The 56,001-nt window shown below is 44.0% G+C and carries 64 protein-coding genes, 1 pseudogene and 1 other annotated feature (2 of these 66 only partly in view); of the genes and pseudogenes, 17 read left to right on the top strand and 48 right to left on the bottom strand.

Annotated elements, in window-relative coordinates:
* The 3 genes in view from MKX71_RS06315 to MKX71_RS06305 are tightly spaced (at most 28 nt apart) and all read right to left on the bottom strand, a layout consistent with a single transcriptional unit that may run on beyond the window.
* A protein-coding gene (locus MKX71_RS06315) for an NAD kinase (RefSeq protein WP_003232918.1) crosses the window boundary here: on the bottom strand, positions 1-171 show its 5' end (the start). Its footprint begins 630 nt before the window's first position; only the first 171 of its 801 coding nucleotides appear in the window; its start codon is at positions 169-171; its stop codon lies beyond the left edge, outside the window.
* Positions 172-189: 18 nt separating this feature from the next.
* The gene (gene yjbM / locus MKX71_RS06310) at positions 190-825 is read right to left on the bottom strand and encodes a GTP diphosphokinase (RefSeq protein WP_003245294.1); all 636 of its coding nucleotides are present in this window, start codon (positions 823-825) and stop codon (positions 190-192) included.
* 28 nt (positions 826-853) lie between these two features.
* A complete protein-coding gene (locus MKX71_RS06305; RefSeq protein ID WP_003232922.1) occupies positions 854-1,222 on the bottom strand; it encodes a hypothetical protein in 369 nt (122 codons plus the stop codon).
* Between the two features lie 124 nt (positions 1,223-1,346).
* On the opposite strand from MKX71_RS06305, the gene MKX71_RS06300 reads away from it, so the two are divergent.
* The 5 genes from MKX71_RS06300 to MKX71_RS06280 all read left to right on the top strand — a co-directional run bounded on the left by MKX71_RS06300 (position 1,347) and on the right by MKX71_RS06280 (position 4,698).
* A complete protein-coding gene (locus MKX71_RS06300) occupies positions 1,347-1,919 on the top strand; it encodes a CYTH domain-containing protein (protein WP_167408055.1) in 573 nt (190 codons plus the stop codon).
* Positions 1,920-1,933: 14 nt separating this feature from the next.
* A complete protein-coding gene (gene cwlQ / locus MKX71_RS06295; protein WP_339231864.1) occupies positions 1,934-2,668 on the top strand; it encodes a bifunctional muramidase/murein lytic transglycosylase in 735 nt (244 codons plus the stop codon).
* Between the two features lie 253 nt (positions 2,669-2,921).
* On the top strand, positions 2,922-3,320 hold the full coding sequence (locus MKX71_RS06290) for a group 2 truncated hemoglobin YjbI (protein WP_003232928.1): 399 nt from the start codon (positions 2,922-2,924) through the stop codon (positions 3,318-3,320).
* Positions 3,317-4,216, top strand: a complete 900-nt coding sequence (gene spxH / locus MKX71_RS06285) for a protease adaptor protein SpxH (RefSeq protein ID WP_277737059.1) — start codon at positions 3,317-3,319, stop codon at positions 4,214-4,216. The genes MKX71_RS06290 and spxH overlap by 4 nt, the downstream gene beginning before the upstream one ends.
* A gap of 314 nt (positions 4,217-4,530) precedes the next feature.
* Entirely contained in the window at positions 4,531-4,698 is a 168-nt protein-coding gene (locus MKX71_RS06280) for a hypothetical protein (protein ID WP_003244944.1), read from the top strand.
* Positions 4,699-4,735: 37 nt separating this feature from the next.
* Here the strand turns inward: MKX71_RS06280 and pepF are convergent, their stop codons facing one another.
* Positions 4,736-6,565, bottom strand: coding sequence for an oligoendopeptidase F (gene pepF / locus MKX71_RS06275; RefSeq protein WP_003245178.1), 1,830 nt, complete (start codon positions 6,563-6,565; stop codon positions 4,736-4,738).
* Between the two features lie 229 nt (positions 6,566-6,794).
* Positions 6,795-7,946, bottom strand: coding sequence for a competence protein CoiA (gene coiA, locus MKX71_RS06270; RefSeq protein WP_339231862.1), 1,152 nt, complete (start codon positions 7,944-7,946; stop codon positions 6,795-6,797).
* Between the two features lie 43 nt (positions 7,947-7,989).
* Between coiA and MKX71_RS06265 the strand changes: the two are divergent.
* Positions 7,990-8,111 (top strand): annotated as a pseudogene (locus MKX71_RS06265) (hypothetical protein).
* Here the strand turns inward: MKX71_RS06265 and mecA are convergent.
* Entirely contained in the window at positions 8,106-8,762 is a 657-nt protein-coding gene (gene mecA, locus MKX71_RS06260) for an adaptor protein MecA (protein ID WP_003232942.1), read from the bottom strand. The pseudogene MKX71_RS06265 and the gene mecA sit on opposite strands and share 6 nt — an antisense overlap.
* The gene (locus tag MKX71_RS06255) at positions 8,729-8,869 is read right to left on the bottom strand and encodes a hypothetical protein (protein WP_119122854.1); all 141 of its coding nucleotides are present in this window, start codon (positions 8,867-8,869) and stop codon (positions 8,729-8,731) included. Before MKX71_RS06255 ends, mecA begins: the two co-directional genes overlap by 34 nt.
* A gap of 169 nt (positions 8,870-9,038) precedes the next feature.
* On the opposite strand from MKX71_RS06255, the gene MKX71_RS06250 reads away from it, so the two are divergent.
* Positions 9,039-9,695, top strand: coding sequence for a TerC family protein (locus tag MKX71_RS06250; protein WP_003232944.1), 657 nt, complete (start codon positions 9,039-9,041; stop codon positions 9,693-9,695).
* Between the two features lie 45 nt (positions 9,696-9,740).
* On the opposite strand, the gene spx is transcribed toward MKX71_RS06250, so the two are convergent.
* From spx to oppA, 8 genes are all read right to left on the bottom strand, one after another.
* A complete protein-coding gene (gene spx, locus MKX71_RS06245; protein ID WP_014476435.1) occupies positions 9,741-10,136 on the bottom strand; it encodes a transcriptional regulator Spx in 396 nt (131 codons plus the stop codon).
* A 180-nt stretch (positions 10,137-10,316) separates the two neighbouring features.
* Positions 10,317-10,895 (bottom strand): GNAT family N-acetyltransferase, encoded by a 579-nt coding sequence (locus MKX71_RS06240; protein WP_003224597.1) that lies wholly within the window; start codon positions 10,893-10,895, stop codon positions 10,317-10,319.
* A gap of 163 nt (positions 10,896-11,058) precedes the next feature.
* On the bottom strand, positions 11,059-12,303 hold the full coding sequence (locus MKX71_RS06235) for an MFS transporter (protein WP_339232034.1): 1,245 nt from the start codon (positions 12,301-12,303) through the stop codon (positions 11,059-11,061).
* A 106-nt stretch (positions 12,304-12,409) separates the two neighbouring features.
* Positions 12,410-13,327, bottom strand: a complete 918-nt coding sequence (gene oppF / locus MKX71_RS06230; protein ID WP_003245567.1) for an oligopeptide ABC transporter ATP-binding protein OppF — start codon at positions 13,325-13,327, stop codon at positions 12,410-12,412.
* A gap of 1 nt (position 13,328) precedes the next feature.
* The gene (gene oppD, locus MKX71_RS06225) at positions 13,329-14,405 is read right to left on the bottom strand and encodes an oligopeptide ABC transporter ATP-binding protein OppD (protein WP_339231861.1); all 1,077 of its coding nucleotides are present in this window, start codon (positions 14,403-14,405) and stop codon (positions 13,329-13,331) included.
* Positions 14,406-14,409: 4 nt separating this feature from the next.
* Positions 14,410-15,327 carry an oligopeptide ABC transporter permease OppC gene (oppC, locus tag MKX71_RS06220; RefSeq protein WP_339231860.1) on the bottom strand — a complete coding sequence of 306 codons (918 nt, stop codon included), beginning with the start codon at positions 15,325-15,327 and terminating at the stop codon, positions 14,410-14,412.
* Positions 15,328-15,330: 3 nt separating this feature from the next.
* A complete protein-coding gene (oppB, locus tag MKX71_RS06215; protein WP_339231859.1) occupies positions 15,331-16,266 on the bottom strand; it encodes an oligopeptide ABC transporter permease OppB in 936 nt (311 codons plus the stop codon).
* Between the two features lie 107 nt (positions 16,267-16,373).
* The gene (oppA, locus tag MKX71_RS06210) at positions 16,374-18,011 is read right to left on the bottom strand and encodes an oligopeptide ABC transporter substrate-binding protein OppA (protein ID WP_015252360.1); all 1,638 of its coding nucleotides are present in this window, start codon (positions 18,009-18,011) and stop codon (positions 16,374-16,376) included.
* A gap of 470 nt (positions 18,012-18,481) precedes the next feature.
* Positions 18,482-18,696: a binding site (T-box leader), on the top strand.
* 58 nt (positions 18,697-18,754) lie between these two features.
* Here oppA and trpS point away from each other — a divergent pair.
* Positions 18,755-19,747 carry a tryptophan--tRNA ligase gene (trpS, locus tag MKX71_RS06205; RefSeq protein WP_003245134.1) on the top strand — a complete coding sequence of 331 codons (993 nt, stop codon included), beginning with the start codon at positions 18,755-18,757 and terminating at the stop codon, positions 19,745-19,747.
* A gap of 34 nt (positions 19,748-19,781) precedes the next feature.
* Here trpS and MKX71_RS06200 read toward each other — a convergent pair whose 3' ends face one another.
* From MKX71_RS06200 to fabH, 9 genes are all read right to left on the bottom strand, one after another.
* Complete coding sequence (locus MKX71_RS06200; RefSeq protein WP_167408052.1) at positions 19,782-20,534, bottom strand: YjbA family protein; 753 nt, start codon at positions 20,532-20,534, stop codon at positions 19,782-19,784.
* A 205-nt stretch (positions 20,535-20,739) separates the two neighbouring features.
* A complete protein-coding gene (gene appC, locus MKX71_RS06195) occupies positions 20,740-21,651 on the bottom strand; it encodes an oligopeptide ABC transporter permease AppC (RefSeq protein WP_003232961.1) in 912 nt (303 codons plus the stop codon).
* Positions 21,652-21,667: 16 nt separating this feature from the next.
* Positions 21,668-22,618, bottom strand: a complete 951-nt coding sequence (locus tag MKX71_RS06190; protein ID WP_014476430.1) for an ABC transporter permease — start codon at positions 22,616-22,618, stop codon at positions 21,668-21,670.
* An 81-nt stretch (positions 22,619-22,699) separates the two neighbouring features.
* The gene (locus MKX71_RS06185) at positions 22,700-24,331 is read right to left on the bottom strand and encodes a peptide-binding protein (RefSeq protein WP_029317612.1); all 1,632 of its coding nucleotides are present in this window, start codon (positions 24,329-24,331) and stop codon (positions 22,700-22,702) included.
* Between the two features lie 87 nt (positions 24,332-24,418).
* Positions 24,419-25,408 carry an oligopeptide ABC transporter ATP-binding protein AppF gene (appF, locus tag MKX71_RS06180; RefSeq protein ID WP_014476428.1) on the bottom strand — a complete coding sequence of 330 codons (990 nt, stop codon included), beginning with the start codon at positions 25,406-25,408 and terminating at the stop codon, positions 24,419-24,421.
* A complete protein-coding gene (appD, locus tag MKX71_RS06175) occupies positions 25,405-26,391 on the bottom strand; it encodes an oligopeptide ABC transporter ATP-binding protein AppD (RefSeq protein WP_003232965.1) in 987 nt (328 codons plus the stop codon). The genes appF and appD overlap by 4 nt, the downstream gene beginning before the upstream one ends.
* Positions 26,392-26,582: 191 nt before the next feature.
* Positions 26,583-27,368 carry a DUF2268 domain-containing protein gene (locus tag MKX71_RS06170; RefSeq protein ID WP_003232967.1) on the bottom strand — a complete coding sequence of 262 codons (786 nt, stop codon included), beginning with the start codon at positions 27,366-27,368 and terminating at the stop codon, positions 26,583-26,585.
* 75 nt (positions 27,369-27,443) lie between these two features.
* The gene (gene fabF, locus MKX71_RS06165; protein WP_041850981.1) at positions 27,444-28,685 is read right to left on the bottom strand and encodes a beta-ketoacyl-ACP synthase II; all 1,242 of its coding nucleotides are present in this window, start codon (positions 28,683-28,685) and stop codon (positions 27,444-27,446) included.
* 22 nt (positions 28,686-28,707) lie between these two features.
* On the bottom strand, positions 28,708-29,646 hold the full coding sequence (fabH, locus tag MKX71_RS06160) for a beta-ketoacyl-ACP synthase III (protein ID WP_003232971.1): 939 nt from the start codon (positions 29,644-29,646) through the stop codon (positions 28,708-28,710).
* Positions 29,647-29,810: 164 nt separating this feature from the next.
* On the opposite strand from fabH, the gene yjzB reads away from it, so the two are divergent.
* Positions 29,811-30,050, top strand: coding sequence for a spore coat protein YjzB (yjzB, locus tag MKX71_RS06155; RefSeq protein ID WP_003232972.1), 240 nt, complete (start codon positions 29,811-29,813; stop codon positions 30,048-30,050).
* A 29-nt stretch (positions 30,051-30,079) separates the two neighbouring features.
* Here the strand turns inward: yjzB and comZ are convergent, their stop codons facing one another.
* The 4 genes from comZ to MKX71_RS06135 form a co-directional block, all read right to left on the bottom strand.
* Positions 30,080-30,271: a ComG operon transcriptional repressor ComZ gene (comZ, locus tag MKX71_RS06150; protein ID WP_003224559.1), complete on the bottom strand. Its 192-nt coding sequence runs from the start codon at positions 30,269-30,271 to the stop codon at positions 30,080-30,082.
* Between the two features lie 14 nt (positions 30,272-30,285).
* On the bottom strand, positions 30,286-31,239 hold the full coding sequence (gene med, locus MKX71_RS06145) for a transcriptional regulator Med (protein WP_014476425.1): 954 nt from the start codon (positions 31,237-31,239) through the stop codon (positions 30,286-30,288).
* Between the two features lie 90 nt (positions 31,240-31,329).
* Positions 31,330-31,887 (bottom strand): hypothetical protein, encoded by a 558-nt coding sequence (locus tag MKX71_RS06140; RefSeq protein WP_014479435.1) that lies wholly within the window; start codon positions 31,885-31,887, stop codon positions 31,330-31,332.
* Positions 31,888-31,968: 81 nt separating this feature from the next.
* On the bottom strand, positions 31,969-32,703 hold the full coding sequence (locus MKX71_RS06135) for a hypothetical protein (RefSeq protein WP_003245223.1): 735 nt from the start codon (positions 32,701-32,703) through the stop codon (positions 31,969-31,971).
* A 249-nt stretch (positions 32,704-32,952) separates the two neighbouring features.
* Here MKX71_RS06135 and MKX71_RS06130 point away from each other — a divergent pair, with 249 nt between their 5' ends.
* The gene (locus tag MKX71_RS06130; RefSeq protein WP_003245236.1) at positions 32,953-33,138 is read left to right on the top strand and encodes a DUF2929 domain-containing protein; all 186 of its coding nucleotides are present in this window, start codon (positions 32,953-32,955) and stop codon (positions 33,136-33,138) included.
* A gap of 46 nt (positions 33,139-33,184) precedes the next feature.
* Here the strand turns inward: MKX71_RS06130 and MKX71_RS06125 are convergent, their stop codons facing one another.
* The 13 genes from MKX71_RS06125 to MKX71_RS06065 all read right to left on the bottom strand — a co-directional run bounded on the left by MKX71_RS06125 (position 33,185) and on the right by MKX71_RS06065 (position 46,447).
* Positions 33,185-33,364 (bottom strand): YjzC family protein, encoded by a 180-nt coding sequence (locus MKX71_RS06125; RefSeq protein WP_106610841.1) that lies wholly within the window; start codon positions 33,362-33,364, stop codon positions 33,185-33,187.
* A gap of 85 nt (positions 33,365-33,449) precedes the next feature.
* Positions 33,450-34,409, bottom strand: a complete 960-nt coding sequence (gene argF, locus MKX71_RS06120) for an ornithine carbamoyltransferase (protein ID WP_167408051.1) — start codon at positions 34,407-34,409, stop codon at positions 33,450-33,452.
* Positions 34,397-37,489, bottom strand: coding sequence for a carbamoyl phosphate synthase large subunit (locus tag MKX71_RS06115; RefSeq protein WP_339231858.1), 3,093 nt, complete (start codon positions 37,487-37,489; stop codon positions 34,397-34,399). Before MKX71_RS06115 ends, argF begins: the two co-directional genes overlap by 13 nt.
* Positions 37,482-38,543 carry a carbamoyl phosphate synthase small subunit gene (locus MKX71_RS06110; protein ID WP_029726276.1) on the bottom strand — a complete coding sequence of 354 codons (1,062 nt, stop codon included), beginning with the start codon at positions 38,541-38,543 and terminating at the stop codon, positions 37,482-37,484. The genes MKX71_RS06115 and MKX71_RS06110 overlap by 8 nt, the downstream gene beginning before the upstream one ends.
* 71 nt (positions 38,544-38,614) lie before the next feature.
* The gene (locus MKX71_RS06105) at positions 38,615-39,772 is read right to left on the bottom strand and encodes an acetylornithine transaminase (RefSeq protein WP_116315456.1); all 1,158 of its coding nucleotides are present in this window, start codon (positions 39,770-39,772) and stop codon (positions 38,615-38,617) included.
* On the bottom strand, positions 39,769-40,545 hold the full coding sequence (gene argB / locus MKX71_RS06100; protein ID WP_116315455.1) for an acetylglutamate kinase: 777 nt from the start codon (positions 40,543-40,545) through the stop codon (positions 39,769-39,771). Before argB ends, MKX71_RS06105 begins: the two co-directional genes overlap by 4 nt.
* 14 nt (positions 40,546-40,559) lie before the next feature.
* Positions 40,560-41,780, bottom strand: a complete 1,221-nt coding sequence (argJ, locus tag MKX71_RS06095; RefSeq protein WP_032725389.1) for a bifunctional ornithine acetyltransferase/N-acetylglutamate synthase — start codon at positions 41,778-41,780, stop codon at positions 40,560-40,562.
* Positions 41,781-41,799: 19 nt separating this feature from the next.
* Positions 41,800-42,837 (bottom strand): N-acetyl-gamma-glutamyl-phosphate reductase, encoded by a 1,038-nt coding sequence (gene argC / locus MKX71_RS06090; RefSeq protein WP_029317601.1) that lies wholly within the window; start codon positions 42,835-42,837, stop codon positions 41,800-41,802.
* Between the two features lie 205 nt (positions 42,838-43,042).
* On the bottom strand, positions 43,043-43,582 hold the full coding sequence (locus MKX71_RS06085; protein ID WP_003232993.1) for an MFS transporter: 540 nt from the start codon (positions 43,580-43,582) through the stop codon (positions 43,043-43,045).
* Complete coding sequence (locus tag MKX71_RS06080; protein ID WP_029946354.1) at positions 43,582-45,012, bottom strand: FAD-binding oxidoreductase; 1,431 nt, start codon at positions 45,010-45,012, stop codon at positions 43,582-43,584. Before MKX71_RS06080 ends, MKX71_RS06085 begins: the two co-directional genes overlap by 1 nt.
* Positions 45,013-45,072: 60 nt before the next feature.
* Positions 45,073-45,243, bottom strand: coding sequence for a YqaE/Pmp3 family membrane protein (locus MKX71_RS06075; RefSeq protein ID WP_003232996.1), 171 nt, complete (start codon positions 45,241-45,243; stop codon positions 45,073-45,075).
* Positions 45,244-45,307: 64 nt separating this feature from the next.
* The gene (locus MKX71_RS06070; protein ID WP_003232998.1) at positions 45,308-45,616 is read right to left on the bottom strand and encodes a metal-sulfur cluster assembly factor; all 309 of its coding nucleotides are present in this window, start codon (positions 45,614-45,616) and stop codon (positions 45,308-45,310) included.
* A gap of 63 nt (positions 45,617-45,679) precedes the next feature.
* A complete protein-coding gene (locus tag MKX71_RS06065; protein WP_076457870.1) occupies positions 45,680-46,447 on the bottom strand; it encodes a prolyl oligopeptidase family serine peptidase in 768 nt (255 codons plus the stop codon).
* A 120-nt stretch (positions 46,448-46,567) separates the two neighbouring features.
* Between MKX71_RS06065 and yitU the strand changes: the two genes are divergently transcribed.
* From yitU to MKX71_RS06050, 3 genes are all read left to right on the top strand, one after another.
* A complete protein-coding gene (gene yitU, locus MKX71_RS06060) occupies positions 46,568-47,380 on the top strand; it encodes a 5-amino-6-(5-phospho-D-ribitylamino)uracil phosphatase YitU (RefSeq protein WP_014476412.1) in 813 nt (270 codons plus the stop codon).
* Positions 47,381-47,484: 104 nt separating this feature from the next.
* Entirely contained in the window at positions 47,485-47,637 is a 153-nt protein-coding gene (locus MKX71_RS06055; protein WP_017695668.1) for a hypothetical protein, read from the top strand.
* Entirely contained in the window at positions 47,638-47,835 is a 198-nt protein-coding gene (locus tag MKX71_RS06050) for a DUF3813 domain-containing protein (RefSeq protein ID WP_003245613.1), read from the top strand.
* A 30-nt stretch (positions 47,836-47,865) separates the two neighbouring features.
* Here MKX71_RS06050 and MKX71_RS06045 read toward each other — a convergent pair whose 3' ends face one another.
* Together MKX71_RS06045 and MKX71_RS06040 are read right to left on the bottom strand one after the other, a co-directional pair.
* Positions 47,866-48,321: a BsuPI-related putative proteinase inhibitor gene (locus MKX71_RS06045; RefSeq protein ID WP_014479419.1), complete on the bottom strand. Its 456-nt coding sequence runs from the start codon at positions 48,319-48,321 to the stop codon at positions 47,866-47,868.
* Positions 48,322-48,339: 18 nt separating this feature from the next.
* Positions 48,340-49,182, bottom strand: coding sequence for a YitT family protein (locus MKX71_RS06040; RefSeq protein ID WP_003245017.1), 843 nt, complete (start codon positions 49,180-49,182; stop codon positions 48,340-48,342).
* Positions 49,183-49,319: 137 nt separating this feature from the next.
* On the opposite strand from MKX71_RS06040, the gene MKX71_RS06035 reads away from it, so the two are divergent.
* Positions 49,320-50,171 carry a DegV family protein gene (locus MKX71_RS06035; protein WP_144482581.1) on the top strand — a complete coding sequence of 284 codons (852 nt, stop codon included), beginning with the start codon at positions 49,320-49,322 and terminating at the stop codon, positions 50,169-50,171.
* Positions 50,172-50,217: 46 nt separating this feature from the next.
* Here the strand turns inward: MKX71_RS06035 and nprB are convergent, their stop codons facing one another.
* The 4 genes from nprB to MKX71_RS06015 all read right to left on the bottom strand — a co-directional run bounded on the left by nprB (position 50,218) and on the right by MKX71_RS06015 (position 53,214).
* Positions 50,218-51,834, bottom strand: a complete 1,617-nt coding sequence (nprB, locus tag MKX71_RS06030; RefSeq protein ID WP_144482582.1) for a neutral protease NprB — start codon at positions 51,832-51,834, stop codon at positions 50,218-50,220.
* Positions 51,835-51,969: 135 nt separating this feature from the next.
* On the bottom strand, positions 51,970-52,263 hold the full coding sequence (locus MKX71_RS06025; protein WP_339231857.1) for a DUF3784 domain-containing protein: 294 nt from the start codon (positions 52,261-52,263) through the stop codon (positions 51,970-51,972).
* 19 nt (positions 52,264-52,282) lie between these two features.
* Positions 52,283-52,870 carry a hypothetical protein gene (locus MKX71_RS06020; protein ID WP_017695665.1) on the bottom strand — a complete coding sequence of 196 codons (588 nt, stop codon included), beginning with the start codon at positions 52,868-52,870 and terminating at the stop codon, positions 52,283-52,285.
* Positions 52,867-53,214, bottom strand: a complete 348-nt coding sequence (locus MKX71_RS06015) for a PadR family transcriptional regulator (RefSeq protein WP_003245674.1) — start codon at positions 53,212-53,214, stop codon at positions 52,867-52,869. Before MKX71_RS06015 ends, MKX71_RS06020 begins: the two co-directional genes overlap by 4 nt.
* Positions 53,215-53,391: 177 nt before the next feature.
* On the opposite strand from MKX71_RS06015, the gene MKX71_RS06010 reads away from it, so the two are divergent.
* Genes MKX71_RS06010 through MKX71_RS06000 form a run of 3 tightly spaced genes read left to right on the top strand, consistent with a single transcriptional unit; the run spans position 53,392 to position 55,423 of the window.
* Positions 53,392-53,928, top strand: a complete 537-nt coding sequence (locus MKX71_RS06010) for an SdpA family antimicrobial peptide system protein (protein ID WP_101172495.1) — start codon at positions 53,392-53,394, stop codon at positions 53,926-53,928.
* Positions 53,913-54,842, top strand: a complete 930-nt coding sequence (locus MKX71_RS06005) for a sporulation-delaying protein SdpB family protein (RefSeq protein WP_032730460.1) — start codon at positions 53,913-53,915, stop codon at positions 54,840-54,842. The genes MKX71_RS06010 and MKX71_RS06005 overlap by 16 nt, the downstream gene beginning before the upstream one ends.
* Positions 54,839-55,423, top strand: coding sequence for a sporulation delaying protein family toxin (locus tag MKX71_RS06000; protein WP_003244950.1), 585 nt, complete (start codon positions 54,839-54,841; stop codon positions 55,421-55,423). Before MKX71_RS06005 ends, MKX71_RS06000 begins: the two co-directional genes overlap by 4 nt.
* 52 nt (positions 55,424-55,475) lie before the next feature.
* On the opposite strand, the gene MKX71_RS05995 is transcribed toward MKX71_RS06000, so the two are convergent.
* A protein-coding gene (locus MKX71_RS05995; RefSeq protein ID WP_339231856.1) for a S1 RNA-binding domain-containing protein crosses the window boundary here: on the bottom strand, positions 55,476-56,001 show its 3' portion. The gene runs 371 nt beyond the window's last position; the window shows 526 of its 897 coding nt (coding positions 372-897); its start codon lies beyond the right edge, outside the window; the stop codon is at positions 55,476-55,478.

The raw sequence follows: 56,001 nt of genomic DNA, 5'->3' as shown, positions 1-56,001 counted from the left end.
GTCGCTGTATCTGTGAAAAGCATACAAAAGCGTTCCGTCGCCTCCGACTGAAATAACGATTTCCGGTTCATTTTCATCCAGTTCCATATCAAAATCCAATAAATACGCCTGTATTTTGCTTTTCAGCGTATCAGAAACTTGATCTCCTTTTGATGATACGGCAAATTTCATGCTCTTCTTCCCCTTTACCTATTGTTGCTCGCTTCCTTTTTTCTTTCTTGAAAAGGCAGCTTGAGCTTCCTGTACTTCACCCCTGATCTCCGACATCTCTTCATCAAGCCGGGAAGCCGCTTCAGAAGCGCGCTGAAGCCTTAGTTTTACTTTTTCAGGAATGTTTCCGCTGTATTTATAATTCAATGAATGTTCAATGGTCGCCCAAAAATTCATCGCCAGTGTACGGATCTGTATTTCTACGAGAACATGCTTTTCTCCGGATACCGTCTGCAAAGGGTACAGCACAACAAGATGGTATGATCGGTATCCGCTCTCTTTATGTTCCGCAATATAATCCCTCTGATCCACAACGGTGAAATCTTTTCTGGCAAAAAGCATCTCTTTTACGATTTGGATGTCATCGACAAATTGGCACATGATTCTAAGGCCAGCAATGTCCTGCATGGTTTCAATTTCATGCAGCGGTATGCTTTTCCGTCTCGCTTTTTCAAGTATGCTCGCCACAGGCTTGACGCGTCCGGTCACAAATTCGATCGGTGAATGGTCGTCCTCGTATTCATATAGTGTGCGGATCCCCTTGAGCTTCACTTTCAACTCTTCGACAGCCTGGCGGTACGGCACTAAAAAACGCTCCCATTGTTTGTCATCCATCATACATCCCCCAATTCCGAACCAGTTTCTATAAAAACACGCGTTTCACTTTTTCTTCCATTTCTTCTCCATAGTTTGCATTATCTTTTATATTTTCTAAAAGATATTCCAGCTCCTCATGCAGGCCTGCCAGTTCAATTGTTTGGTCTCCTGCCTCTAAAACAACCGGTATTTTTTGTGCATGGGCCTGCTTCAGTTCCGGCCATACATGTTCCTTTATAATGACATATTCAAAAGAATCAGCTAATTCAAGTATGTATACAAAAGCAAAGTGGTCAGAATCAACAAGCATTTGACCTGACGGCTTGCGTTCCGCTTCGTTTCCTTCTGTCTGACAGGCAAGGCGAAGCTGATCATCCGATAATGTTGCATTCAAAATTTCGATTCTGTTTTGCATAATGCTCTCCTTTTTTAAACAAAGTACAGATTCATTTTATCATATCGAGCTCGATATTGATAAACCTAACATCTAAAGAGATAATAGTAAAAATAAGATTTACAGGGCGGAAAGGAAGAGCATCATGAGCCAAGAGATTGAAATCGAATTTAAAAACATGCTGACCAAACAAGAATTCAAAAACATAGCATCGGCACTCCAGCTGACAGAAAAAGATTTTACAGATCAAAAGAATCATTATTTTGATACAGACAGCTTCGCGCTGAAACAAAAACATGCTGCGCTTCGTATCCGCAGAAAAAACGGAAAGTATGTCCTTACATTAAAGGAGCCGGCAGATGTGGGGCTTCTGGAAACGCACCAACAGCTTTCAGAGGTATCAGATCTCGCTGGATTTTCAGTTCCCGAGGGCCCTGTGAAGGACCAGCTGCACAAGCTTCAGATCGATACGGATGCCATACAATACTTTGGATCTTTAGCAACAAGCCGTGCGGAAAAAGAAACAGAAAAAGGCTTAATAGTTTTAGACCACAGCCGATATTTAAATAAAGAGGACTATGAAATTGAATTTGAGGCGGCGGATTGGCATGAGGGCAGAAAAGCCTTCGAAAAGCTGCTTCAGCAATTCAGCATTCCTCAGCGCGAAACCAAAAATAAAATTCTGCGTTTTTATGAAGAAAAACGAAAGTCTATATAAGGTGGAATGACATCGTGAATGTAACGAATTGGGCAGCTTTACTTCAGCTTCAGGCACTACAGTCCATATCTAATGCACGCAGCAGCTCGGACAATCAGAATACGGAAAGCCCGCTTTCAAGTTTCAGTTCTTTGCTCAGCCAATATACAAACGGTCTGGCATCTCAGCAATCAGCACCTTCTTCATCGCCAAGCCCGCTCAGCATGCTGAACAGCGCGAATACAACAGCGCCGCCACTGCTTTCAGCGTATGGGCTTAACTCATATACGAGCAGCAATTCAGGTTCAGTCACAAAAGCGGCAGAAAGCACTGAAACAGCTGCTGCAGATTCAGCTTCAAACAAACATGAAGCAAATCAGATCAGATCGGGAGACTTCTCTATTGACAGTGCGATTAAAAAAGCCGCTGATAAATATGGCGTTGATGAAAAACTGATCCGCGCCGTCATCAAACAGGAATCAGGCTTTAATGCAAAAGCGGTCAGCGGAGCAGGTGCGATGGGCCTCATGCAGCTGATGCCGTCAACAGCAAGCTCACTTGGCGTTTCCAATCCGCTTGATCCGCAGCAAAATGTGGAGGGCGGAACGAAATATTTAAAACAAATGCTGGATAAATACGACGGCAATGTGTCTATGGCATTAGCGGCTTACAACGCCGGACCGGGGAATGTTGACCGATACGGAGGCATTCCTCCTTTCCAAGAAACGCAAAACTATGTAAAAAAAATAACTTCAGTTTATTACGCGTAACCAGAGGTGCTCTTTCCCTCTGGTTTTTTTGCGAAGTGAAATCTTACGCATTCCTGATTTTTATGTGATATGATATGAAATACAAACCCCGGCTGTCAGCCGAAATGATCATCAAACGCATAAAAGGCAGTTTGTTTGTAGAAATGATGCCTTGTTGCTAAAATAAATCTAGATGAAACAATGAAATACAGAAAATTACTTTTTGCAATAGGATTTATGATTCCTATTAGCCATATTTAAAGGAGTAGTCAACATGGGACAATCGTTTAACGCACCTTATGAAGCGATTGGAGAGGAACTTCTATCGCAACTTGTTGATACTTTTTATGAGCGTGTCGCGTCTCATCCTTTGCTGAAGCCGATTTTTCCAAGCGATTTGACAGAAACCGCCAGGAAACAGAAGCAATTCTTAACTCAGTATTTAGGCGGGCCTCCGCTTTATACTGAGGAGCACGGCCATCCTATGCTCAGAGCAAGGCATCTTCCCTTTCCAATTACAAACGAGAGAGCTGATGCGTGGCTCAGCTGTATGAAGGACGCAATGGACCATGTAGGGCTGGAGGGCGAAATTCGTGAGTTTTTGTTTGGCCGGCTGGAGTTGACAGCAAGGCATATGGTGAATCAAACGGAAGCGGAGGATCGATCATCTTGACAAACTATCAGCATGAGCTATACTTCGCCCATTGCCACGGTCATCCAAAAAAACCGCTTGAAATTTATATGTTTGTAGACCCTTTATGTCCTGAATGCTGGTCCTTAGAGCCCGTCATCAAAAAGCTGAAAATCAGATACGGACGTTTTTTCACCTTACGCATTATCGCTTCCGCAAGCCTTACCGCTTTAAATAAAAAGCGAAAAAAGCATCTTCTCGCAGAAGCATGGGAAAAGATCGCGAGCCGCTCTGGCATGTCATGTGACGGCAATGTCTGGTTCGAACAGGATCAGCCGCTTTCATCGCCTTATATGGCTGCTCTCGCTTTTAAAGCAGCCGAATTGCAAGGACGAAAAGCCGGCATGCAATTTCTCAGAAATATGCAGGAGAGCCTATTTGTTTCAAAGAAAAATATTACGGATGAAAACGTGCTTTTGGAGATTGCTGAAAATACAAGTCTCGATCTTGAAGAATTCAAAAAAGATCTGCATTCTCAAAGCGCGGTCAAGGCGCTTCAATGTGACATGAAAATTGCTGCTGAGATGGATGTTTCTGTTAATCCGACACTGACGTTTTTTAATACGCAGCATGAGGAAGAAGGGCTTAAAGTTCCTGGCAGCTACTCATATGATGTATATGAAGAAATTTTATTTGAGATGCTTGGCGACGAGCCGAAGCCTTCGGAAACACCGCCTTTAGAATGTTTTATTGAATATTTCCGCTTCGTTGCCTCTAAGGAAATTGCTCTTGTATATGACCTGAGCTTGGAAGAGGTAGAAAAAGAAATGAAAAAACTGGCGTTTGCTAAAAAGGTTGCCAAAGTGGAAGCCAAACACGGAATGTTTTGGAAGTCTCTCAGCACTTATTCTGATGAATATCAATCATGTGAAAAATAGCCGCAGGCGTGCATATGCTTGAGGCTGTTTTTTTATGCCCCGAACCAAACATAAGTTCTGTTTTTAGCACTAAAGAAACCGCGCCGGGATAAGCGCGGTTTCATATGTCTTAACGACAACAAAGGGGATGGGAGAAATTTTTCACGGTCAAACAAAGGGGTAATGTTTGTTTGTGATCAATTTCACATCCTTATGATAACAAAAGATGTCGACTTTTGACAACCTCTATGCTTAATGTTCATATTTTTGTCACAAAACATAACGAAGTGCATTCACTCATATCCTTATAAGGAAAAAGGACGAGGAGGACCGCCATGATGTCTACTTTGATCTCAATTGTGTGCATTGCTGTTTTTTTCTGCTTGAATATCTTAGGCATGATGCATATGCTGCCGCTTTATATTACCTCTCCTCTGCTGTTTCTGTCTATTTTGTTTACCCTCTACCGCTTGAATCACCGGAAAACCTTTAAAGGGTTTTAAAAAAGCCTGTGCGTCATTTCCGCACAGGCTTACTTTTTTAAGACTGCTTGACTTTCATCAGCAGCTCTTCCATTTCATCAAGTTTTTCTTCAAACATTTTGCACGCGGCTTCGATTGGCTCTGGAGACGTCATATCAACACCCGCTTTTTTCAGGACATCAATCGGGTATTGTGAGCTTCCCGCTTTCAGGAAGTCAATATAACGGTCAACCGCCGGCTTTCCTTCCTTCAAAATCTGGCTGCTTAATGCTTGGGCAGCGCTGTACCCTGTCGCATACTGATACACATAGTAATTGTAATAGAAGTGCGGAATACGCGACCATTCAAGGCCGATTTCCTTATCAATCACCATGCCGTCTCCAAAATACTTTTTATTCAGGTCGTAATAGACATTTGTCAGAAGCTCAGGTGTAAGCGGCTCGCCTTCTTGCGCCTTTGTATGGATCAGATGTTCAAATTCAGCGAACATCGTTTGTCTGAAGACCGTTCCCCTGAAGCCCTCAAGCATATGGTTGAGAATATATAAGCGCTGTTTTTCATCCTCTAAATTGTTCAGCAAATATTCGCCAAGGAGCGCTTCATTTGTCGTAGAGGCAACTTCCGCGACAAAGATACTGTAATTGCCGTATGGATAAGGCTGGTGCTTTCTCGTATAGTAGCTGTGTACGGAATGTCCAAACTCGTGCACGAGCGTAAAGAGATTATTGACGTTATTATGCCAGTTCATCAAAATATACGGATTCGTGCCGTAAGCTCCTGATGAATAAGCCCCATTGCGTTTGCCTTTATTCTCGTAAACGTCCACCCAGCGGTTTTCCAGTCCTTCTTTTAGGATAGAGGCATATTCTTCCCCTAAAGGTGCAAGGCCTTTCAGCATGTAATCTTTGGCTTCCTCGTATGTCACCTTCATCCCAGCATCTTTCACAAGCGGTGTATACAGGTCATAGATATGCACTTCATCAAGCTCAAGCACTTTCTTTCTTAGCGCAATATAGCGGTGCAGGAGCGGCAAATGCTTATTAATCGTCTTAACAAGGTTATCGTATACTTCCTCTGGAATACTGTTGTTAGAAAGCGCAGCCTCACGCGCGGACTTGTACTTTTTCACTCTCGCGTAGAAGTTGTCCTTTTTCACAGTGCCGCTTAGCGTCGTGGCCATTGTGTTTTTATATTGTCCGTACGTTTTATACACTGCGTCAAACGCATTTTTGCGGACTTCACGGTTTTCACTTTCCAAGAAATTAATAAAATTGCCGTGAGTGATCTGTTTTTCATTCCCATCTTCGTCTTTAATGGACGGAAACGTTATATCTGCGTTATTTAACACGCTGAATGTATTTGAAGATGACCCCAGTACCTCGGAGGCTTCAGCAAGCAGTGCCTCTTCCTTCTCGCTCAGCACATGCGGACGTTCCTTGGTAATCTCCTCAATCGCATGAGAGTACAGCTTTAATTCTTCTTTTTCAAGAATGAACTGCTGCAGTTTGTCTTCTTCTATGGATAAAATCTCCGGAACCAAATAAGCTGTCGCGCTTGCGGCCTGTGTATACAGGTTTCCCGCCTTGTCATTCAGCCCCTGGTAAAAGGAGTTCCCAGTATCCTGGTCAGAGCGCATATGCGCATATGTGTACAGCCTACCCAGCCGCTCCATCACTTTATCTTGATACGTAAGAGCCTCGTATAAATGATCAGCTGAATCTGCCAGCTTTCCTTTATACTTAGATAAATTCGGAATTAATTCTTTTACAGCTTGAAATTCTTTATTCCAGGCCTCATCACTAGGAAAAATATCCTCAAGTCTCCATGTGTCTTCTGCCTTTACCTCACTTCTGTCAGGCAGTTGGTTTGCTTTTTTTTCCTCAGCCATGGTGATCCCCCTCGTCTTCTTTGATTCAAGCCAATTGAAAAAACAGCTGTTTCTCAATAAACTTGTGTTGTGAATATCTTCCGGTTTTTCACTGCCTTTTGTCAAATCATATGCAGTAATGAAGAGAACGAATGCCAAAAAAGCAGTAAAAACACGAAAAACCTTTCCTTTTGTGCCTTTCACAGCCTGCCCACCACCTTTGTCTTAGGGTGAGCCAAATAAGACAAACTCATTCTATAAAACAGCTGCGGTCTCTTTCTATGAGATCCTGCATTGAGTGTATGCCGCCTGCAGGCTGATTCAGCACATATACTTCTTTCTGAGTCTCCCTTAAAAATCCCTTCTTGCACAAAAAATCAATATACTGTTTAACCGCTTCTGAAAGACACTCTTCGCTGCATTCGAACCTGAGTGCAATGTTCTTATTATGAATGTGCAGTTTGCACTGCTGCAAAACGGCTGAAAAACGAATTGGCGCACGTTTATCTCCAAGATCCGTCATAAACAAATAAAGAAACCCCTGCCACACAAAAACCGGACTCTTAAAAACTGCCCCTTTTCTAACAGGAACAAACACTTCAGTCGGCAGAAAAGAAAAAGGCGTCTGCCGCTTCTCATAAAACAGCAGCCTAAGGCGATTTGTTTCCTTTGAGTTAAACCGATGGGGTTTATGGCGAAAACGGTGAATCGCTTTCGTCCAGCCTGAATATTGAAGTGAGGGTTTCGGTTCAGTGAAAAAAAGATCGCCTGCACCTGCCCGATGGATAGGGATCGTTTGGACTGAGGAATAAGAATGGTTTGTGTAGAATGGAATGATGTGGCTGAGCCGGAGAAAAGAACGACTTTCAGGACAATAACATATCAGTTCTCTGTATGGACTTGCATTGATAAACTGCCAATGAAAAGCTGAAAGCTGATAAAAGGACGAAGCAGTCCGTTTTAAGCGGCTGTATCCCATAATCCACTGCGGGATGATTCCTTCTTGTTTGAAGCCCTCTGTCCGCTTTTGAAAGACATCTGGAGCGATAGTGGCGCATTGATATTCAACAGCAAGCATATGCTCCTTAATTCTTGCCATGACGTCCGGTCTCTGGTTGATTGTCCTTATATACGGCTCCAATATTGGTGAAGCCCGTTGCGTTTTCAGCCATACATACAGCTGTCTTTTTCCTTCTAAGTGGTAGGCGCTTTCCGGTTCGATGTCTATGGAGCAGGATTTGTTCTGTTTATGGGCAAAATGCGGCGCTTTTTGAAGTCCAAGCTTCACAGCTAGCTCTCCCCCGCATACCGGACAGAAGAACCGTCTCCGCTTTAATTTCTGGTTTTGCTGAGCGCCTAGAAGGTGAAACATTTGGCCGTCTTCAGTCACAGCACTAAACAATTGTCATCTCTCCTTTCCAGATGAAGTATACTTTCTGGAAAAGATGATCAACTCCTGTTCGCTGTATTTTCCGCTTGTCTATATGTTTTTGATTTTTCACATCTCTAAAATGGCATTTTTGTGCATAAAAAAACCGATTTCCGGAAGGAAATCGGTTTGCTATGATGCAAAGTGTTTTTTTATCGTTTCTAGAGCATGCTCTGAAATAATCAGCTTGCCGTACTCTTCAAGACGGTGTATGCTGATTGAGGATTCATTTGCGTACTCCAGCAGGATGCTTAGCTGATTTTCAACCTCTTCATCAGTCATATTGCAAAAATCTACATATAAATAATATCGGTTCTCAAACGAATATAAAGTCGTTTTGCTTCCGTTAACGTTCAAATTAGATAGAGAAATAACATCCTCAAAATCGCCAAATCGCAAGACAAATTGAAGCTTTTGCTCCTTCTCTTCCTGATTGACGGCTTGCTCTTCTTTCTGGAAATCATCCAGCAAGGCGTCAAGATCCTCAGATGCTGGTTCTTGCTTTTTATCCTCAGGAATCGGCAGTTCGAGCTTTTGTCCGTCTTTGGAAAGCTGGGCTTTTGTGACGATGATTTCTAATCCTTTGTCCAGTGCCTGAACTTGAATCCAAAGTGGGCCTTCCACAGCGAATTCCTCTTCTTCATGAACTTCATCCATGACTTCCCAGAAAAGTTCTTCACTGCGCTCACGGTTATACCAAATTTCTTCTCTGTCAAAACCGCGATCTTCAATATCTCCGTAAGACATATAAAATTTTACTGTATGCTCGTTAATTCTTTCAATTTCCATTTGCCAACCTTCCCTTCTATATAAGATGTTGAAGGGACATCTAAGCTCCCGATTAATTGTACTTTACTACACTTTACCCATTCCGTCCACATCTTAACCTTAACCAAGGCCAGTGTGAATTCCTTTGTATTTCTATTTTATGATAAAACAGTCACAAAAGAAATAAAAATGCACCTTTGCCTAAAAAACGGCAGTTCAGGCGGCTGATATCATAAAATACAACCTGTCTCATATAGTAGTAGTACAAGCGAAGGACTGAAAGCGAGGTGCCGCTTCATGGAGCATGACTATCTGATTTCTCTGCTTGTCATTGTTGGGATTGACCTGATCCTCGGCGGAGATAACGCGGTTGTTATTGCCATGGCCAGCAGACATTTGCCGGACAAGCAAAGACAGCAAGCCATTATTCTCGGAACATTTATTGCCGTTGCCATGAGAATCGGATTAACAAGTGCAGCAGTATATCTTTTGAACATTCCGTTCTTGCAGTGCGCCGGCGGAATTTTCCTGCTGTATTTAGGATATCAGCTGCTGATTGAAAAAAAAGACACGAAACACATTAAAAGCAGCACCTCCCTGTGGAGAGCGATACGAACGATTGTGCTTGCAGATCTCTTTATGTCGCTGGACAACGTCATCGCAGTTGCGGGAGCATCACACGGTGAGTTTTCTCTCGTTGTTATAGGTTTGTGTGTATCGGTTCCGGTTATTATTTGGGGCAGCAAACTCATCCATATTGCACTAGAGAAAATACCGCTTCTGATTTACGCGGGAAGCGGGCTGCTTGCTTATACTGGCGGAGAAATGATCGTCAGAGACAAAAAGCTGTCGCTTTTTATGGCGCAGCACGGCACAGTCGAAACGCTCCTCCCCATTTTGACGGTTGCGTTTGTCATCCTTGCGAGCATTTATTACCAGCAGGTTGAAAAATAATAAAAGAAGGCTGATGACTCAGCCTTCTTTTGATGATACGATCTATTAGTTTGCCAAACGCTGTGCTTCTCTTAATTGGAAAGAGCGAACTTTTCTTGGCAGGAAACGTCTGATTTCGTCTTCGTTATATCCGACCTGCAAACGTTTTTCGTCAATGATGATCGGACGGCGAAGCAACCCTGGATGCTCGTTGATCAAGCGGTACAAATCTTGCAGCGGCATAGATTCAACGTTCACATTCAGTTTTTGGAATACTTTTGAACGGGTTGAGATGATTTCATCTGTTCCATCCTCAGTCATTCGAAGAATTTGTTTTATTTCATCAATTGATAAAGGTTCAGAGAAAATGTTTCTTTCTACAAATGGAATATCGTGCTCCTCGAGCCACGCTCTCGCCTTTCTGCATGAAGTACAGCTTGGTGATGTGTATAGTGTAACCATTCATCTTCACTCCTCTAATTAGTAGGATGAACATCTATTTTATTCTTAAATTGAAATTACTCTAAAAAAGGAATCTTTACAGGTATTATACTATAAAAAAGTAAGTGTGAACAGTATCCTAAGAAAAAAATGTGTCAATCCAGCAAATTTTTAATGTTCATGATATGTTCTAATTCTCAATTAGCTTAACTGATCGAAAATATTTTTTTGTTTTTCTTCATCAATGAGTTTCAGGACTTCATCCGTTTTTTCGTACGATTCCCCGTACCATTTCTCGTCTTTATAAGTATGAATGTTTTCATATGTTTGTTTCATGGCTTCAAGAATTTCTTCTTCTGATTCTGTTTTTGGTGACCAGTACAGAATCTCCATCTTGTTTACTTCATTCGTAGCCAATGACCGGCGCCGGTACCCAATTGACTGAGCATGCTTGAAATGCTCTCTTTGATAAAACCTCAGGCGTTTTTCTGTATCAGTATCATCTTCATCCACAGGTTCCACCTCGAGCAATATGGGCTTATTTTTCTTTTTCAGCTTCGCGATCAATTTGCCGCCAAGCCCCTGCCCTCTTGCATCCTTAGACACATACAGATAATCAACGAAGATAAAAGAATCGAACTCCGCAAACATTAAAATATGATGTTTGCCTTCATCTTTATGATAAATATCGCTTCGCTCTTTCAGAAGAGCTTCCATATGCGCTTTTGATTTCATTTCTTCAATTGGAAAGTACTCGCTAAGCTTTTCATACCAGTTCATTGATTTGCTCCTTATGAGTTCGTTGTATTCATACTTTTAGATATACCCCATTTCTTCTTGTTTAAACAGCCTTACATCTATAAAGACGTGCGAACTTCCTCCATGGTTTCATTTTTTTTCAGCAAAAACCGAGCCATCTGCTCCGTTCATTTTGAATTGTTTCTCATTGAACTCGATTTTCCCGCCTGTAATGAACCAGGCGGGGCTGCGCCAGTGCAATCAGAAATGTCATGATATATAATACAGCAGCCGCGATAAAAGCTATTTTCGCACCAGCAGCATCAGCTACTAGCCCCATAATGGAGTAGGTGACGCCTGACCAAGGAGTCAAAATCGCATTTTTTGCAGCCATGATTCCGATTCGTTTCTGCTCGGGAATAACCTCCTGCAGCATGGTTTCCTGGCAAATTTCACGCACCTGATAAAAAGGCCCCATTGCAGCACAAGCCAGAGCGCATAAAAATGGGACTGGAGAAAATGAAAACAAAAGGGTCAGCGCCGACATTACAAGCGAGCTGAACATAATGGCATAGCCCATATTCCGCTCAAAAAAAGAAGAAAAATGAATGGCAACCACACTGCCGACAATTGCGCCTATAAAATAGGAAGCGTTAAACATCCCCCACCACACCTCTGTTTCGTGCAAAACAGCCGCAGTAAATGCGAGGAGAATAGCAGATGACCATACGGAACCCGCCAAAGCTTCTATCATGTCCATTACAGTAATGTCTCTTACAATAGGGATGATCATTAAATCCTTCCATATACTTCTGGCAGATGCTGTTTCAGCAGTTCCTGTGACAGATGCTGTTTCAGCAGTTCCTGCAGCCTCTTCTTCATTTACATGCAGCACACTGATGGAAGCTCCCGATAGAACAAACAGGCAAATGGCAGCGCCGACAACGAGTTCAAAAGGGACGGCGTACGTCAGAAGGCCTCCAAGGCCCCAGCCTGCTGTTAAGAACAATTGATTCGAGAGGGAGATCACACCATTCGCTTTTACATATTGCTTCTTTGGAACAATAATCGGCAGCAGCGCAAATCTTGCCGGCTGAAAAAAAGCGCCCGCGAAGGAAAAACAAAACACAAACAGCAGCGTAATCCAAAAGAATGCCTGTCCGTGATGAGTGACGCTGTATGCCATCAGTATTATAAAGACCGCTCTCAGCAGATTCGCTCCCGCAAGCACCTTTTTAAAACCGAGAATGCGAAGCACCGGAGAGACGCAAAAGCTTGCTGCTATACTCGCAAACGACATGAACGATAAAATAAGGCCCGCCAAAAAAACGGAGTCAGTCATTTGATAGATCCGGACCATTAAAACGATTGTGACGAGGACTCCTGCTAAAGATTGAAAAGATTGAGACAGCAATAGCGCAAAAACATTTTTGTTATGCAGAAATTGAATCGTATTTCGCCTCCGCTTTTTCCTCTAATTGTAAATGTTATCATTCTCACTTTCTATGAAGACGCAAAAAAATCCTTCAAGAGAAATCTCTTGAAGGATTGATGAATCATGAAAAAGCTTTAAATTCGGCTTCCGTGCACATCACAAAATGTCCCGGTTTGACTTCACGGAATTCCATCGTTTCCCCATCCTTTAATTGATGGACAGACGGATCATATTTCTGGCGAACGCGATTTCTCTCATAGTCCGGATCAGGAAGCGGAATCGCAGAAAGCAATGATTTTGTATATGGGTGAAGCGGATTTTCATAAAGCTCATCTGCCGGCGCAAGCTCAACCAGTTTCCCGAAATACATGACGCCAATGCGGTCACTGATGTATTTGACCATCGATAAATCGTGGGCAATAAACAGGTATGTGAGCCCTTTTTCTTTTTGCAGTTCTTTCATTAAATTCACGACCTGCGCTTGAATGGATACATCCAAAGCGGAAATCGGCTCATCCGCGATAATGAATTCCGGATCAACAGCAAGCGCTCTGGCAATCCCGATTCTTTGGCGCTGGCCGCCGGAAAATTCATGCGGATAGCGGTTCGCGTGTTCCTTGTTTAAACCAACTGTTTCCAATAGTTCATGAACCCTCTGCATCCGCTCTTTTTTCGTTTTCGCCAGCTTATGAATATCAAGGCCTTCAGCAATAATATCAGCAACTGTCATTCTCGGATTCAGGGATGCATAGGGGTCTTGGAAAATCATCTGCATTTTGCGGTTGAATTCCAGCAGCTTTTTCCGCGATTTTCTCCCGTGCACATTTTCACCGTTAAACAGCACCTCACCATCGGTTGCTTCGTACAGCCGGATAATGCTTCGGCCTGTTGTCGATTTACCGCAGCCAGATTCACCAACCAACCCTAATGTTTCACCTTTATAGATATCAAATGATAAATCATCTACAGCCTTAACCGTTCCCCTCGGCGTGACAAAGTGCTGTTTTAAATGTTTGATTTCTAATAGTTTTTCAGTCAATTCATTCACCTTCTCTCACTAAGACAGGTTTTTCATACGTATTTGCCAGTTTACGCATTTTCGCTTTTACCGCTTCAGGCGGCTCTACCTTTGGCGCGTCAGGATGAAGCAGCCACGATTTTACATAATGAGTATCGGATACCTTAAACATTGGCGGCTCCTGTTCAAAATCGATTTTCATCGCGTAAGAGCTCCGCAGGGCAAAAGCATCTCCTTTTGGCGGGTTTGTCAAATCAGGCGGCGTGCCCGGAATTGCAGTCAGCTCTTCCTCTCCTGAACTTTCCAGTGTCGGCATGGATGCAAGAAGCCCCCAAGTGTACGGATGTCTCGGGTCGTAGAAGATTTCGTCTACCGTACCAGTTTCTACAATCTGTCCCGCGTACATGACAGCGACCCGGTCAGCAACGTTAGCCACAACACCAAGATCGTGTGTGATAAAGATGATGGACGTGTCAATTTTCTTTTGCAAATCCTTCATTAATTCCAAAATTTGCGCTTGAATCGTTACATCAAGTGCAGTGGTCGGCTCGTCGGCGATCAGAAGCTTCGGATTCGCCGCAAGCGCCATCGCAATGACAACCCGCTGCCTCATACCGCCTGAAAATTCGTGCGGAAATTGGTTCACCCGCTTTTCCGGCATTGGGATACCGACTAATTCCAGCAGTTCAACCGCGCGTTTTTTAGCCGCTTCCTTCGAGATCTTTTCGTGTTTAAAAAGCACTTCCGTAATTTGTTTACCGACCTTCATCGTTGGATTTAAAGAGGTCATCGGATCTTGGAATATCATGCCGATCTCTTTTCCCCGGACATTTTGCATTTCTTTTTCGGACAGCGGCACCAGATCCTTTCCTTCAAACAGGATCTCACCGCGTTTGAAATAACCCGGAGGCATTGGAATCAGCTTCATAATCGCTTGAGAGGTTACACTTTTTCCGGACCCTGATTCTCCGACGATAGCAAGCGTCTCTCCTTTATCCAGATGGAAATTCACTCCGCGGATCGCTTGGACCTCTCCGCCATATGTTTTAAATGAAATTGCTAAATCTTTTATTTCTAATAGGCGTGTCACCCGTATCACTCCCTTATTTACGTAACTTAGGATCCAATGCATCTCTTAATCCGTCGCCGACAACGTTAAAGCCAAACATTGTAATGCAGATAAATCCGGCAGGGAAGAATAAACGCCACGGATAATAGGTCAATGCAGGCAATCCGTCAGAAGCCATCGTTCCCCAGCTTGCCAGCGGAGCCGGAACACCGAGTCCCAAATAGCTTAAAAAGGCTTCTGTGAAAATCGCAGTAGGAACTGTCAATGTCATCGTGACCAAAATGGAACCCATTGCGTTTGGCACGATATGTTTAAAAAGCAGACGGGATGTTTTTGCACCCAGTGTCTGTGAAGCAAGCACATACTCTTGATTCTTCAGCTGCAGCACTTGTCCACGCACGATTCTGGCCATGTTAATCCAGCCCGTAATCGTCATGGCAATAATAATCGTAAATAGCCCTTTCGGAAGAACAACCATCAGTAAGATAACCATTAATAATGAAGGAACTGCCCAAAGGATGTCAGCGATACGCATCATGATTTCATCTGGTCTTCCTCCGCGGAAGCCTGAAATGCTCCCCCAAATGACACCGATCAGCAAATCAAGAACAGCGGCTGCAACACCGATAAAGATTGAGATTCGCGCCCCTACCCATGTACGGACGAAAATGTCCCGTCCAAGATCATCTGTTCCGAACCAGTGATCTTTTGAAGGCGGCTTATCCGCATTTAAGAGATTAGTAGTTGAATAATCATACCTTGAGAACATCGGCGCAAAAATTGCCATAAGGATAATAAGTACGATAATGATAAGCCCGACCATTGCAAGCTTATTGCTGCGGAAGCGAAGCATCGCATCTTTCCAGAGGGAAAGGCTCTTTTTACTTATTTTTTCTGCATCGCCGGCATTCGCTGCGGCTGGTTCAAACATGTTTTTTGGAATGTTCTGCATGGCCTAGGCTCCTTTCTTTGCTTTGGAAAGCTTGATTCTTGGATCAATAATGCCGTATAACACATCTACGATTAATACACACAATAGCAGGATGACACTGAAGAACACCGTTACACCCATAATGACCGTATAATCACGGTTTGTAATACTGTTGACGAAGTGTGCACCAAGCCCCGGGATCCCAAAAATGGTTTCAATAATGAAGCTCCCCGTTAAGACCTGTGCGGCCATCGGGCCCATATATGTAACAACCGGCAAAAGCGCGTTTCGAATGGCGTGCCGCACTGTAACCGCTGGGCGGGACAGCCCTTTCGCTTTCGCTGTGCGGATATAATCACTGTTTAACACTTCGATCATGCTTGAACGGGAAAGTCTGGCAATAAACGCCATCGGCATGGAAGCAAGTGCGATTGAAGGCAAAAAGGTGTATGCCCAGGAATCCCACCCCGCGACCGGAAACAGCCCAAGCTTCATGGAGAACACATATTGCAGAACAGCCGCCATGATAAAGCTCGGAACCGAAATACCAAATATCGTTAAAAACGCGACGGTATAATCCTGCCACTTATTATGGTAAAGGGCTGCAATGACCCCAAACAATACACCTAACGCTAAAGCGAGGAGAATAGCTTCTGCTCCAAGAGTAAATGAAACGGGGAAACCTGAACTGATCAGGTCGTTAACACTCTGACCTTTATATTTAAATGACGGTCCGAAATCCCACATTGCAACTGATTTCAAATAACTGACATATTGTACAAACAGCGGCTTGTCCAAGCCATAATGCGCATTTAAATTTGCTTCAATTTCAGGCGGAAGCTTTTTCTCACCTGAAAATGGCCCGCCCGGTGCTGCTTGCATTAAGAAGAATGTCACAGTTACAATCACAAATAGTGTGATAATCATATAGACTAAGCGTCTTCCGATATATTTTAGCAAGGGGGAACACCTCCATGGTTTTTACATTTTTATACTCCATCAGTAAGAAAGGTATATGGGGCTTTTCTCCCCATATACCTTGAGGTCTTTTATTTTCAGACGTAGCCTTATTTAAAATATGCGTTTCTGAAATAAACCTCACCAGTACCTGGCATGATAACACCTTTTAGGTTTTCATCCTGTACCCAAGTATCAGTATAGAAATAGATTGGGGCAACCGGCATTTCATCAATGAAAATACCTTCTGCTTTTTTCAGCAGCTCTGCACGTTTTGTTTTATCTGTTTCAGTTTGTGACTGATTCAGAAGCTTTTTGAATTCTGGATTTTCCCAGCCTGTATCGTTATTTCCTCCGTTTTTGTCGCGGAACAATTCAAGGAAGTTGATAGGATCATTGAAGTCGCCGAGCCAGCCCATACGGCCGATTTGATAATCTTGGCTGTGGAGCTTATCAATATAGACATTCCACTCTGAGTTATCAAGCTCAACATCAACGCCTAAATTTTTCTTCCACATTTCTTGTACTGCTTGAGCGATTTTCGCGTGTGCGTCATCAGTGTTGTAAGACAATTTGATTTTTGGCAAATCAGATGCCTTGCTTAAGCCCATTTCTTTTAGGCCTTTATCAAGGTATTCTTTTGCTGTTTTGACATCATTGTCTTTGAAGTATCCTTCTTTGTTATCCTCAAATCCCTTCATTGTAGGCGGCACTGCAGCCATTGCCGGGATTTGCTCTCCTTGCGTAACGTTTTTAACAATCGACTGACGGTCAAGCGAATATGTTAAAGCTTTACGGATATTTACGTTGTCTAATGGCTTAGCTTCAGTGTTGAATTTGTACCAATACACACCTGCAATCGGCTCAACATGTAAAGAACCGTCTTTTTTCAGGGTCGGCAGGGATTCTGTCGGAAGCTGTCCGAGCGGCATACCGGCCCAATCAAGTTCGCCAGCTTGGAATTTTTTCAGTTCCGTATTGTTATTGTTGATCATAACCATATCGATTTTCTTCAGTTTGACTTTGTCTTTATCCCAATACTGGTCATTTTTTTCGAGAGTAATAGAGCCGCTGTGTTTCCATGCCGTCATTTTGAACGGCCCGTTTGATACATAATCATCTCCGGCATTTGTATTCCACTTTTTATTTTTCTCTGCAATTTTCTTATTGATCGGCATATACGTATAGAACGCAGTTAATTCAGTGAAATATGGAGTCGGGTTATTTAATTCAACCTTCAGCGTTTTGTCATTCACAGCTTTTACTGCCACATCATCTAGGCTGCCTTTGCCGGTATTCGCCGCTTCAGCACCTTTTATGTAGTAGAGCTGGTAAGCGTATTGTGATTCGTTATTAGGGTCAAGCGCCCATTTCCAAGCATATTCAAAATCTTGTGCAGTTACAGGGTCTCCATTAGACCATTTCACACCATCACGAATGGTAAATGTATATGTCTTTCCGTCCTTGCTCGTTTCAATTTTAGAAGCCATGCCTTCTTCAGGCTCACCATCTGCATTGATACGTGTCAATCCTTCAAAAGTCTGACGGATAACACCGCCTGATACTGAATCATTTGCCAATCCCGGATGTAAGGAGAACGGCTCAGTTTTAATATTAATGTTAAGTGTCGTCTTTCCTTTACTGTCCTTTTTCCCTTCACCGTTTGATCCGCTGCCGCCAAAGCCGCACGCGCTCAGCACGAGAGTGAAAATGAGCATCAACGTGACAATCGACCAACGTTTTTTCATATTCGCAAACCCCCTAATAATAATTTTCAGCTCCTTACGGCTAAATCCTCAGAAATATCAGACAAATGAACCTGAGTTTCCACAACTTTTATTCTGTTCCGTCTTTTCTGATTATTTTTGTAAAAAAGCTGTAACAATAGAGTGAACAAGTTCATTATAATGAAACAAATAATTTATTGCAATATTATTTTATCAATTTAAAATATTTAAACTTCGTTAGTTTTTCTTCCATGAACATAATATCCTTCTACCATTTAAAGCATAAATTGATTAAAAACTTTTTCATGTGTTTTCTGCCCATATTGCTTTTTACATATAATATCTGCCTGTTTTTACGCTGATAGCAGTTATCATTTAAGGATTTTACAGCACTCGTGTTATTTATATTATTACAATTTTACTGGAAAAAAGAATGTTTTTTCATGATGACAATTGGTTATAATTGATTTATAATGAAGCAATCAAAAGAAAAGCTTGCTATGAAAAAGAGTAGTACACGTTTCACCTGTTTGAAGAGAGTCTGCGGTGCTGGGAGCAGATAACGGGCAATGTGGAATGGACTTTGGAGCAGCTGACCGAACTGGAAAAAAGTAGGCTCAGCCGGAGCAGTCTCCGTTACAAACGTCAGAGTGATTCCATTTTAATGGAATAATCAGGGTGGTACCACGGTTCATTCGTCCCTTTTTTACAGGGGAAGAATGAGCCTTTTTTATTATGTTTTAAGAAATGAGGTTGATGTTTTCATGAAACAAACGATTTTTTCAGGCATTCAGCCAAGCGGCTCAGTGACGCTCGGCAACTATATCGGTGCAATGAAGCAGTTTGTCGAACTGCAGCATGATTATAACAGCTATTTTTGCATCGTGGACCAGCATGCGATAACTGTTCCTCAAGACCGGCTTGAGCTTAGAAAGAATATCCGCAATCTCGCAGCGCTTTACTTAGCTGTCGGACTTGATCCAGAAAAAGCAACATTGTTTATTCAATCAGAGGTCCCCGCGCATGCGCAGGCCGGATGGATGATGCAGTGTGTCGCATATATCGGCGAGCTTGAGCGGATGACTCAATTTAAGGACAAATCCAAAGGCAATGAAGCTGTCGTCTCCGGCCTGTTAACATATCCGCCGCTAATGGCCGCTGATATTCTGCTGTACGGAACGGATCTTGTGCCTGTCGGTGAGGATCAAAAGCAGCACCTTGAGCTGACGCGGAATCTCGCAGAACGCTTCAACAAAAAATACAACGACATCTTCACGATTCCGGAAGTGAAAATTCCAAAAGTCGGTGCACGCATCATGTCTCTGAATGATCCGCTGAAGAAGATGAGCAAATCTGATCCGAACCAGAAAGCTTATATTACCCTGCTGGATGAGCCGAAGCAGCTTGAAAAGAAAATCAAAAGCGCTGTAACGGATTCTGAAGGCATTGTCAAATTTGATAAGGAAAACAAACCGGGCGTTTCAAACCTTCTTACAATTTATTCAATCCTCGGCAATACGACAATTGAAGAGCTTGAAGCAAAATACGAAGGAAAAGGCTACGGCGAGTTTAAAGGTGATTTGGCAGAAGTCGTGGTGAACGCATTAAAACCGATCCAGGACCGCTATTATGAGCTCATAGAATCTGAAGAATTAGACCGGATTCTTGATGAAGGCGCGGAACGAGCGAACCGGACAGCAAACAAAATGCTGAAAAAAATGGAGAATGCCATGGGTCTTGGAAGAAAAAGACGCTAATCAAAAAACCGCTCTTTGCAAAGAGCGGTTTTTTTCAGTTGACCTTTGATTCGTTTTCCATTTCCCAAAGCTTTTCGAAAAAAGGCTGTCCTTTTATTAGGTTTTCGCAAAAAGCTAGGTGCTTGTCCGACCAGCCTTCAATTGTTTCGTTATACAGCATGTCCCAAATCTCTTCAAAGCTCATCCTTTTGATTTGTTCATACATATGCGGATTCCACTCTGTGTACCAGTAGCCGATTTCAGCCCGGTTTTTCAGCCCTTTTAATTGGTCAAGCGCCATAAACATCAGCTGCTTGATTTGCCGTTCTTTTCTCGTCAGTCCTCTGACATGTTCTGGTGCTAATGATAAGATGTGATATTCCTTGGAGGATTCCAGCTTCTTTGGCTCAAATTCATATGTTTCAGGCTCTACATCTTTTACCATTTCATAAACGAGCTGCTCCTGTCTTGGGATCAGACGGCTTTTTCTGACAGGGATCGTGTAGCCGATCGTGTCGACAGCTAAAATGCCGATTCCGTCTGTTACGACAAAACAATACTCAAGCTTTGTCCGCTCATGATTTTTCCGAATGTACGATTTCTGATGTACGTCTTCAAGCAAACCTTCCGGAAGCTCTGACAAATCGTTTTCTATGTAATGAAACAGTACTGACGGCACCCTTAACAGCGGCACCTGATCCAAAAGCTCAACCGTATCTTCCTTGCGCCATTCGTGAAAGTGGCATACATTGTAGCCATTTTCTTCCCCTTCAAACCAATTGACCCACACATCATGAAGAAATAACATCTCTAACCCCTCACTTTTATAAAAACTGTTGTCCACAGTATAGGCAAGGGATAGAGAAATTATTCCAAAGAGATTGAGGAAATCTGGAATCACTGGATTTATGTAAGAATCACAAAAAGCAGATCTCTTTGTATATTTTCTGACAAAAGGAGACCTGCTTTTTTTCTGATTTGGTGATATTTTATCACAGATATGATATTCATTTTTATTTAATATTTTTCGGATCAAGCGCATCCCGCAGACCATCGCCGACAAAGTTGAAGCATAAAACGGTCATTAAAATAAATAGCCCGGGAAATAACGGGTACCACCATGCTTGAATCATTACTGTGAAATTCTGTGCGTCTTGAAGCATGTTCCCCCAGCTAGCGATTGGCGGCTGGATTCCAAAGCCCAAGTAGCTTAGCGCCGATTCAGCTAGAATAACAGACCCAACTTTCAGCGTAGCTGACACGATAATCGGCCCTAACGCATTGGGCAGGATATGAGAAAAAATAATTTTGTGCGTTTTTGTTCCAATTGTTTTAGCAGCAAGAACATATTCCCTTGAACGGAGCGACAAGAATTCTCCCCTTACTAATCGTGCTGTTGTGGTCCATCCTGTGAGACAGAAAATTAAAATCAGTTTGTCCACACCCGGCTTGAAGATGGTGACCAGCGTGATCAACAAGAAAATATCAGGAATGGATAACACAATGTCAACTACACGCATAATGACAGCATCCACTATTCCTCTGAAATATCCGGCTAATGCTCCTAAAACCGTTCCGATCAAAATCGAACCGACTACGGACGCAAATCCAACCAATAAAGAGACACGCGCTCCATATAGGATCCGGCTGAAAATATCACGTCCAAATTTATCCGTTCCCATCAGATGTTCAAGGCCCGGCGCCTTATATTTATCAAGCAGGCTTTGCTGCTCTTGGGGATAAGGTGCAATTAAAGGGGCGAAAACAGCAGACATAATAATGATAAAAAGAATAACGGCACCTAAAATGGCCAGTTTGTTTTTCGAGAATTTTTCCCAGAAAATCTTTGTCATTGTTTCTGGCTTTTTCGAAATATTTTCTTTCAGCCTGATCTCCGGCGAGGGAGTTGTTTGCAGCTCTGACATCTCTGTTTCCCTCCTTTTAATATTCGATCCGCGGATCAACAATCGCGTAAAGGATGTCTGCAATGAGGTTTCCGACAACGACAAGAACCGCCGAGATCACAGTCATTGCCATGATAACCGGATAATCGCGCTGGAATGCTGAATCGACAAACAGCTTTCCTAATCCCGGCCAAGTGAAAATCTGCTCTACGACAACCGCTCCGCCAATAAAGGAAGGAATCATTAAGCCGAAAATCGTAATAACAGGCAATAGTGCATTCCGCAAGCCGTGCTTAAATAATACTCGATTCTCTTTGAAACCTTTTGATCTGGCAGTCCGGATATAATCTTGATTTAAAACATCAAGCATATTGGATCTTGTATATCTCGTTAAGCCTGCCATATCAGCTGTCGCCAGCACAAAAGCGGGTAAAAGCAAATGATGAATCCGGTCTACTATACTGAAATCTGAGTTAAGGGTGGCGACTCCCCCGGTTGGAAACCAGCCGAGATTCACGGCAAACACCATGATTAAAATCAAACCGAACCAAAAATTCGGGATTGCCAAACCGATAAATGAAGTAAATGTAATGCCGTAGTCCAGCTTCGAATAAGGTTTTTTTGCAGAAATTACCCCGAATGGGATGGAAATGATCAGCGCCAAAATTGTTGACACCAGCATCAAGAGGAGTGTGTTGGGCAGCCGTGCTAAAATCAGTTCTGAAACAGGCGTCCCTTTTCTGATGATGGATGTGCCGAAATCGCCTTGAACCATATTGCCCAGCCATTTTAAATATTGAACATACTCAGGGTCATTGAGACCGTACTTTTCAATAAACTGAGCCCTGTCTGCCTGGCTGATCGTAGGATCCATCATAAGTGTCATTGGGTCCCCTGGAGCGGCTTTCATAATAATGAAAGACAAAATTGTAATTCCCAAAAGAATAGGAATCGAAGATAACGTTCTTCGAATAATATATGTAACCATATTCTTGTCCCCTTCGTTGTTCTTTTTCAAATTCAAAGGGGAAGGAAACGCACTCCCTCCCCTGCAAGGGAAAATTATAAATTATTGGGCAAGCCACCATTTTTCAATTTGGTACAACTCGCGTTTTGGATGATACACATAACCCTCTAAGTTAGCCGGCATCGCCATATGGTTGTTCGGATAGTAAAGGAAGGTATACGGCTGATCTTCAGCAAGTTTTTGGTAAATCTTTTCGTAAGCTTTTGAGTATTCGTTACGGTCACTGATTGATTTTGCATCTTTGAGAAGCTTATCAACTTCAGGGTTTTTGTACCACATGTTATTTAAGCCTTTTTCAGACTGGCTAGAATGGAAGATATCGTAATGGTCTGGGAACGTTGATAAACTCCATCCTAAAACCATTGCGTCATAGTCCCAATTAGGTGGATTTGTCTGTTCTACTAATGCACTCCACTCAACGATTTGCGGCGTTACCTTAATCCCGACTTTCTTCAATTGTTCTTGAACAACAACTGCAATGTCTTCACGAACTTTATTTCCTTGATTCGTTTTCAGTGTAAACTCGAATTTTTTACCGTCTTTATCGAGGATGCCGTCACCGTCAGTATCTTCCCAGCCGGCTTCTTTCAACATCTTCTTAGCTTTTTTGACGTTGTATTCAAATTTAGGAACCTCTATATCTTTCGGATAGTTCCATGAAACCGGGCTTTCAGGGATATAAGCGACCTTCCCATCCCCATCTAATACGGTTTGCACCATTGTTTCACGGTCTAAAGCTGTCGTAAGCGCCTGGCGCACTTTTTTGTCTTTAAACAGCTCATTTTTCTCATTCCAGCCGATATACGTATAGCTTAACGCTAAATCTGTTACGACTTTGACATTATTAAACGATTCAGCTGTCTTATAGTCAGTTGACGGCACGTTAAAGAAATCAATATCTCCGGCCTGAAGCTGGGCAACTGCTGCATTGGCGTCAGGAATGATTTTATACGTGACACTGTCTAAATACGGACGGCCGTCATAGTAGTCATCATTAGCAACAAGCTTCACGTATTGTCCGTCTTTCCATTCTTTAAATTTGAAAGGCCCCGAGCCGATTGGATTTTTTCTATTAAATTCGTTATCTTCAAGCTCTGCAACCGGTACATCTTTTAAAATGTGCTCAGGCAGAATCCCGTAGCTGTCTAACGTATTGTTATAGAAGTTAGGGTCTTTGTATTTCAGCGTAAATAAAACCTCATAATCTCCCTTTTTCTCTACTGATTTCAGCATTTCAAAGTTAGAGCCGCGCTCTCCTTTGTAATCCTTGTTAAGCGGAATGCTGTACGTAAAGACGACATCATCGGCAGTAAGCTCTTCTCCGTCATGGAACTTAACGCCTTTTTTGATTTTTACGTCATATTTCAATCCGCCATCCAGCTCTTTCACACTTTCCGCCAGTGACATTTTGACATTTAAGTTTTCATCGGTTTTCGTTAAAAAGCTGTAAATCATTTGTTCAATATCTGTACTTGATTCATCTGTTGAATATAATGAGTTGAAAAGTGTTGGCGCTCCGATTGAACCAACAACCAAATCCCCGCCTTGCTGCGGTTTGCCTGCTGATTTTTTCTCGCTGCTGTTGCTCGATTTTGATCCCGAGCAGGCTGATAAAAAGATGGCCAGAACCATCAATACACTTAGCATCATCAGTGCGGTTTTCCGTCTTTTCATTAGATATTCCCCCTCTTGAAATGTTCGTTCTTCTCAGCTGTTGTTTATGTAGTGTGCATACCCCCTCTCAAAGCTGTGCGGGCAACATTAGCTATAAAGGTGACAAGCCACAAAGTGGCTGGGAGCAGCTTCTTTAAATTCTGGTATTTGTTCCTTGCATATCGGTTTTGCAACAGGACATCTTGTGTGGAATACGCAGCCTTTTGGCGGGTTGGCCGGACTAGGCAGTTCTCCCTTCAGGACAATGCGTTCACGTTTGACAGATCCTCTTTTTCTTGTAACCGGAACGGAGGATAAAAGCGCTTGGGTATATGGGTGAAGCGGGTTGTCATAAAGCTCATGCTTGCCGGTCAGTTCCATCATTTTGCCAAGATACATTACTCCGACTCTGTCGCTGATATGGCGTACGACACTCAGATCATGAGAGATAAATAGATACGTAAGATTAAATTCTTCCTGTAATTCCTCCATCAAGTTAATCACTTGGGCCTGAATGGATACATCAAGTGCGGAAACCGGCTCATCTGCAATGATCAGCTCTGGATTCAAAGTGAGTGCTCTGGCAATGCCGATCCGCTGGCGCTGGCCGCCGGAAAACTCATGGGGATAACGGCTGGCAAACGACGGGTGAAGCCCTACTCTTGCAAGCAGCTCTTCAACTTTTTCGTTTCGTTCACGCATGGTATACATGTTGTGCGTATTAAACGGCTCCTTTATGATGGAACGCAGGGTCTTTCTCGGGTTTAACGAAGCAAATGGATCTTGGAAAACCATTTGAATATTTTTGCGGACACTCTTCCGCAGCTTCTCCTCTGACAGATTGGAAATATCCTGCCCTTTAAAAAGAATTTGGCCCTCTGTCGGTTTGTACAGTCTGATCATCGTTCTGCCGGCAGTTGATTTTCCGCAGCCCGACTCTCCAACGATTCCGAGTGTTTCTCCTTTTTTTAACGAAAATGAAACACCATCCACCGCTTTTACATCACCGACTTTTCTTTGAAAAAGGCCTGACCGGATCGGAAAGTATTTTTTTACGTCACGAAGCTCTAAGATTGTTTCTTGATTAGCTGCTGTCATGATTGTTCGGCACCCTCTTCCTCATATAAAAAGCATCTCACGGTTCTTCCGCTTTTGTGTGTCAAAAGCGAAGGCTGATTTGTCCAGCACTTATCCATAGCTTTCGGGCACCTTGGGGCAAAACGGCACCCCGGCGGCAGATTATCCGGTGTAGGCACACTGCCTTTAATCGCATTTAATTTATCAATCTCTCCATCTATAACAGGAATTGACGTAAGCAGGCCTTCTGTATACGGATGAAGCGGTTCTAAAAATAAGTCATCAACAGTGGCGTTTTCTACGACTTGTCCGCAGTACATGACAATTACTCTATCGGCAGCCTCAGACACGACACCTAAGTCGTGTGTGATCAGAAGAATCGATGTATTGAACTTCTGACAGAGATCTTTCATGAGCTCCAGCACTTGGGCTTGTATTGTCACGTCCAGCGCTGTCGTTGGTTCATCAGCAATGAGCAGTTTAGGATTACAGCTCAGTGCGATGGCAATCATCACCCTCTGTCTCATACCGCCGGACAGCCGATGCGGGTACTCCTTCATAATTTGCTCCGCCCGGGAGAAACCGACCATCTGCAAGAGTTCAACAGCTCGTTGACGGGCTTCTTTTTTCTTCATGTTTTTATGGTAAATCAGCACTTCGGTAATTTGTTCTCCGATTGTTAACACCGGATTAAGGGAGGTCATTGGTTCCTGAAAGATCATGGATACTTCGTTACCGCGGATTTTGCAATAATCGTTTTCAGTGAATGAGGTGAGGTCTTTGTCTTCGAGTTTAATAGAGCCGTCCATGATTTTTCCGCCTGAGCTTTGGACGAGGCCCATAATTGATAAAGAAGTAATGCTTTTTCCGGAGCCCGATTCACCTACAAGCGCGACGGTTTCGCCTTTGCTGATGTGAAAATCGACTCCGTCAACCGCAGGGATCGGCTCCTTTTTCCTAAAAAAATAAGTCTTTAAATTATTCACTTCTAAAAGTGTGCTCATGCTAGCTCCCCTTTCCCCCCTCTTGTTGTCAAACGTTTTCAAGAGAAAGCAATCCCTTTATTCAGAAATAATAAATAATATTGAATTATCGAAAAATTTTATAGTTGTATATTATTACAATCATTTTGCAAAATCAAGAATTTTTTAGGATAATTGTAATATTATTAATGAAATTCCATTATTTTATCCTTTTAAAGCATTGCATCCAAAAAGGTCTCAGCAGGAATGGACAGCCCGTCTGCGGTGCTTGCCTTGCTGGCAGTTAAATATTTTTTTACAATATTGAATCCAACTGCGTATCCAAGCATTTTTGGCTGATATCCTTTGCCGAATAACAGCTGGGGAAATAATCGATTATCCCGTTTGATATCCCGATGGGGCGCAATCTTTTTTTCATATAAAGCCTGAAGCTGCTCCGGTGTATACCAAGTCGTCCATTCAGCCGTTTGGCTTCGGCCGAACCTCTCATAAACAGCATATTCCGCCAGCCCTTCCATGATGATTGTATCAAGTAATGTGACATCCTTTTCCTCTTTTGTCAGATGACCTAACCGGCAAACGTGATGATACTCATGCGTCATAAGGGCAGATACTGACCCAAAATCTAAATCTGACGAAAGAAAAAGGAACATTTTGTCTTGAAAGGCGAGTCCTGATTTTGATCCGAACTCTAAACGGATTCTCCTGTTTCGTTCATCAACCGGCAGCGTAACAATTGGTACATCAGGACCTTGCCATTTGTTTTTGAGGTACTGTTCTTCCTTTTGGATATGTCCGTAAAAACCTTTTTCCTTCAGCTTGGAAACCGTCTGAATACCCTCTTTTATGTTTTTAAACATCCCATGATGCTGAAGATGCCCCAGAATGCCCTTCCAGTTCTTTTTCTCCGCACCTGAAAAAAGCGGGATAATGTAATGCGCCAAATCATCTATTGAACCGGCCTTCCTGAGCCAGCTATATGTTTGTTCTACACTCATGTGATCGCCTCCTCTTTTAATCCTATGCACACAAAAAAAACCGGCTACCCTTTAAGGGCAGCCGGTTTGGCTTGATTATGATTGATATTTCTTAAAGATTAATGTTGCGTTGTGTCCGCCGAATCCTAATGAGTTGCTAAGAACATAATTAAGTTCCTGTCTGCGGGCTTCATCAGGCACATAATCCAAATCACATTCTTCGTCAGGTGTTTGAATATTGATTGTCGGCGGAATCACGCCTTCTTTAATGGCCAGGATAGAGAAAATGGCTTCAATACCGCCGGCTGCTCCTAAGAGGTGGCCTGTCATCGATTTTGTAGAGCTTACCGCAAGTTTATGCGCATGCTCGCCAAAAACAGTCTTAATCGCCATTGTTTCGTATTTGTCGTTATAATACGTGCTTGTTCCGTGAGCATTGATGTAATCAATTTCATCAGGTGCAATGCCTGCATCTTTAATGGCTTCTTGCATCGCTCTCGCTCCGCCTTCACCGTCTTGGGCCGGCGCTGTGATATGATAAGCGTCTCCGGTTGATCCGTAGCCGACAATTTCTCCGTAAATTTTAGCGCCGCGGGCCAGGGCATGCTCAAGTTCTTCAAGAACGATAATCCCTGCACCTTCCCCCATGACAAAGCCATCACGGTTTTTATCAAACGGGCGGCTCGCTGTTTTCGGATCTGGATTAGTAGACAGCGCTTTGTTGGCACTAAAGCCGGCGAATGACATTCTTGTCAGCGGCGCTTCTGTTCCGCCTGTGACCATCACGTCTGCATCACCGCGCTGAATAACCTTAAACGCGTCACCGATGGAGTTCGTTCCTGTAGCACATGCTGTAACCGTACAAGAGTTCACCCCTTTTGCTCCTAATGCAATAGAAATCTGGCCTGTCGCCATGTCAGGAATCATCATTGGCACGAAAAACGGGCTTACCCGTCTTGGGCCTTTTGTTAAGAAGATTTCAAATTGAGACTCTAATGTTTCAAGTCCTCCGATACCGGAGCCTACCCAAACACCGACTCTCGGCGCGATCTCATCGGTAATGTTAAGATCTGCATCTTCAACCGCCATTTTCGCAGCCACAACCGCATATTGTGTAAAGCGGTCCATTTTTCTGGCTTCTTTTTTATCCATATAATCTTCAACATTAAAATCTTTTAATTCAGCGGCAACTTTTGCCGGATATTCTTCAGCGTCAACACGAGTGATCGGACCGATTCCGGACACACCGTTGATTGCGTTATTCCAACTTGTATCGACGTCGTTGCCAAGTGGAGATAATGCTCCAAGTCCTGTAACAACTACTCTTTTTTTAGTCATCTTGTGTGCACCTCACCTTTTTTTATCGGCCCCAGCGGATTGCAATGGCGCCCCATGTTAGTCCTCCGCCGAACCCTACCATAACGACCACATCGCCGTCTTTGATTTTACCGGCTTCCAATTCTTCTACAAGAGAGATCGGAATGGATGCGGCAGAAGTATTTCCATATTTATGAACAGTTTTAGACATCTTTTCGACAGGAAGCTCTAAACGCTCGCGAGCAGCTTCCATGATACGGATGTTCGCCTGATGCGGAATCAAAAAGTCGACATCCTCTTTTGAAAGTCCGGCTTTTTCAATGACATTTACGCATGATTCTCCCATTTGGCGGACTGCAAATTTGAAAACTTCTCGTCCATTCATGATTGTATGTCGTTTTTCATTCAGATACAAGTGCTGACCGCCTGTGCCGTCGGCTCCTAGTTCAAATGAAAGGATTCCTCTGTCATCACTGACTGGCCCGACTACCGCAGCGCCTGCTCCGTCTCCAAACAGAACGGCTGTATTGCGGTCTTCCCAGTCGGTGATGCTTGAGAGCTTCTCTACACCGACAACTAGAACATGCTTGTAGGTTCCGGATTCAATAAATTGTTTACCGGTTACAACCCCGTACATGAAGCCCGCACAAGCCGCGCTGATATCCATAGCACACGCTTTCTTCGCGCCGAGTTGTTCTTGAATCATACAAGAGACCGTAGGGAATGACTGATCAGGTGTAACAGTTGCAACCAAGATCATATCCAGATCCTCAGCAGCCACTTCAGCTTGTTCCAGCGCATTTTTCGCTGCTGCAACAGCCATATGTGATGAAAACACATCATCTGCTGCGATTCTTCTTTCTTCTATTCCTGTTCTTGTACGAATCCACTCGTCAGAAGTTTCAACCATTTTTTCAAGATCATGATTTGTTAAAACCTTCTCAGGAATGTAACGTCCAACACCAAGTATTCCAGCTTTCATTAGGGAAGACTCCTTTATATCTTAAATTTAGAAGATCAATCAGGTTGTGATCAATTATTAGTATCAGGTACTAATTCTATCCTATTTTTTTTCACATGGCAATATATTCGTCTAAACTATCAGTTCATCTTACTCATAGAGTATGGTATATGGAAAGGAGGCGTATGCAGTTGGATGTGTTTTCAAGAATGATGTTCGGCGATGCAGCAAAACCAACAGAAGAGAAGGAGGAGGAACAGCAAGAGGAAGTTTCTCAAGTTTCTCAGACAAACGACGAAGAGACGATTAATTACATGCATATTATGGACCAAATCGGTTCAATTATGAACTCTCTTGATCAAATCAAGCCCGCTTTAAAGGAGCTTGCGCCCATGCTCTCCGCTATTAAAAAGAAAATCATGTGAAAAGCCACTTTCAAAAAAGTGGCTTCTTCTTATTCTGTTTCAGATTTAGCGTCAGACTTGCCAAGCTCATAAGCTTCCGCCATTACCGTTGTAAATAGATTCATAAACGGCTGTATGGCCTCCATTGAGAGCTCAATGCCTGATTTCTCAAGCTGTTCTTTCGCTTCAGGGAGATATTTCATGGCAATTTGCAAGAATTCAAGTGATTTTTCGTGCTGCATGTGACGTCACTCCATTACTCGTTTTTTGGCAGCTCGCCTGTTTTGTTGTATGTTTTGATCAGCTTGGCGATTCTTTGCTGAAAGTCTTTGTCGACGAGCGGGCTGAATGTTCCCATCTCAACGACTCCCGTATTCAGGTCGTAGTAATGATCGCCGCCCTCAAGGGTGCCTTTATTAAATTGTTCAGCAATGATTTCATAGGCCTTGTCCACATTTTGCACCGTGCTGGTTAATACGGTATTCTCGCCCAGATCCGATTGATCTGTGACGTAGCCAATGGCATAAAGACCGTCTTTTTTGATTTGCTGAATAACAGGAACATTATACCCGTCTCCGGCGGGATACACAACATCCGCGCCTTCGTTCTTCATTTTCTGATAAAGCTTTACTGCTGTTGTATCATCATCCCAATGATCCGTATATTTCGTATTTACCTCTATATCCGGATTTTCATACTTGGCCCCTTTGATAAAACCGTCCACCTCAGGCTGCCACGTAAAGGAGGCAATTACACCGACCTGATTCGTTTTCGACATATGGGCAGCAGTCATTCCTCCAAAAAAGCCCATTGCTTCCCCGCTAAAATGGACACTCGTTACATTATCAGCTTTCGCTTTCGCATTGGAAATGACGAATTCCATATCTGGATAATCTTCGCCGACCAAGTTAAACACCTCAGCATATTCACTCCCATGACCGTAGAGCAGATTGACGCCCCTCTTATGAAAATCCTCAATCGCATTTATGATATCTTCTTCTGTTTTAACGCCTTCTTTATAATAGACGTCCACATTGTATTTGGATTGTATATTCAGTAATCCTTTATACCCTTTTGTGCCCCATACGAGGTCATTAATCGTATCAGGAAAGAGCATGCCGACCTTCTCAATTTTTCCTTTGAACGGAGTTTGTCCACATCCACTCAATAAAAGGAGGACAGAAAAGATCATGACAAGCCTTGTGATCAAGTCATGTTCAACTCCTTTTGACAAGCTATAACATGTATTATTTTTATACGTTTATTGTATCTAGAAAACTCGAAACATGGAAGGTTTTTCTTAATATTTGTCGAAAATTGATGAAAATTGTCTTTTCCACTCGATAATTTTTGTTTTTGCTTCTTCTTTTGAGGTTTTCTCTGTGACTTGCAATTCAAAAAGCTGATCTTTGCTATGACGGCTTGGTTCTAACAGGAATCTCAGCAACTCGTCAGCCACGTCGTTTGTGTAATAGCCGTCTTCCTCTGTTTCTTCTTTCCATGGCCCGTACATTTTCGGCAGGATCACGGTTTTTTCCGAGCCTGTTTTTTCACGTTTTTCCCATTCTTTTCGGTCTTCTTCATATACTAAAATATAAGGAGAATCACATTGGTCTAAAGGCAAAAAACTTCCAAACTGGATACAAATTGTATCATAATTTTGGTCTCCAATGTGTTCAAGCTGGCGAAAGAGTTCATTTCTCCCAAGCCACATGAGTCTTTCTTCTAAGTACATTTGTCTCATTTTATCTTCTGTTTCCGCCAGAACAACGTCAACATGTATGCCTTCATCCATCATTCGTTCACATAATGAAAGGCCGAAAAATTCGTCCGCACCTACAATCAGCGTTGATTCCATTGCATCTGCCGCCCTTCCGGTTTTTCATTTCCCAAAACAAAACAGCCTCCGCAAAAGAGAAGGCTGTTGTCATTATATTCTCTATAATTCTTTTTCATGACTATGAAAGAATTTGCAAATTGATGCATAAATTCTGCTTGGATGCTCAAATAAATGAAATGTCATGTCGACCGGTGAGCCTTGCTTTTGCTGTTTTTCCTTGAAAACTTCCGCATGTACGCTGTAGGGATATGGAGCTCCGGTCATACGCTGCCATATATGAACCGGTACGCCGCTCGGGTAGCTTTGAATTGTTTTATAACGAATCGCTTCCGCTTCTTTTTCAGAAATTCCGTAGCTTTTCGATACTTCTTTCAAAAATTGCTTATAGAAAAATTTATTTTCTTTTTCCGATTCATAATGTGCCTGAAGATCGAGACAAGGATTCAACATTGCGGCTGAGCGGATATGATCCGGGGAAAAACGAAGCAGTTCATCGGCCACGAGAGCACCCATGCCTTCTGCTAAAATATGAATCTTCGGATTGAGGATTTCCTGCTTCAGCACAGAATGTATCAGCTGTTTGGCATAGGTGACTGCTTTTTCCGCCCCCCAATGCCTTCCGAACAGATTGCTGTTAAAAAGAGTATATCCTTCATTCATCAACATGCTCAGAAGCTGATTTCTGCCGTAATGCTGCTGCCAAAAGCTTGAATCATGTCCGACAAAGTGGGTTCTGTCCCCCAAGATAAAGATGCCGAAGCCGTTCGGGCGATAGGGCAGATGAATGACATTATGCTCCGTTCCCAGTTGAAAGTATCTTTCCGTTATTCCCATCGCTTGCCCGCCTCCTTTCACACTTCATCTCACGCTATCTTATGTAAATAGAAAAGAAACGAATAAGGTAAAGTCCTAGCCTTTTACATTTTTGGCTATTATACTGATTGACGTTTTTATATTTTACCATTAAAGTGTGACGAATCAGACTCTTTTGTCACCTCACTTTCTGCTAAAATTGGATTCCCCCTTCGCTTTTTGTATGGTATGATAACTTTTAGAATAGAATGAGAAGGACGAGGTGGAAACGTGCGATATATTATTGCCTTTATTTGGACGTTCCTTTTATCACATATGGCATGCTACTTGGTTGCAAGCATGAACAGCGTTACGTATAATTTCAAAACATCATCTGTCATTGCTGTTGTACTGTATGTCTTAATCATGGTTTTAGCAGAAATCATGCCTATGAACAAAAATGCAAGCCAGCATTAAAAAGCCAAAAAACCCAAAACATTTATTGTTTTGGGTTTTTTAGTGGTCACGGCTTTCTTTTGTAAGTCCACAGCCGGTTGTGGTTTGATGTTTCGGGGAACATTTCCCCTGCTGACAGATGGACCTTTTGAGGGTTTTTAACCATGCTCCCTGTCTCGCCGATTTCTACGTAGACACCGTTATTAGGCGCTTTCTGTCCGGACCGGAATTGGTGCTGCTGTCCCACTGTTTTTCCTCCTTTTCCTTTTTGCTGTAGTATGCGCCTAAGCGGCTGTGAATATGTTGCCATCAAAAAAACTGCTGAGTTTGGCTCAGCAGTTTTTTGATGATTCCTCTTTATATAAAATGGCCTTCAGCAGTGCTTTTTGCACATGAAGACGGTTTTCCGCCTGCTGGAACACTGCAGAGTTTGGCCCGTCAATAATCTCCGCAGTCACTTCTTCCTCGCGATGCGCAGGGAGACAATGTAAAAATGTATAGTCAGGCTTGGCATGGCTGACTAGCGCCGCATTCACCTGATAAGGCGCAAAGACAGCAAGACGTTCTTGCTCTTCCGCTTCCTGCCCCATGCTTGTAAACACATCAGAATAAATCACGTCCGCGTCTTTTACAGCTTCAATCGGATCATCTGTCAGCGTGATAGAAGAGCCGGATTGAAGTGCATATGTTTTTGCCGCTTCAGCTGCTTCATCTAACACTTCATATCCCTTTGGCGAAGCGATCGAGATATCACAGCCCATTTTCGCGCAGCCGATCATCAAGGAGTGCGCCACGTTATTTCCGTCACCGATGTATGCGACTTTTACGCCTTTAAGCTTCCCTTTTATCTCCTTAATCGTCAAGAGATCCGCCAGCGCCTGGCATGGGTGGTATTTATCGGTAAGTCCATTGATCACCGGAATGTCAGCTTCTTTGGCAAGTTCCTCCACCTTTTCATGTTCAAAGGTCCGGATCATAATGGCATCCACATAGCCTGACAGCACTTTCGCCGTATCAGCGACAGTCTCACCGCGCCCCAGCTGCAGATCTTTCTGGCTTAGAAAGAGGGCGTTCCCGCCGAGCTGCGCCATACCCGCTTCAAATGAAACACGGGTCCGCGTTGATGATTTTTCAAAAATCATCGCCAAGGTTTTGCCATGGAATATAGGCTGAATTTTGTTTTGTTTCAGCTCACCGGCTTCTGTGAGCAAGGCGTTTATATCCTCTTCACTAAGGTCCTTTAACGTTAATAAATCTTTTCCGTATAAACTGGTTTGCGTCACTGTGTGCATGTTGCCACTTCCTTTTTATAGAGGTCTTTGAGAGATACAGGCTGCGGATGGCCTGAACCGCTTTGTAAAAACGCCCGCACAGTTTCTTCTTCTGTAAAGACGGGGATGCCGTGCGTCATGGCTTCCAAACGTTCTTTGCGTGCTTCTTCAGAACCGCTCAGATTGATGTGGAGCGATTTTTCTTCTTGTTCCATCCATGAGGCAAATGTTCCTTCATGTATTGTAAAACCTTCGTTTTCTGCTAACTCCTTCACATCTTCCGGAACGTTTTGCAAATAAATGCTGCCTTTTTGACTCCAGACTCTTGTATAGATTTTTTTCAAGGCACTGTTAGCATCATATGCGACACACATGCCTTCTCCCGTTGATTTCATTTCCGGCCCAAGCTTGACATCCACATCCTGGATCGCATGAGAAGAAAAAACAGGGAACTTCACGGCAACTCCATGATGATTTTGAACTGCCGGATTTAGATCTTTTAAGGACGCTCCGGCTAGCAGTCGTGTGGCGAGCGGAATCATCGGAACGCCCATTACTTTGCTGACGACAGGAACCGTGCGGCTCGCTCTCGGATTCACTTCAAGAACGAGTATGTTTCCATTGTCGATCACAAATTGAATGTTCATGATGCCTTTAAATGAAAGTTTTCGGGCAATTTTTTGTGCCGCATCTTTCATGCCCTGCTGCAGCCCGCTCGTGATGGACGGCCCGGGAAGAATGGCAAAGCTGTCCCCTGAATGGACACCTGCCCGTTCAATATGCTCGGTATATGTCGGGATAAAGACATCCTCGCCGTCGGAAATCAAATCAATTTCGACTTCCTTTCCAGACACATACTGATCAATCAAAATCGGATATGGCATGCTGTCCTCATCATTCAGCAGCTGAGAAAGCTGGGCTTGCGAGTCAACAATGATCATGCCCATTCCGCCGATAACGTAAGATGGGCGGATTAACACCGGATAGCCGATCTCACTCGCTTTTGAAGCGGCTTCTTCTTTTGTATAAGCAATTTCTCCTTTTGCGTGCTTCAATCCCAGCTCGTCAAGAAGCTGATAGAATTGATCCCGATCCTCTAACACGTCGAGCGTTTGAAATGATGTGCCAAGAAGAGTAATGCCGGCTTTTTCGAGCGCTTCAGCAGCATTGATTGCAGTTTGGCCGCCGAATTGCACAATTGCAAAATCAATATTTTCCTGCTCCGCCACGTTTACAATATGCTCCGTTGTCATTGGTTCAAAATACAGGCGGTCCGCAATTTCATAATCGGTGCTGACCGTTTCCGGGTTATTGTTAATCATGATGGTTTCGAATCCAAGCTCTTGCAGTGTCAGCACACCGTGAACAGCACTATAATCAAATTCAACGCCTTGGCCGATCCGAATCGGGCCTGATCCGATAATGAGCGCGCGTTTTTTCTCTTTGCGGCTGATGTCTCCATCGGTTTCTCCGAAATATGTGGAGTAAAAATAGTTTGTTTTCGCATCAAACTCTGCCGCGCATGTATCTACGATTTTAAAGGAAGGCGTAATGCCCATCTCCTTGCGAAGCGCGCGCACCTCTTCCTCTGTTTTGCCGATCAGTGAGGCAATCGTTGCGTCTGAGAATCCCTTTTCCTTTGCTTTCTTCAATAATTCAAAAGAGAGATCGCTCCCTGCTTCCATCAGGCGGTTTTCCAATTTGATGATGTTGTCAAAGGTATGAAGGAAAAACGGATCAATTTTTGTTTTTTCATGGATGTCATCAATCGAGACGCTGCGGCTCAACAGCTCCATGACAACGAAAAATCTGCGGTCATCCGGAGTGATTGCCAAATCCCATAGCGTATCAATTGACAACCCGCTGAGCTCTGGAAGGTGTGTCCCGATATTTTTTAATTCAAGCGACGCGGCTGCCTTTTGTATCGCTGCTTCTAAATTCCGTTCAATCGCCATCACTTCACCGGTGGCTTTCATTTTTGTGCCAAGCTTGCGGTCTGCGTTTTTGAATTTATCAAACGGCCAGCGCGGAAATTTGACGATCACATAGTCCAGTGCCGGTTCAAAGCTTGCGTAAGTCGACCCTGTGAGCGGATTTTTCAGCTCGTCAAGGGTGTATCCGACTGCCAGTTTCGCGGCCATCTTCGCAATCGGATAACCGGTCGCTTTAGACGCGAGAGCCGATGACCGGCTTACACGCGGATTCACTTCAATGACGTAATATTGCTTGCTGAATGGATCAAGCGCGAATTGAATGTTGCAGCCGCCTACAACATCAAGTGCTGAGATGATCGTCAGACTTGCTGTCCGCAGCATTTGATAGTCTTCGTCTGTCAATGTTTGTGACGGCGCTACAACGATAGAGTCACCTGTATGCACGCCGACCGGATCGATATTTTCCATATTGCAGACGGTAATGCATGTGTTATTGCTGTCACGCATGACTTCATATTCAATTTCTTTAAAGCCGGCAATGCTTTTTTCGACAAGGCATTGATTGATCGGGCTTGCTAATAGCGCCTGTTTAATCATAGCTGTAAAGGCTTCTTTATCAGGGGCGATTCCTCCGCCCTTTCCGCCTAATGTGTAAGCAGGTCTGATAATAACGGGAAAACCGATGGATTCCGCAAACCGGATGGCGTCGGTTTCATTATCAACAATTTCACTCTCTGGCACGGGCTGATTCAATTCGTTCATTAACGAACGGAATTTTTCCCGGTCCTCTCCTTTTTGTATCGTTTCAACGGATGTGCCGAGAAGTTTGACGCCGTGCTCTTTTAAAACACCCGTTTCGTCAAGCTCCACTGCTAAATTCAACGCGGTCTGACCGCCTAAATTGGCAAGAAGCCCATCAGGCCGTTCTTTCTTAATGATGGCTGTCAGGCTTTCTGCTGTCAGAGGTTCAAAATAAATTTCATCAGCGAAGGCTTCATCGGTCATAATTGTCGCCGGATTGCTGTTGACGAGAATCACCCGGTAGCCCTCCTCCTTCAGCGCGATGCACCCTTGAGTGCCTGAATAATCAAATTCTGCCGCCTGCCCGATAATGATCGGGCCTGAGCCGATTACTAATATGCTTGAAATACTGGTGTCTTTAGGCATGCGCGATTTCTCTCCTTGCTGGTATCACATTCTTTAAATAATCATCAAAAATCCATTCGCTTTCCGCAGGTCCGGGATGGGCTTCCGGGTGGAATTGAACACTCATGACAGGCAGTTTTTTATGGGCAAGCCCTTCAACTGACGTATCATTGACATGATGAAACCTGATCGTGAGCTCTTCTTCATTAATCGACTGTTCATCAACCACATAGCTGTGGTTTTGGCTTGTCATAAAGACCCGTTTCGTCTCACGGTCGATGACCGGATGATTAGCTCCCCTGTGTCCGAATGGCAGCTTAAAAGTATTCCCTCCGAACGCGAGCGCGATCAGCTGATGTCCGAGACAAATGCCGAGAGTCGGAAAGCGGCTGATGATGCTTTTGATCTTTCCTAAATATGGCTGGATTGCTTTCGGATCTCCAGGTCCGTTCGATAGCACAATGCCATCGGGTTTGATGTTGTATACGGCCTCCATTTGCTGGTATGGCACCACAGTAACCTTGCAGCCTCTTTTGACAAGTGATGATGCGATTGACTTTTTATAGCCAAAATCAATGAGAGCGATATGTTTATTCCCGTCGCCGAATGTGCTGATTTCCTGGGCTGAAGCCTGCTCTGCCACATTCTCTGGTTGAAGGGCCATCTCAGCTCCTTCTTTAGAGGCTGTGACTGTTGCACCCATCGTCCCGTTTGCCCGGATTTTCTTCACGACAGCCCTCGTATCAACATGGGTTAACAGCGGAATGTTCCATTTCTGTAAATACTCCTTGAGGCTGTATACCGCTTCATAATGAGAAAAGTGATCACACGCCTCATAGACAACCGCTGCTTTTACTTGCGGTTTCTTGCTTTCAAAGTCCTTTTCATTTATGCCGTAGTTGCCAATCAGCGGGTAGGTAAATACAATAATCTGTCCCTTATACGATGGATCTGTCAGCACTTCCTGGTAGCCTGTCATTCCTGTGAAAAAAACAGCTTCTCCCGTACAGTTTTCATGACCGTCCAGCTCGCCGCTGAACGATGTCCCATCTTCTAACACTAAATAACCTTCCATCTAACAGCCCACCTCTTGATGAATAATTAATTATAAAAATGAATTTTTATGCCTTTATATCGAAAAAAAAATCACTGGTTTACAGCAAAATGATGAGCGATTGCCTGTTTCAGCTTGCTGACGGCTTCTGCTATTTCATCCTTAGTCACGGTGAGCGGCGGCAGCAGCCGAATCACGTTCGGGCCGGCCGGCAATACAAGCAAGCCTAATGTCTGCAATTCAGCAATAATGTCAGCAACCGGGCCATCACACTCAATTCCAAGCATTAATCCTTTACCTCGGATTTGTTTAACAAAAGGGCTCTTTAGCTCTGCCTCAAGCTGTTCTTTTAAAAACGCCCCTTTGTCAGCAGCCTCTTGCAAAAAGTCAGGCTGGAATACAATTTGCAATGTGGCATTCACAGCAGCCATCGCCAGCATATTTCCTCCGAAAGTCGTTCCGTGAGAACCAGGGGTAAACGCTTCTCCAAGCAGTTTCTTTCCGATGACAGCGCCGACCGGAAAGCCGTTTCCCAATCCTTTGGCGACTGTGATGATATCCGGTGAGAGTCCGAAGTACTCATATGCGAAGCCTTTTCCCGTCCGTCCGATGCCGGTCTGGATTTCATCAATGATGAGAAGGGCTTGCTTTTCCTTGCAAAACGACTGTACGGCTGATAAAAATTCAGCACTCGCCGGATTGACTCCTCCTTCTCCCTGCACTGTTTCAAGCATCACCGCGGCAATATCGCCTTCCTCCCCAAGAGCTTTAAAAGCAGAAGGATCATTGTATGGCAGGTAGTGAAAGCCTTCAAGCATCGGGCCGAAGCCTGTTTTGATTTTATCCTGTCCGGTCGCAGCCATCCCTGCATATGTGCGGCCATGGAACGACTGAAGAAAAGTGATGATTTTTGTTTTTCCAGTTGCTTTTCGGGCAAGCTTTATCGCACCTTCATTCGCCTCCGCGCCGCTGTTGCAGAAAAAGACAAGATCTCCTGCACTATGCGCTGCCAGCTTCTGCGCCGCTTGCTCTTGGAGACTGTTTTGAAACAGGTTGGATACGTGCCATACGCTGTCAAGCTGTTTTTTGACTGCTTCTGTCACCGCTTCATGGCAGTGTCCTAGATTTGACACCGCAATCCCCTGAATGAAATCGAGGTACGTTTTGCCGTTTTGATCCTCAACGTACGTTCCCTTTGCTTTTTTGATGTCAATATCCCAACGGCCGTAGGTTTGAAACAAGCTGCTCATGAAACAGCCTCCTTTGCTTTGACAATTTTTGTCCCTTGAAAGGTTTGTTCTGCGAAGAATGATCCTTTTCCGTTTACGATTATGACTTCAGACACCTGATCTGATAAAGCTGACAAGGCTGAATTGACCTTCGGGATCATCCCTCCTGTGATCACTTCCTGCTTGATCAGCATCTGAATCTCCTTAGGGGTCAGGACGTCCAGACGCTGCTTTTCCTTCATGATTCCATCGACATCCGTGACGAACATCAGCTTATCGGCTTCAAGCGCTCCTGCGACTGCTGAAGCAGCCAGATCAGCATTTACATTCAGCGTTTTGCAGTCGCTTGTCATAGACAGCGGCGCAATAACGGGGATGATGCCATTTTCCATCAGCGCGTTCACCATGGACGCATCGACTTTTTTGATTTCTCCCACTTCTCCGTATGTTTCCGGATCTAGATAATCAGCCTCCAAAAGACCGCCATCCTTACCAGAAATGCCTGCGGCTCGCAGTCCGTGTTTGGCAAGCTCAGCAACGAAAAATTTATTGACAGAACCGGATAAAACCATTTCCGCCACTTCCAGCACCGGCTTCGTTGTTTTCCTCTGTCCGCCCGAAAACTCTGTCTTGATATTTAACCGTTTCAGCATATTTGTGATTTCCGGTCCCCCGCCATGTACGATCGCCAGCTTCCAGCCTGATGCCATCAGCTCTTTCAGATTTTGAAAAAATTCCTCCGACAGCTCACGGATGACACTTCCCCCGCATTTAAAAACGATTGTTTTCTTCATTTCGCTCCCCTTTATTACGTGCGATAGCTCGCGTTAATTTTGATATAGTCATAGGTCAGGTCACAGCCCCACGCTCTCCCGTTTCCGTCCCCTTCATCCATCTTGATGACAATGGTGATTTCATCTCCTTCAAGGTATTCCTTGGCGAGAGATTCAGAGAATGGCTGAGGTTCGTTATTCTTAAACAGGCATTGGCCGCCAAGATAAACCTCTACTTCTTCTGCCGTCACCTGTGCTGCGGAGTGTCCGATGGCTCCGATGATCCGCCCCCAGTTGGCATCTGTTCCGTATACTGCCGTTTTTACAAGATTTGAGCCGACAATCTTTTTGGCAATGACGTTTGCATCAAGATTGTTTTTCGCTCCCTGCACTTGGGCTTCAATTAGTTTTGTCGCGCCTTCTCCGTCTCTGGCAATCTCTTTAGCCAGATCCTCACAAGTGAGCAAGAGCGCTTTTTTAAAGACCGGCCAGTCTGGATGGTCTTCTGTCAGGCACTCGTTTTCGGCGCAGCCATTCGCCATAACTAATACCATATCGTTCGTGGATGTTTCTCCGTCAACTGTGATTTGGTTAAATGAAACGTCAGTGATTTCCCGAAGCGCCTTTTGCAGCGCTTTTTCTTCGATTGCCGCGTCAGTTGTCACAAATCCCAGCATCGTGGCCATGTTCGGGTGTATCATCCCAGAGCCTTTGGCCGCTCCGCCGATCGTGACTGTTTTGCCGCCGATTGCCAGCTCATAGCACGTCTGCTTGATTACCGTATCAGTTGTTAAAATCGCTTCCTCAAAATCGCCTGATCCCGCAGGTGTTTCTTTCAGCAACTCGATCCCCGCGTGGATTTTTTCCATGTCTAAATGCTCGCCGATGACACCCGTTGATGAAACAGCGACAAGCTCCGGCTCAATGCCAAGCTGTGAAGCAAAGCTCTCCCGCATTGTGTATGCGTCCTTTAAGCCCTGTTCTCCCGTGCAGGCGTTGGCAATGGCGCTGTTGACGATGACGGCTTTCAGTGTCGGTCCGTGCTTTAAGCTGTCTTGTGTCACTTTGATCGGAGCAGCCTGAAAGTGGCTTTGGGTATAAACTGCTGCACTCACAGCCGGTGTCTCGCTGATAATGACGCCGAGGTCTTTTTTCGAGTAGCGCAGCCCGCAATGCACACCCTTTGCCTGAAACCCTTTTGGCGAGGATACATCACCTGTTACTTTTACAATTTGATCTTCACTTAACTGAATCATGGTTCGATTCTCTCCCGTTCTATGGATAAATTGGCGTGATGGTGAGTCCAGTTTCTTCATTCCAGCCATTCATCAAATTAAAGTTTTGCACTGCCTGACCGGCGGCACCCTTCATTAAATTATCGATTACCGAGACGATCGTGACTCTGTTCGTTCTCTCATCGAGGGTCACGGCGATATCACAGAAATTGCTGCCGTACACTTCTTTCGTTTGCGGGTACTGACCTTTTGGCCTCACTCTCACAAAATATGAATCTTGGTAAAATTCCGAATATAAATCATGCAGGTCATCTGCGGATAGGTCACAGGTTAATCTGGTATACATCGTCGCCATGATGCCCCTTGTCATCGGAACCAAGTGAGCCGAAAATGTAATGGGCCCGAGACCTGGCTGCCATTCATTCAGCGCCTGCTCAATTTCCGGCGTGTGCTGATGTTCATTGACTTTATAAATTTTAAAATTGTCGTTCAGCTCAGAAAAATGAGTTCCCATGGATGCTTTTCTTCCCGCTCCGGAAACACCGGTCTTCGCGTCAACGATAACGAAAGATTCATCGAGCAGTTTCTTTTGAGCCAATGGCGCGAGGCCAAGCAAAACAGCTGTTGGAAAACAGCCTGGATTGGCAATGAGTTTCGCCTGTTGAATTTGCTGTTGATTCAGTTCTGCCAGACCGTATACCGCCTCTTGAATCACCGCCTTCGGTGCCGCTGTCCGTTTATACCATTTTTCATATTCAGCCGGTTCTTGTATCCTCAGATCACCTGACAGATCAATAACCGGAATTCCCGCGTCTGCCAGCTTTGGAGTCAATTCACTTGATACTCCGGGCGGCGCAGCGAGAAACATGATATCTATTTCGTGTTTGATCGTATTCATATCAATCGGCTTCAGTTGCTGATCCGCTAAGCCGGTAAGATGAGGATAACCCTCGCTATAGACATTCCCTTCTCCGCTGGATGAATAAAGTATGCATTCCTCTGCATGAGGATGATGCGAAAGAATCCTGACAAGTTCGGTGCCTCCATATCCTGTAGCACCTACAATTCCTATTTTCAAAACAAGTTCACCCTCTTGGTCTTTGTGAAATTATTTAACATTATAACATGAATAAAAATTAATTCAATCGTATATTTAATATTTTTATTCATTTATAAATTTTCTGTTCAATGGAAATTCCGCTCAAAAAAATCAGCACGACTCTAGCACAAAAACGTTGATGCGGCGCCGCATTTCAGCCGCATAAAAAAACAGGCTGACCGCGTCAGCCTGTTTTCATCATCATCAATCCACTCAAAAAATATAGAATAGAGCTTGCATAAAAAATCATTTGCACTGTAAAAAAGTCAGCGAGAAAGCCCCCAAGCATAATGGCTGCTGCTGAAAAGACAGCTGTCCAAAAATGGTAATTTCCAATCTTTTTTCCACGCTCTCCGCTGTCTGTAAAATTAGCGATCAGCACTTTTTCTCCATGCTTTTGCATCGCTCCAAAGAGCCCTAACAGCACTTGGACGATATACACTTGAACGACGCTTCCGATATGCGGGACATATAAAAGCAGAACAGCCATCCCCCACGAGTTCAGAAGCAGAAAATAACGGCTGTCAAACCTTTCAGACAGCCGTCCGAGGAGCGGGTAAATGAGCGCTCCGCTCAACCCGAACAATCCGTAGGAAAAACCGAACTGTGTGTAGCTTGAGCCGATATTTTTCACAAACAGAATATAAAACGGAAAGATTAAGCTGCTTGCGAAAAACACGCTGCTTTGTGATAATGTCAGCCATTTTAATTTGTTTTTCCCCATTATTTATACCTCTGATAAAAGTAATTCATAAAGCGCTCATCCGGGTCATAGGTTCGTTTTTTCTGAAAAAACGCTTCACTTTTCGGATATGCCTGTCTCATTTGCTCTTTTGTCTGGTAGGTCATATAAGGCAGATAATAGCTTCCGCCGTGCTTGATGGCAACGTCTGTCATGCGCCTGATGATTCGGGCAGTATCTGCCTGGTCTTCTTTTGAAAAGCCCTCGTTTATTAATAGCACGAGCGAAAACATATCGTCCTTCGCATAGGAAAGGTCGGCCTTTTCATTTTTCTGCACGTAGCGGATCGTAATGTTCAGCAGGTTCAGATCTTCGTCCGACAGCGTTTGTCTCAGGTCATCAATATAGGACCCATACTCCTTCACGGGCACAAAGTATTCTTGCAAAACATCTGTGTTGTCATTGTTTTCATACTCAAGAAACTTTGATTCGGACCGCATGACGTTATTGCGTGAAATCTCTGTGCCGTTTTGGCTCAGGAAATAGGATTGCTGTGTGTCCCACAGCCAATTCCTGCCCCATTCATATCGTCTTGACAAACCGAGTGCAAACTTTGTGGCTCCCGTATACTCATCTTCTTTGAGATCGCTGTATGATGGCAGTTGATCCTGATGATCAGCCAATACGTAATTTGTGACATACATGTCTTTCAGAAATCCTTTTTTCGCTGTTGAAATTCGCGCCAGATGCATTCGGACATCTGGATTTCCTTTTACATGCTTTGAAAAATAGTCTGCGTATGTACTATAATTCATTTTTTCTGTCTTCATGACATACAGCTCATCATCTGTCAGCTCAAGCGTTACATCAAGAATCACGCCAAAAAGGCCGTACCCTCCGATGACCGCCGTAAACAAATCATCTTTTGGAGTGACAGTGATAATCGTCCCGTCAGCTTTTAAAAGCCGGAATGATTTGACTGTATCAATCAGCGAGCCGTAGCGAATATCACGTCCGTGTGCATTTGCACTGAGAGATCCGCCGATTGTAAAAATGTTTTGTGACTGCATGACTTTTACCGCGAGTCCGTATGGATTCACGTATTTCTGGATATCATTCCACGTTGCACCGCTTTGCACCCTGATGGTTTTCTTCTCTTGATCGAGTGACAGGATTTTGTTGTAGCCCGTCATGTCGAGAACGATGCCGTCCTCATAATATGTATGGCCGCCCATGGAGTGCTGGGCCCCGGCGATTGAAATTTTTATGTTTTTTCGATTTGCCTCTTTGACTGTGTCAATGAGCGTTTCCTCTTCCTGCCCTTTCACTGTCTGCTTTATTTTTACAGGCATCAGGCGGCTGACATCCGTCATCTCGCTTGTGGCTGTTTTTTGCTCTGAGTTCACAGAGTACGCAAACAGGGCCGCATACGCGCCAGTACAAAGCGCGAATGCAAGCAATTTCTTTTTCATAGTGCTCTCCCTGCTGTTTTTATGACCATTATACCATGACTGCGTCCTCATTTTTCCAAATTATCTTCTTGCCCGTTTTTCGGCACGGCGGTCGGCGACGATAAAGCAGGCGTGAATCGCGCCCGGCAGCCAAAAGATACAGGTCAATATGAGATTCAGCAAGGCCTGAAACGGTTTTCCCGAAAACAAAACAGCAAGCGGCGGGCATAAAACTGCCAGCAGGTACATCATTTCCTTTCACTCCTTTCAGCTGTAAAAAAGGACAGCCTCACATGTCAGGCTGTCCTTTTTTGTTTTATTGAATGCCAAGCGCAATTTTTGCGTATCTGGACATTTTATCCCTAGTCCAAGGCGGATTCCATACAATGTGAACCTCTGTGTCTTTCACTTCAGGAAGGTCCGCTAATGCTTTTTTCACCTCATCCACGATAATCGGCGCTAAAGGGCATCCCATTGATGTTAGCGTCATGGTGATGTGCGTCAAGCCATCTTCATCCATATCAACGTCATATACCAAGCCGAGGTTCACGATATCAACGCCAAGCTCAGGATCGACAACCTGTTCCAGGGCGCCCATGATGTTTTCTTTTAATGCTTCTTCCACGTTCCCTCACTCCTTTTTTCTACAGTATAACGTAAATTCAGCTCTTGTTAATAACTTAGTGCTTTATAAGTACGTTTCAAACCATTCAATCGTTTTTAACACAGCTGCCCGCGGGACTTTATGGTCAGCGTTTTCATCTCCGATAAATTGCAGGCGTTCCGGCTGCTCGCTGTAATGGGATTTAATCGTGTCATAAAATTTCCGGGTCGGCGCGTAAGGCACAACTTTATCTTTTGCGCCGTGCCAAAATAAAAGCGGGCGCTGTTGCAGTTTCTCCGGCTGAAGGCTGAGATCCCGCAACTCGAGACGTTTCATCAGCTGCTGTACCTTCTCTTCCGGCACATCGATTTCAATGCCCTGAGATTGAATATGGTCAATCTGCTGCTGAAACAGCTCCACGTAATTGGGGCTTCCCATCAGGCTGACGCCGGCTTTTATCCAATCATATGCAGTCAAAGCGCCAAGCGTTGTGATGCCGCCCATTGACGTGCCTGCGAGACCGATGCGGCCGCCGTCTACCAGGCCTACTTTTTCAAAATGGTTTTTAAGCACGCCGATCTCTTCAATCTCGTTTAGGACGATGTCCCAAAAATGGCCCGCCAGCTCTTCGACAGCCATTTCTTCTCCCCGTTCCCCATGGTGCAGAGCCTCCGGCAGAACGGCTCTGAAGCCCTTCTCCGCAAGCAGGTAAGCAATATGAAGGTTGTGTTCCTTCGCGCTTGTAAAACCATGGATAAAGAATACGAGAGGAACAGCGCGGTGCCTGTTCTCTTCCTTTACAATATGTAAAAACGGAATACCGGAAACGGTTTGATTCTCAATTTGTATCACAATGTGCCCCTCCTTAGGATAACCATAATCATAAGTGTAACATGTAGACAATAAAGATGGTAAAAAGCTACACTGTAAGTAAGGAAAAACAAGCAAAATCTAAGGTTAAAGGAGCTTTTCATGGAGACAAAACCCTATTTAATCGCATTAGATTTAGATGGAACATTATTAAAGGATGATAAAACCATATCTGAAAACACCCTTCAGACGATACAGCGTCTAAAAGATGACGGGCATTATGTCTGCATCTCAACAGGCCGTCCGTATCGTTCAAGTTCCATGTACTACCAGCAGATGGAGCTGACAACGCCAATTGTCAATTTTAACGGAGCATTTGTCCATCATCCGCAAGACGACAGCTGGGGACGGTATCATACGTCACTGCCGCTTGATGTTGTCAAACAGCTCGTGGATATCAGCGAGAGCTACAACGTACATAACGTGCTTGCTGAAGTGATTGACGACGTATACTTTCATTACCATGATGAGCACCTGATAGATGCCTTTAACATGAACACAACAAATGTAACGGTCGGAGACTTGCGGGAAAATCTTGGTGAAGATGTGACTTCTGTACTCATACATGCAAAAGAAGAGGATGTGCCGGCAATACGCTCATATTTATCGGATGTGCATGCCGAGGTAATCGACCATAGAAGATGGGCCGCACCGTGGCATGTCATTGAAATTATCAAAAGCGGCATGAATAAAGCGGTCGGCCTGCAGAAAATCAGCGATTATTACGGCGTGCCGAGGGAGCGGATCATTGCTTTCGGGGATGAGGATAACGATTTGGAAATGCTTGAATTTGCAGGCTGTGGCGTTGCAATGGGAAATGGAATTGACGCGGTCAAGCAGATTGCCAACCGAACAACGGCTACAAATGAAGAGGACGGCGTTGCAAGGTTTTTGAAAGAATATTTCTCACTTTAAAGGAAGGTCCGTATTAATTTTTCCCACTCATAAACCTTACTTTGCCCCACCATACTATTGAAGACGACTCATCTCGTCAAAGTATGGAAGGGGGCAGTCTCAAAATGGGTAAACGAAGCAAATCCAGAAGGTTTATTCAGCAGGGTAAAGACTCCATCGGGCTACACGCCGCAAGATTTCCATATCGGTCTACTTTAGAAGAAGCTCACCAGCATGCCGCGGCACGAGACTCGGCCGAAAGCCAGGTTGAATATTAAATGAGAAATGAACTGTTTCAGCAGGCAAAATCATTTGTTCAACAGGCGGTCATGGTGACAAACGGCTTTGAGGAAGGCGATCAGGAGCAAGCGATTCTGAGAGCCAAAAATGCTGTATCTTCTGCGTATGCCAATTCGACAGATGCGGAACGTCAACAGCTGCATCAATTTCAAAATCAGCTGGACAAACTCCAATAAAAAAAGGCTATGGCGACTCGCCATAGCCTCTTATTTGACTTCAAACTGCTGAACAGCCTGAACCTGCTTGAGATTTTCCGCCCTGCCCTTAAATGTCACCTTTACCTCATAGGTTCCGGGCTCAGGGACTTCCTTCCACACATCAGAGAAATCATATGTTTCTCCAGATTCAAGCGTCAGGTTTTGAAAAGCCTGCGTAAACATTTTGTCTTTCGAATAACGGTATCTTTCTTTGTGCTCAGAATCATACACGACAAGTTCAAATTTTTGCCCTGTGCTGAATTGAAACTCAATAGCACGTTCGCTTTGGTTCTTCAGCGACATGTTAAACTTGATTTGTTCAGGCTCCTGAATTGCGTCAATAGATAAAACAACCTCTTGATTCTCCATTCCGCCTGATACCTCCTTATCGGGTTCTGTCTGCTCATCTTTCCCGCAGCCTATCAAAAGCAGCACGGGGAGGAGCATCACAAGCAGCCGTTTCACGACTTCCACCTGCTTTCGTCAGTCTTTTCTAAAGAAACCAAAAATCCCTGTCGTTTGAACAATGTTCGTAAATGCTTTCGGATCAACTTCTTTGACGATCTTTTCTAAATCGTACAGTTCATACCTAGTGATGACGATAATCATCATTTCTTTCTGTTCGTTCGTAAAAGCTCCTTTTGCCGGAACAGTTGTGATGCCGCGCACCATTTTTCCGTAAATGGCTTCCTTGATTTCGTCCGCCTTTTTCGTCACGATCATTGCCGTGAGCTTCATGTGGCGAGTGTGAATGGCGTCGATCACCCTTGTTGTCACATACAGCGTAACCAGGGTATATAATGCTTTCTCCCAACCTTGCAATAATCCTGCCGTCAAGATGATAATCCCGTTCAGAATGAAGAAATACGTGCCGACGGGTTTATCCTTCCACTTTGCAAGCACCATGGCGACGATATCAAGCCCGCCTGTCGAAGCTCCGTATTTTAATGTTAAGCCGATACCGACTGCGGAAATGACGCCGCCGAACACCGCGTTCAGCAAAATGTCATGTGACAGGCTTGTTTCCGGCAGGATCCCCATAAACAGAGTAGTGAGTGCGACACTTAAAATGCTGTACACTGTAAACGATTTGCCGACCTTCAGCCATCCTAAAATACCGACCGGAATGTTTAAGAGGAACAAGAGCGTTCCCGTCGATATGTAAAAGGGGGCATATTGATCAACGACGCTTGATAAAAGCTGGGCAACACCTGTAAATCCGCTGGCATATACATCTGCAGGTATCAAAAATAAGTTCAGCCCGGCAGCATTGAGTAAAGCGCCGATGATGACGATGAGTAATTTTTTTGTTTGATCTAGTACCATGGCATGTTCCTCCGCTCTTTCTTCTTTATTATGTTTTCCCTTAAAACAAATATTTGAACACGATTTTGGCAAATTAATATGATATAGTTGGCTTAACTCTCATGATAACGAGCGATAACGGAAAGAAGGGAAGCAATATGACAGTTCATCTCATCGCTGACAGCGCCACTGATTTGCCTCGTTCTTATTTTGAAGAAAAAGGCATTGGCTTTATTCCGCTCAGGGTTTCTCTCGGCGATAAAGAATTCGAAGATGCAGTCACAATTCATGCGGATCAAATATTTGAAGCGATGCAAAATGGAGAAACACCTAAGACGTCCCAAGCCTCACCGCAAACGATTAAAAATGTGTTTTTGCAATATGCCGAAACAGGTGATCCCGCTCTTTACATTGCCTTTTCCTCAGGTCTCTCCGGCACGTATCAGACAGCTGTAATGATCGCCAATGAAGTGAAGGAGGAATTCCCCGATTTCGATTTGCGGGTCATTGATTCCAAATGCGCTTCATTAGGATACGGTCTGGCTGTCCAGCATGCTGCCGATCTCTGTATCAACGGGAATACAATACAAGAAATTGAAACGTCTGTAAAGAACTTTTGCAGCCAGCTTGAACACATTTTTACCGTTGATGATTTAACATATCTCGCGAGGGGCGGCCGGATATCTAAAACGTCCGCTTTTGTCGGCGGCCTGTTGAATATTAAACCGCTGCTTCAGATGGAGGACGGCAAGCTTGTGCCTCTGGAAAAAATCCGCGGACAGAAGAAACTTTTCAAACGGATCATCGAGCTTATGAAAGAGCGCGGGGATGATTGGAGCGATCAAACCGTCGGGATCAGCTACGCCGCGAACAAAGAAAAAGCCACGGACATGAAACACCTGATTGAGGAAGCGTTCAAGCCGAAAGAAATCATTATGCATCCAATCAGTTCAGCAATCGGCTCGCATGCCGGTCCAGGTACATTGGCGATATTCTTTTTAAGAAAATGAGCAAACAAAAACAGTCAGACTCTGTGTCCTGACTGTTTTTGTTTGCTCATAGAATGCCGACAGCCTCATACGCCTTTTCGACTGAAGCTGATTGCTTCGAGCCTTCACCGTATAAATCATTGGCAGCTTCAATCGCCGCTTGCTTCATCATGCTGAAATCTGTAGATGCCGTTACATAATATGTTAAAGCCCGATAGTAAATTTGTTCACTTGCTTCACGCCCAATCCCTTCAACCTGTACACCGTGGTGCACGCCTCCTTCTGCAAGAAGATAAGCTGCTTTATTGTGAATGGACGAATTGATATGGACTCCGCCATAATCCTCTGTTCCTGTGTAGCGGTTCGAGTAATGATCTGGATTTCCCTGCTTAGATGGGTCCTCCAATGACCGCAATGAATCTCCTGCAATACCAGGAGTATAGACATCTTCGCCGATCTCCCAATCATCACGGTCAGCCATCGCGCCCATAATGTCAGAAATGGACTCATTTAATGCACCGGGTTCTCCTTGATATAAAAGACCGGCGGAATACTGTGTGACTGCGTGTGTGATTTCATGCGCGACAATGTCGAGCGATCCAGACAGCGGCTTAAATTTCGAACCATCTCCATCCCCGTATACCATCTGGACACCGTTCCACGCAGCATTGTTCCATTGTTTGCCGACATGCACGGTAGACGTAATTCTTGCTCCGTTTCGATCAAAAGAATCACGGCCAAATGTCTTGCTGTAATAATCGTAAACGGCTTGCGCATTTGCGTGTGCGTCTACAGCCGCAGGTTCATTAAATACGGACGTGCCGCTGACTATTTCTTTGCCCGTATACCCGATCAGTTGAGACAAAAGCGTAAACAAGGTTTCGTTCAGGTTCTTCGCGTCAAACGTATTGATCCCTTTTCCCCTTGTTTCGTCAGCCAAATAAAAGCGCCCATTTTGTTCTGTGACGTCAAAGCTTTTTTCATCACCTGACACGCCGATTCCTGTACCTGCCGCTTCATGAATGGCATTAAAGGACTCAATGACCTTTCCGTTTTTGGCATCGATGAAATAATGCCAATAGCCAGGCTCAGGTTCAGATGTCGAGAGTCTCACAAGGTAGGCGAGATCATATTCACCGTCGTGTGGATAGATATATAATTCGCCTTTTGGTTCCCCATCAAGATATTCGATTTTTCCAATGGAAGCCTCGAGCTCACGCCTTGCTGTATGTATTGCTTTTTTCTCAGAAATAGACGGTGTGATGGAGACGTCCTTGATTTGCGGATGCACCTTTCCAAAGAAACTTTTCACTTGTTTGTTTTCCTTCATCGCGACCGCTTGTTCAAAGCCGTAAATCGGAATTCCTTTGTAAACCTCCGTTAATTTAAAAAACGTTTGTTTTGTTTTTGGATCCTTTATGGTTTTCGAAATGCGAAAATGACTGTTCGCATTCCCTTTGAGCTTAAACTGCGTTTGATGCTTGTCAAGATAGGAAAATAGCGATTCTTTCTGGGTTGTGTTTTGTACCGACTTCTGCGATGACTTTTCGATGATGTATGAAGGGGTTTGATACGTATGGTCGTATTTGATGCTTTGATCAGCTGAGGCATGTTTTACAAAAACCATTTGGGCCGCCGTGCATAAGCCGGCCAGTAATAGAGATGTCTTGGTCAGGTTGCGCAAAACACCACATCCTTCCTATTTTGGAATCTACCATTTTTCTTCATCCTATCAAAAATACAAAAACTTGTATGTGGTGCTTCGTTCTTATTTTCCCAAAAAAGAAGGGCGGAGATATTTCGCTCTGCCCTTCTTTTTCTACTCTACTAATTTTTTATCGACATAAATAATAACCCCTGCTCCATATGCCAGTATAAGCGGAGGTATGAGCTGCTCCTGACCTTGAAATGAGATAAAACTATTCAGCAAAATGAACAAACCGGAATTCAAGAAAAAGTAGCCTGCTATTCTGGCCAGCCGGTCTTTATCCCGTATACGCGCCTCGTTAAACCCAGCCAGCATCCAGGTTTGTTTTTTGATTCCGACAAAATAGGCAACCACAAAGAATAAAAGCGCGATGACAATTAATAGATAATTGATGCTGATTTCCATCTTACAGCCTCCTACAAGATTACTTGATGTTAAGAAAAAGAAAAAAAGCGGCGCAGCTTACTGCAATCAGCAGCAGGACGACAAGCGCATTGAGGAACGGGCTCAAAAGAAGCAGCACTGCTAAAAACAGCAGATAAACCGCACCGACTCGCGAAATCTTGACAATCTCCTTTTGAGAGCGCATTTTGTTTTTTCTGACACCTGCAAACATCATCAATTTTTTTCGCTTCCATACATATCCGGCGAGCACCATTAAATAAACAGCCAGCGGCAGATGTCTGAAGTCGGACGGCAGCAGCGGCAGGGCGATAATCGTGACAATGAGAAGGACCGAAAGCCAGCTTTTGCCCAATAAAGACCTCCTCCTTTTCGTCTCTCCCCCATCACCCATCATCAATTCGGCAAGCTCCTTCGGATGAGAAAATTCAGATTCAACAGCTTCCTGCAGTTCCTCTTCACTAAGGCCGGCTTTGATTCTGTCTTGAACGAAAGCGGTGATATGCCCCTTTAATTCGTCGATAGCGTTTTCTCTCTCTACATCAGGCATATTCGCCAGCTCTGCATTTAGTTCCTCCATGTATCGGTCAATGATAAGCTGTCCATTCATAGCAAATCCCCCGATAAAGACAGTAAGGCTTGATGGGTTTCCAGGTATTTCTCCAGCCGTTCTTTTAACATTTCTTCTCCTTTTTGCGTCATTTTGTAATACTTTCTTTTCGGGCCGTCCAGTGAATCTTCCCAAAAAAATTCGATCCATCCCTTCTCGGTCATACGTTTCAAAATCGGATAAATCGCTCCCTCTGAAATAGCCAGCGCCGAGGTGGTTTTTAAGGATGACGTCAGCTCATAACCGTACATCGGTTTAGAACGCAGTAGGGATAGGATGGCCAGCTCGAAAATCCCTTTTCGAAATTGAACAATCCAGCGGTCATTAACTTGATTCGTTTTCATGGTTTAAATATATCGAAAAAACCACTATATATCAATCACATATAGCAGTGTAAAATGTCCTGTTTTTTCTTTTAACAAAAATGGGATTTCTCATACTTTTTAACCTTTTTATTACATAAATGTTTTTATATTATGAAAAGTGTAAAAACGATTCTTCAGGTTAAAAGGAGCAGTCGAATGCAGAAATCGATATCATTTTTTTTCATTTTTTCAATCCTTTGGGGTTCGCTATTTCTGTTTTCTATTATTGGCAGCTTAGGGACAACCCCGATTCCGCTGACAAAGGACTCCAAATTTCTCATGTCCAGCATCCTCCCTCAGGGCTGGGGCTTTTTTAGCAAAAATCCGCGTGATACTGCAATCGGCTTATATGAGGCTGAAAATGCCAGCACCAAGGTCAGATGGCCCAATATGAGGGCTGACAACCTATTTGGCCTGTATCGGTATGGGCGGTCACAAGGCGTTGAAATGGGCGTGATCTACAGCCAAGTCGGCAAGGAACAGTGGACAGCATGTAAAGAAAAGGACCTCGGCGCATGCAAAAGCAAAGCCAAAACCGTGCAATTAAAAACACCCGCTCCCCGCCCGCTGCTTTGTGGAAGCTACTATTTGACGAAAGAGGATATTGTTCCTTGGAGCTATTCTAAATACACCCCTTCGTCTTATCAGGTAAAAAGCATAGTCAAGGTTGTGATCTCATGCTCGAAAACATAAAACAGACCATCACCAGATGGGACGAAAGAAACCCGTGGACAAATGTATACGGCCTCGCGCGAAGCATCATTGCGCTATCCAGCCTGCTGACGCTGCTCATCAATCACCCGAGCCTCATTATGAAGCCAGCCAGCGGGATCAGCAGCTATCCAGCTTGTAAAATGAATCTCAGTCTCTTTTGCCTCGGCGAAAATAACTATATGATGTTAAATCTTTTCAGGTGGGTCTGCATTGTCATTCTGGTGCTTGTTGTCATTGGCTGGCGCCCCAGAATCACCGGGGTTCTGCATTGGTATGTCAGTTACAGCCTGCAGTCATCGCTGATCGTCATCGACGGAGGCGAGCAGGCAGCAGCCGTCATGACCTTTTTACTGCTTCCCATCACGCTGACCGATCCGAGAAAATGGCATTGGAGTACGAGACCTATAGAGGGCAAAAGAACACTTGGAAAAATAACAGCTTTTATTTCTTATTTTGTGATCAGAATCCAAGTGGCGGTGCTTTATTTTCACTCTACCGTCGCTAAGCTGTCTCAGCAGGAATGGGTGGACGGAACGGCCGTCTATTATTTCGCCCAGGAAAAAACCATTGGCTTCAACGGCTTTTTTCAGGCGTTAACGAAGCCAATTGTAACAAGTCCGTTCGTGGTGATTCCGACATGGGGGACGCTGCTGGTTCAAATTGTCATCTTCGCGGCGCTGTTTGCGCCGAAGAAGCATTGGAGATTGATTTTGATCATCGCTGTTTTTATGCATGAGATTTTTGCAGTCATGCTGGGCCTCATCAGTTTTTCGATTATCATGGCCGGCATTTTGATATTGTATCTCACTCCTATCGATTCCACGATTCAATTTACATATATTCGCAGACTGTTGTGGAATAAAAAACACAAGAAGGGAGAGGTTTCAGTTTGAAGAAGGCGTTTCTAGTATTTTTGTCGGTTGTATTGGTGACGACTGTGTTTTTGGTGAAGCAGCAAGAAAGTGTGGCACAGGCAAAGCAGCTTGAGTATTCAGGTGAGGAAATTTTTAAAGGCTTTGTGTTTGCCCAAGGGGAAGTTGGCAAACAGCTTCCAGAGGTCTTTAATAAAGCGATGACAGACAAACTCAACACAAAACAGGCAAAGGCTTTTGCCAATCAGGTTGTCGCTGATATTAAAAAAGAGGATGCTGACTTTTTTGATAACCTGAAGAAAGCTGTTTACAGCAAAGATGCATTGAAAGTGGATGAACTGCTGAAAAAAGCAGGTCAAATCGTTGAAGAAAAAGTAGAAGCTGCAAAGGAAATCGCCGCTTCTAAGGATGATACATCCAGAGTTCAGGCCGAGCTTGTCAACACTGTTGATACCGCTAACTATTTCTATTATGTTTCTTATGTTGCTGCAGCAGGTGCCCTGATTCTGATCATTCTCGCCATTGATATTACGCCGATTGCGATTTCAGACAATGTGGATCGCGAAATGGCAATCAGAACACTGGTTGATGAATTAAACTAGACATAAAAAAACGGCTCGCTCCGCAGTCTGCTGCAGGCGAGCCGTTTTCATGCTATTTTTTCTCGTATGTCCATCCATTTTCCTGATACACTTTTCCGTTTTTCATCAAATGGCCCAGTGCGCGTTTAAAGGCGGCTTTGCTCATATTAAAACGTTCGCTGATATCGTCAGGCTGGCTTTTGTCACTGTACGGCATGGCACCGTTTCTCGTTCTCATATACGTTAGAATGCACTCAGCATCAACAGACATTGCATCCTGTTTTCTCGGAAGCAGCGACAAGTTGACTGAACCGTCTTCTTTCACTTGAATCACCCGGCCTGTGACTCTTGAACCCAGTCTTGGCTCCTCTTTTCTTTCTGACGGGTGAATAAAACAGCGGATACCGTCATCCGTGATCACGAATGAACCCGATGCGATCAGCCTGTACACCGTACCTGTCAGCTCTTTATTCATCAGATCTTCTGAAGCGTCGGTAAACAGTTCGCTGATGATATCTTCCGGCGCTGGTTTCGCAAACATGCGCCCCCGGTTCGTCACCTTCAGCATACAGTAAAGTTTGTCCCCTTTTTGCGGCCAG

Source organism: Bacillus sp. FSL M8-0071 (genome assembly GCF_037975455.1).
Lineage (GTDB): Bacteria > Bacillota > Bacilli > Bacillales > Bacillaceae > Bacillus > Bacillus subtilis.
Note: the sequence above shows the minus strand (reverse complement) of the source record. Positions and strands in the feature narration are given on the sequence as shown.

Bases quoted from the DNA above. Each gene is read 5' to 3' on its own strand.
- yjzB (WP_003232972.1), top strand. From the start codon at position 29,811: ATGCAGTTGGATGTGTTTTCAAGAATGATGTTCGGCGATGCAGCAAAA.
- spx (WP_014476435.1), bottom strand. From the start codon at position 10,136: ATGGTTACACTATACACATCACCAAGCTGTACTTCATGCAGAAAGGCG.
- appC (WP_003232961.1), bottom strand. From the start codon at position 21,651: ATGTCAGAGCTGCAAACAACTCCCTCGCCGGAGATCAGGCTGAAAGAA.
- MKX71_RS06010 (WP_101172495.1), top strand. From the start codon at position 53,392: ATGCAGAAATCGATATCATTTTTTTTCATTTTTTCAATCCTTTGGGGT.
- oppA (WP_015252360.1), bottom strand. From the start codon at position 18,011: ATGAAAAAACGTTGGTCGATTGTCACGTTGATGCTCATTTTCACTCTC.
- mecA (WP_003232942.1), bottom strand. From the start codon at position 8,762: ATGGAAATTGAAAGAATTAACGAGCATACAGTAAAATTTTATATGTCT.
- MKX71_RS06170 (WP_003232967.1), bottom strand. From the start codon at position 27,368: ATGAGTGTAGAACAAACATATAGCTGGCTCAGGAAGGCCGGTTCAATA.
- yitU (WP_014476412.1), top strand. From the start codon at position 46,568: ATGGAGACAAAACCCTATTTAATCGCATTAGATTTAGATGGAACATTA.
- MKX71_RS06280 (WP_003244944.1), top strand. From the start codon at position 4,531: ATGATGTCTACTTTGATCTCAATTGTGTGCATTGCTGTTTTTTTCTGC.
- MKX71_RS06300 (WP_167408055.1), top strand. From the start codon at position 1,347: ATGAGCCAAGAGATTGAAATCGAATTTAAAAACATGCTGACCAAACAA.
- fabF (WP_041850981.1), bottom strand. From the start codon at position 28,685: ATGACTAAAAAAAGAGTAGTTGTTACAGGACTTGGAGCATTATCTCCA.
- fabH (WP_003232971.1), bottom strand. From the start codon at position 29,646: ATGAAAGCTGGAATACTTGGTGTTGGACGTTACATTCCTGAGAAGGTT.
- MKX71_RS06005 (WP_032730460.1), top strand. From the start codon at position 53,913: ATGCTCGAAAACATAAAACAGACCATCACCAGATGGGACGAAAGAAAC.
- MKX71_RS06015 (WP_003245674.1), bottom strand. From the start codon at position 53,214: ATGAAAACGAATCAAGTTAATGACCGCTGGATTGTTCAATTTCGAAAA.
- MKX71_RS06075 (WP_003232996.1), bottom strand. From the start codon at position 45,243: ATGATGTACCTGCTGGCAGTTTTATGCCCGCCGCTTGCTGTTTTGTTT.
- MKX71_RS06140 (WP_014479435.1), bottom strand. From the start codon at position 31,887: ATGGAATCAACGCTGATTGTAGGTGCGGACGAATTTTTCGGCCTTTCA.
- trpS (WP_003245134.1), top strand. From the start codon at position 18,755: ATGAAACAAACGATTTTTTCAGGCATTCAGCCAAGCGGCTCAGTGACG.
- MKX71_RS06250 (WP_003232944.1), top strand. From the start codon at position 9,039: ATGGAGCATGACTATCTGATTTCTCTGCTTGTCATTGTTGGGATTGAC.
- yjbM (WP_003245294.1), bottom strand. From the start codon at position 825: ATGGATGACAAACAATGGGAGCGTTTTTTAGTGCCGTACCGCCAGGCT.
- appD (WP_003232965.1), bottom strand. From the start codon at position 26,391: ATGAGCACACTTTTAGAAGTGAATAATTTAAAGACTTATTTTTTTAGG.
- MKX71_RS06035 (WP_144482581.1), top strand. From the start codon at position 49,320: ATGACAGTTCATCTCATCGCTGACAGCGCCACTGATTTGCCTCGTTCT.
- MKX71_RS06080 (WP_029946354.1), bottom strand. From the start codon at position 45,012: ATGAAAAAGAAATTGCTTGCATTCGCGCTTTGTACTGGCGCGTATGCG.
- MKX71_RS06110 (WP_029726276.1), bottom strand. From the start codon at position 38,543: ATGGAAGGTTATTTAGTGTTAGAAGATGGGACATCGTTCAGCGGCGAG.
- appF (WP_014476428.1), bottom strand. From the start codon at position 25,408: ATGACAGCAGCTAATCAAGAAACAATCTTAGAGCTTCGTGACGTAAAA.
- MKX71_RS06200 (WP_167408052.1), bottom strand. From the start codon at position 20,534: ATGTTATTTCTTCATGATGTGTGGGTCAATTGGTTTGAAGGGGAAGAA.
- MKX71_RS06050 (WP_003245613.1), top strand. From the start codon at position 47,638: ATGAGAAATGAACTGTTTCAGCAGGCAAAATCATTTGTTCAACAGGCG.
- pepF (WP_003245178.1), bottom strand. From the start codon at position 6,565: ATGGCTGAGGAAAAAAAAGCAAACCAACTGCCTGACAGAAGTGAGGTA.
- MKX71_RS06025 (WP_339231857.1), bottom strand. From the start codon at position 52,263: ATGGAAATCAGCATCAATTATCTATTAATTGTCATCGCGCTTTTATTC.
- MKX71_RS06290 (WP_003232928.1), top strand. From the start codon at position 2,922: ATGGGACAATCGTTTAACGCACCTTATGAAGCGATTGGAGAGGAACTT.
- MKX71_RS06105 (WP_116315456.1), bottom strand. From the start codon at position 39,772: ATGAGCAGCTTGTTTCAAACCTACGGCCGTTGGGATATTGACATCAAA.
- MKX71_RS06055 (WP_017695668.1), top strand. From the start codon at position 47,485: ATGGGTAAACGAAGCAAATCCAGAAGGTTTATTCAGCAGGGTAAAGAC.
- argB (WP_116315455.1), bottom strand. From the start codon at position 40,545: ATGAAGAAAACAATCGTTTTTAAATGCGGGGGAAGTGTCATCCGTGAG.
- oppC (WP_339231860.1), bottom strand. From the start codon at position 15,327: ATGCAGAACATTCCAAAAAACATGTTTGAACCAGCCGCAGCGAATGCC.
- MKX71_RS06190 (WP_014476430.1), bottom strand. From the start codon at position 22,618: ATGGTTACATATATTATTCGAAGAACGTTATCTTCGATTCCTATTCTT.
- MKX71_RS06040 (WP_003245017.1), bottom strand. From the start codon at position 49,182: ATGGTACTAGATCAAACAAAAAAATTACTCATCGTCATCATCGGCGCT.
- MKX71_RS06135 (WP_003245223.1), bottom strand. From the start codon at position 32,703: ATGGGAATAACGGAAAGATACTTTCAACTGGGAACGGAGCATAATGTC.
- argF (WP_167408051.1), bottom strand. From the start codon at position 34,409: ATGCACACAGTGACGCAAACCAGTTTATACGGAAAAGATTTATTAACG.
- MKX71_RS06240 (WP_003224597.1), bottom strand. From the start codon at position 10,895: ATGAACTGGTATGAAAAGCTTAGCGAGTACTTTCCAATTGAAGAAATG.
- comZ (WP_003224559.1), bottom strand. From the start codon at position 30,271: ATGCAGCACGAAAAATCACTTGAATTCTTGCAAATTGCCATGAAATAT.
- MKX71_RS06085 (WP_003232993.1), bottom strand. From the start codon at position 43,582: ATGGGGAAAAACAAATTAAAATGGCTGACATTATCACAAAGCAGCGTG.
- argJ (WP_032725389.1), bottom strand. From the start codon at position 41,780: ATGATTCAGTTAAGTGAAGATCAAATTGTAAAAGTAACAGGTGATGTA.
- MKX71_RS06305 (WP_003232922.1), bottom strand. From the start codon at position 1,222: ATGCAAAACAGAATCGAAATTTTGAATGCAACATTATCGGATGATCAG.
- MKX71_RS06185 (WP_029317612.1), bottom strand. From the start codon at position 24,331: ATGAAAAGACGGAAAACCGCACTGATGATGCTAAGTGTATTGATGGTT.
- MKX71_RS06115 (WP_339231858.1), bottom strand. From the start codon at position 37,489: ATGCCTAAAGACACCAGTATTTCAAGCATATTAGTAATCGGCTCAGGC.
- MKX71_RS06020 (WP_017695665.1), bottom strand. From the start codon at position 52,870: ATGAATGGACAGCTTATCATTGACCGATACATGGAGGAACTAAATGCA.